Annotated in this window: 44 protein-coding genes and 2 tRNA genes; 21 read left to right on the top strand and 25 right to left on the bottom strand. The window is 68.3% G+C overall.

Annotated elements, in window-relative coordinates; all coding sequences use genetic code 11:
• Window positions 1–222: 222 nt before the first annotated feature.
• The 3 genes from AC1DYK_RS20855 to polA form a co-directional block, all read right to left on the bottom strand.
• Window positions 223–1,122, bottom strand: coding sequence for a LysR family transcriptional regulator (locus AC1DYK_RS20855; protein WP_478168043.1), 900 nt, complete (start codon window positions 1,120–1,122; stop codon window positions 223–225).
• Window positions 1,123–1,190: 68 nt separating this feature from the next.
• A complete protein-coding gene (locus AC1DYK_RS20860) occupies window positions 1,191–2,483 on the bottom strand; it encodes a M20/M25/M40 family metallo-hydrolase (protein ID WP_478168044.1) in 1,293 nt (430 codons plus the stop codon).
• Window positions 2,484–2,509: 26 nt separating this feature from the next.
• Window positions 2,510–5,302, bottom strand: coding sequence for a DNA polymerase I (gene polA, locus AC1DYK_RS20865; protein WP_478168045.1), 2,793 nt, complete (start codon window positions 5,300–5,302; stop codon window positions 2,510–2,512).
• A gap of 98 nt (window positions 5,303–5,400) precedes the next feature.
• On the opposite strand from polA, the gene AC1DYK_RS20870 reads away from it, so the two are divergent.
• From AC1DYK_RS20870 to AC1DYK_RS20880, 3 genes are read left to right on the top strand one after another with little or no spacing between them, the layout of a single operon-like run.
• Window positions 5,401–5,772: a hypothetical protein gene (locus AC1DYK_RS20870; protein WP_478158281.1), complete on the top strand. Its 372-nt coding sequence runs from the start codon at window positions 5,401–5,403 to the stop codon at window positions 5,770–5,772.
• A 7-nt stretch (window positions 5,773–5,779) separates the two neighbouring features.
• Window positions 5,780–6,823 carry a homoserine kinase gene (locus AC1DYK_RS20875; protein WP_478168046.1) on the top strand — a complete coding sequence of 348 codons (1,044 nt, stop codon included), beginning with the start codon at window positions 5,780–5,782 and terminating at the stop codon, window positions 6,821–6,823.
• A gap of 9 nt (window positions 6,824–6,832) precedes the next feature.
• Window positions 6,833–7,627 (top strand): BPSS1780 family membrane protein, encoded by a 795-nt coding sequence (locus AC1DYK_RS20880; RefSeq protein WP_478168047.1) that lies wholly within the window; start codon window positions 6,833–6,835, stop codon window positions 7,625–7,627.
• A gap of 226 nt (window positions 7,628–7,853) precedes the next feature.
• Here the strand turns inward: AC1DYK_RS20880 and AC1DYK_RS20885 are convergent, their stop codons facing one another.
• On the bottom strand, window positions 7,854–10,226 hold the full coding sequence (locus AC1DYK_RS20885; protein ID WP_478168048.1) for a UvrD-helicase domain-containing protein: 2,373 nt from the start codon (window positions 10,224–10,226) through the stop codon (window positions 7,854–7,856).
• 193 nt (window positions 10,227–10,419) lie between these two features.
• Here AC1DYK_RS20885 and AC1DYK_RS20890 point away from each other — a divergent pair, with 193 nt between their 5' ends.
• Window positions 10,420–11,397: a GMP reductase gene (locus AC1DYK_RS20890; protein ID WP_478168049.1), complete on the top strand. Its 978-nt coding sequence runs from the start codon at window positions 10,420–10,422 to the stop codon at window positions 11,395–11,397.
• Window positions 11,398–11,413: 16 nt separating this feature from the next.
• Here the strand turns inward: AC1DYK_RS20890 and AC1DYK_RS20895 are convergent, their stop codons facing one another.
• A complete protein-coding gene (locus AC1DYK_RS20895) occupies window positions 11,414–12,280 on the bottom strand; it encodes an alpha/beta hydrolase (protein WP_478168050.1) in 867 nt (288 codons plus the stop codon).
• Window positions 12,281–12,369: 89 nt separating this feature from the next.
• Between AC1DYK_RS20895 and AC1DYK_RS20900 the strand changes: the two genes are divergently transcribed.
• Window positions 12,370–12,445, top strand: a tRNA-Ala gene (locus AC1DYK_RS20900).
• 134 nt (window positions 12,446–12,579) lie between these two features.
• Here AC1DYK_RS20900 and AC1DYK_RS20905 read toward each other — a convergent pair.
• The 10 genes from AC1DYK_RS20905 to AC1DYK_RS20950 all read right to left on the bottom strand — a co-directional run bounded on the left by AC1DYK_RS20905 (window position 12,580) and on the right by AC1DYK_RS20950 (window position 26,916).
• On the bottom strand, window positions 12,580–14,058 hold the full coding sequence (locus AC1DYK_RS20905; protein ID WP_478168051.1) for an efflux transporter outer membrane subunit: 1,479 nt from the start codon (window positions 14,056–14,058) through the stop codon (window positions 12,580–12,582).
• On the bottom strand, window positions 14,045–17,236 hold the full coding sequence (locus tag AC1DYK_RS20910) for an efflux RND transporter permease subunit (RefSeq protein WP_478168052.1): 3,192 nt from the start codon (window positions 17,234–17,236) through the stop codon (window positions 14,045–14,047). The genes AC1DYK_RS20905 and AC1DYK_RS20910 overlap by 14 nt, the downstream gene beginning before the upstream one ends.
• Complete coding sequence (locus tag AC1DYK_RS20915; protein ID WP_478168053.1) at window positions 17,233–18,807, bottom strand: efflux RND transporter periplasmic adaptor subunit; 1,575 nt, start codon at window positions 18,805–18,807, stop codon at window positions 17,233–17,235. Before AC1DYK_RS20915 ends, AC1DYK_RS20910 begins: the two co-directional genes overlap by 4 nt.
• 128 nt (window positions 18,808–18,935) lie before the next feature.
• Window positions 18,936–19,403, bottom strand: a complete 468-nt coding sequence (locus AC1DYK_RS20920; RefSeq protein ID WP_478168054.1) for a YidH family protein — start codon at window positions 19,401–19,403, stop codon at window positions 18,936–18,938.
• On the bottom strand, window positions 19,393–20,028 hold the full coding sequence (locus AC1DYK_RS20925) for a MarC family protein (protein WP_478168055.1): 636 nt from the start codon (window positions 20,026–20,028) through the stop codon (window positions 19,393–19,395). The genes AC1DYK_RS20920 and AC1DYK_RS20925 overlap by 11 nt, the downstream gene beginning before the upstream one ends.
• Before the next feature lie 22 nt (window positions 20,029–20,050).
• A complete protein-coding gene (locus AC1DYK_RS20930) occupies window positions 20,051–21,052 on the bottom strand; it encodes an HAD family hydrolase (protein ID WP_478168056.1) in 1,002 nt (333 codons plus the stop codon).
• A 26-nt stretch (window positions 21,053–21,078) separates the two neighbouring features.
• Complete coding sequence (locus AC1DYK_RS20935) at window positions 21,079–23,577, bottom strand: autotransporter (protein WP_478168057.1); 2,499 nt, start codon at window positions 23,575–23,577, stop codon at window positions 21,079–21,081.
• A gap of 16 nt (window positions 23,578–23,593) precedes the next feature.
• Window positions 23,594–24,973 carry a DUF1254 domain-containing protein gene (locus tag AC1DYK_RS20940; RefSeq protein ID WP_478168058.1) on the bottom strand — a complete coding sequence of 460 codons (1,380 nt, stop codon included), beginning with the start codon at window positions 24,971–24,973 and terminating at the stop codon, window positions 23,594–23,596.
• A gap of 92 nt (window positions 24,974–25,065) precedes the next feature.
• Window positions 25,066–25,998 (bottom strand): HAD family hydrolase, encoded by a 933-nt coding sequence (locus tag AC1DYK_RS20945; RefSeq protein WP_478168059.1) that lies wholly within the window; start codon window positions 25,996–25,998, stop codon window positions 25,066–25,068.
• Window positions 25,999–26,205: 207 nt separating this feature from the next.
• The gene (locus AC1DYK_RS20950; RefSeq protein WP_478168060.1) at window positions 26,206–26,916 is read right to left on the bottom strand and encodes an SDR family NAD(P)-dependent oxidoreductase; all 711 of its coding nucleotides are present in this window, start codon (window positions 26,914–26,916) and stop codon (window positions 26,206–26,208) included.
• A gap of 95 nt (window positions 26,917–27,011) precedes the next feature.
• Between AC1DYK_RS20950 and bktB the strand changes: the two genes are divergently transcribed.
• The 4 genes from bktB to AC1DYK_RS20970 all read left to right on the top strand — a co-directional run bounded on the left by bktB (window position 27,012) and on the right by AC1DYK_RS20970 (window position 29,565).
• Complete coding sequence (gene bktB, locus AC1DYK_RS20955) at window positions 27,012–28,196, top strand: beta-ketothiolase BktB (protein ID WP_478168061.1); 1,185 nt, start codon at window positions 27,012–27,014, stop codon at window positions 28,194–28,196.
• A gap of 63 nt (window positions 28,197–28,259) precedes the next feature.
• A tRNA-Lys gene (locus AC1DYK_RS20960) sits at window positions 28,260–28,335 on the top strand.
• A 302-nt stretch (window positions 28,336–28,637) separates the two neighbouring features.
• Window positions 28,638–29,159, top strand: a complete 522-nt coding sequence (locus tag AC1DYK_RS20965) for a hypothetical protein (RefSeq protein ID WP_478168062.1) — start codon at window positions 28,638–28,640, stop codon at window positions 29,157–29,159.
• A 34-nt stretch (window positions 29,160–29,193) separates the two neighbouring features.
• Window positions 29,194–29,565 (top strand): hypothetical protein, encoded by a 372-nt coding sequence (locus tag AC1DYK_RS20970; protein ID WP_478168063.1) that lies wholly within the window; start codon window positions 29,194–29,196, stop codon window positions 29,563–29,565.
• A gap of 16 nt (window positions 29,566–29,581) precedes the next feature.
• Here AC1DYK_RS20970 and AC1DYK_RS20975 read toward each other — a convergent pair whose 3' ends face one another.
• Window positions 29,582–30,109: a TetR/AcrR family transcriptional regulator gene (locus tag AC1DYK_RS20975; RefSeq protein ID WP_478168064.1), complete on the bottom strand. Its 528-nt coding sequence runs from the start codon at window positions 30,107–30,109 to the stop codon at window positions 29,582–29,584.
• A gap of 237 nt (window positions 30,110–30,346) precedes the next feature.
• Between AC1DYK_RS20975 and AC1DYK_RS20980 the strand changes: the two genes are divergently transcribed.
• The 7 genes from AC1DYK_RS20980 (at window position 30,347) to AC1DYK_RS21010 (ending at window position 38,547) form a co-directional block, all read left to right on the top strand.
• Window positions 30,347–31,594, top strand: coding sequence for a branched-chain amino acid ABC transporter substrate-binding protein (locus tag AC1DYK_RS20980; RefSeq protein ID WP_478168065.1), 1,248 nt, complete (start codon window positions 30,347–30,349; stop codon window positions 31,592–31,594).
• 35 nt (window positions 31,595–31,629) lie between these two features.
• Window positions 31,630–33,264, top strand: coding sequence for an acyl-CoA dehydrogenase family protein (locus tag AC1DYK_RS20985; protein WP_478168066.1), 1,635 nt, complete (start codon window positions 31,630–31,632; stop codon window positions 33,262–33,264).
• Window positions 33,265–33,277: 13 nt separating this feature from the next.
• On the top strand, window positions 33,278–34,780 hold the full coding sequence (locus AC1DYK_RS20990) for a class I adenylate-forming enzyme family protein (RefSeq protein WP_478168067.1): 1,503 nt from the start codon (window positions 33,278–33,280) through the stop codon (window positions 34,778–34,780).
• A gap of 13 nt (window positions 34,781–34,793) precedes the next feature.
• Window positions 34,794–35,621 carry a thioesterase family protein gene (locus AC1DYK_RS20995; protein ID WP_478168068.1) on the top strand — a complete coding sequence of 276 codons (828 nt, stop codon included), beginning with the start codon at window positions 34,794–34,796 and terminating at the stop codon, window positions 35,619–35,621.
• Between the two features lie 97 nt (window positions 35,622–35,718).
• On the top strand, window positions 35,719–36,624 hold the full coding sequence (locus AC1DYK_RS21000) for an SDR family NAD(P)-dependent oxidoreductase (RefSeq protein WP_478168069.1): 906 nt from the start codon (window positions 35,719–35,721) through the stop codon (window positions 36,622–36,624).
• Between the two features lie 116 nt (window positions 36,625–36,740).
• Window positions 36,741–37,643 carry a LysR family transcriptional regulator gene (locus AC1DYK_RS21005; protein WP_478168070.1) on the top strand — a complete coding sequence of 301 codons (903 nt, stop codon included), beginning with the start codon at window positions 36,741–36,743 and terminating at the stop codon, window positions 37,641–37,643.
• A 10-nt stretch (window positions 37,644–37,653) separates the two neighbouring features.
• A complete protein-coding gene (locus tag AC1DYK_RS21010) occupies window positions 37,654–38,547 on the top strand; it encodes a LysR family transcriptional regulator (RefSeq protein ID WP_478168071.1) in 894 nt (297 codons plus the stop codon).
• A gap of 38 nt (window positions 38,548–38,585) precedes the next feature.
• On the opposite strand, the gene AC1DYK_RS21015 is transcribed toward AC1DYK_RS21010, so the two are convergent.
• The gene (locus AC1DYK_RS21015; RefSeq protein ID WP_478168072.1) at window positions 38,586–39,764 is read right to left on the bottom strand and encodes a DUF4382 domain-containing protein; all 1,179 of its coding nucleotides are present in this window, start codon (window positions 39,762–39,764) and stop codon (window positions 38,586–38,588) included.
• A 471-nt stretch (window positions 39,765–40,235) separates the two neighbouring features.
• On the opposite strand from AC1DYK_RS21015, the gene AC1DYK_RS21020 reads away from it, so the two are divergent.
• The 5 genes from AC1DYK_RS21020 (at window position 40,236) to AC1DYK_RS21040 (ending at window position 44,154) form a co-directional block, all read left to right on the top strand.
• Entirely contained in the window at window positions 40,236–41,390 is a 1,155-nt protein-coding gene (locus AC1DYK_RS21020; protein ID WP_478168073.1) for a mandelate racemase/muconate lactonizing enzyme family protein, read from the top strand.
• 122 nt (window positions 41,391–41,512) lie between these two features.
• Window positions 41,513–42,451 carry a Bug family tripartite tricarboxylate transporter substrate binding protein gene (locus AC1DYK_RS21025; protein ID WP_478168074.1) on the top strand — a complete coding sequence of 313 codons (939 nt, stop codon included), beginning with the start codon at window positions 41,513–41,515 and terminating at the stop codon, window positions 42,449–42,451.
• A gap of 2 nt (window positions 42,452–42,453) precedes the next feature.
• Complete coding sequence (locus tag AC1DYK_RS21030) at window positions 42,454–43,161, top strand: arylmalonate decarboxylase (RefSeq protein ID WP_478168075.1); 708 nt, start codon at window positions 42,454–42,456, stop codon at window positions 43,159–43,161.
• Between the two features lie 410 nt (window positions 43,162–43,571).
• Window positions 43,572–43,868 carry a type II toxin-antitoxin system RelE/ParE family toxin gene (locus AC1DYK_RS21035; RefSeq protein ID WP_478168076.1) on the top strand — a complete coding sequence of 99 codons (297 nt, stop codon included), beginning with the start codon at window positions 43,572–43,574 and terminating at the stop codon, window positions 43,866–43,868.
• On the top strand, window positions 43,849–44,154 hold the full coding sequence (locus AC1DYK_RS21040; RefSeq protein WP_478168077.1) for a helix-turn-helix domain-containing protein: 306 nt from the start codon (window positions 43,849–43,851) through the stop codon (window positions 44,152–44,154). Before AC1DYK_RS21035 ends, AC1DYK_RS21040 begins: the two co-directional genes overlap by 20 nt.
• A gap of 221 nt (window positions 44,155–44,375) precedes the next feature.
• Here the strand turns inward: AC1DYK_RS21040 and AC1DYK_RS21045 are convergent, their stop codons facing one another.
• The 8 genes from AC1DYK_RS21045 to AC1DYK_RS21080 all read right to left on the bottom strand — a co-directional run.
• Window positions 44,376–45,656 (bottom strand): TRAP transporter large permease, encoded by a 1,281-nt coding sequence (locus AC1DYK_RS21045; protein ID WP_478168078.1) that lies wholly within the window; start codon window positions 45,654–45,656, stop codon window positions 44,376–44,378.
• Complete coding sequence (locus AC1DYK_RS21050) at window positions 45,653–46,222, bottom strand: TRAP transporter small permease (protein ID WP_478168079.1); 570 nt, start codon at window positions 46,220–46,222, stop codon at window positions 45,653–45,655. The genes AC1DYK_RS21045 and AC1DYK_RS21050 overlap by 4 nt, the downstream gene beginning before the upstream one ends.
• Before the next feature lie 27 nt (window positions 46,223–46,249).
• Entirely contained in the window at window positions 46,250–47,242 is a 993-nt protein-coding gene (locus tag AC1DYK_RS21055) for a TRAP transporter substrate-binding protein (protein ID WP_478168155.1), read from the bottom strand.
• 99 nt (window positions 47,243–47,341) lie between these two features.
• Window positions 47,342–48,175, bottom strand: a complete 834-nt coding sequence (locus AC1DYK_RS21060) for an HpcH/HpaI aldolase/citrate lyase family protein (RefSeq protein ID WP_478168080.1) — start codon at window positions 48,173–48,175, stop codon at window positions 47,342–47,344.
• Between the two features lies 1 nt (window position 48,176).
• Window positions 48,177–49,532 carry an MmgE/PrpD family protein gene (locus AC1DYK_RS21065; RefSeq protein WP_478168081.1) on the bottom strand — a complete coding sequence of 452 codons (1,356 nt, stop codon included), beginning with the start codon at window positions 49,530–49,532 and terminating at the stop codon, window positions 48,177–48,179.
• A gap of 34 nt (window positions 49,533–49,566) precedes the next feature.
• Window positions 49,567–50,757 carry a CaiB/BaiF CoA transferase family protein gene (locus tag AC1DYK_RS21070; protein WP_478168082.1) on the bottom strand — a complete coding sequence of 397 codons (1,191 nt, stop codon included), beginning with the start codon at window positions 50,755–50,757 and terminating at the stop codon, window positions 49,567–49,569.
• On the bottom strand, window positions 50,757–51,917 hold the full coding sequence (locus AC1DYK_RS21075) for an acyl-CoA dehydrogenase family protein (RefSeq protein WP_478168083.1): 1,161 nt from the start codon (window positions 51,915–51,917) through the stop codon (window positions 50,757–50,759). The genes AC1DYK_RS21070 and AC1DYK_RS21075 overlap by 1 nt, the downstream gene beginning before the upstream one ends.
• 5 nt (window positions 51,918–51,922) lie before the next feature.
• Window positions 51,923–52,298, bottom strand: a 376-nt coding sequence (locus AC1DYK_RS21080) for an HTD2 family dehydratase (protein ID WP_478168084.1), incomplete at its 5' end; no start/stop codon positions are given.

Below are 52,298 nucleotides of genomic sequence, written 5' to 3' on the forward strand. Positions count from 1 at the left end.
GTGCGGGACGGGCGATCCCCTCTGCGCCGCTGAGGAGCGCAGCTTCAGGCGGATCAAGGGCCGCGCGTGTCTGAGCGCAGCGAGTTTGCGCGGACCCCGCCTGAAGCGAGCACCGGAAGGGAGCCCGAAGGGCCGGCGCAGTGGGGTCGACTGGCCCGTACCGCGTGACGGGCGCTCTTCCAAGGGACAAGGGACAAAAGGGACACCCCAGACCCAACGCGCCTAGTTCATCCCCTCGATCGCCTCCCGCATGCACCGCGTGATGCTCCGCACGGCGACCGAATCCGGCCGCCCGGCGAAGCGCAGCGCGCGGATCGGCACCGGGATATGGGGCTCCAGCGTCAGCACGTCGACCTTGTTTCGATCGGCCGAGCTCGCGGTGCAGCCGTCGACCAGCGCCACGCCCAGCCCGTGATGTGCCATCGCCAGCGCCGCGTGATAGGTCTGCACCGTCACCACCGCCTGGAAGCCGACGCCGGCCTGACGGCAGGCCTGGCTCAGGCTGGTGCCGACAGGGTCGCGGCTGTCGAGGCCGACCACCGGCAGCTTCACGAGGTCATGCAGCGCCACCGAGCCGTTGCGCAGCAGCGGCCGCGGCAGCATGCCCTTGGGCGCGATGCAGACCATGCGGCTGTCGGCCAGTTCCTCCTGCGTCAGCGAGGGGTGCACCGCCGGACTGAACGCGAACCCCACGTCAGCTTCCTGCAGCAGCAGCGCCGACATGATCTGCGGCGAGTGCAGCGACTCGACCGTCACCGCGATCGCCGGATGCTGCTCGCGAAATCGCTTGAGCGCGCGCGGCAGCACCTCGTAGCTGAGCGCGAGCACGCTCAGGATGCGCAGCTCGCCCGTCTCGCTGGCGGTGCGCAGGTTGGCGGCGAGACGCTGCACCTCGTCGAGTTGCGCGAACAGCCGCTCGATGTGCGGATACAGCGTCAGCGCCTCGGTGGTCGGCGCGAGTCTGCCCTTGGCGCGCTGGAACAGCGGGAAGCCGAGCTGGATCTCGGCATGCTGCAGGGTCCGGCTGACCGCCGGCTGCGTGATGTTGATCAGCCGCGCCGCCGCGCTCACGCTGCCCGTGAGCATGATCGCGTTGAAGACCTCGATGTGGCGCAGGCGCATGGGATCAGGCCTGCGCCCCCTCGGGCGGCAGCGACGACACGAAGTGCGGCGCGTGGGGGCTTTTCACATCAGGGCGCCGGACGTCCGACCTTGCCGCGCGAGATGTCCATGATCAACTGCGCCGAGAGGTACAGCCGCGGCTCGATCGAATCGACCAGCACGTACTCGGCATCGGCCGAATGGGCGCCGAAGCCCTGCAGGCCGAAGCGCTCGACCACCGCCGCCTTGGTCTTCAGCGCCGCGAAGGCGGCATCGGTGCCGCCGCCGGCGACCTTGTCGTCCGCGCCGAGCTCGCGGCCCAGTTCCTTGTAGATCTGCTGCGCGTGCAGCGCCAGCGCGCGCGAGGCGTCGGTGGCCTCGAGCGGCGGGCGGCGGCGCTCGAACTTCATCTCGACCTTGGCCTGCGGCACCAGCTGCTTCTTGACGCGCTCCTGGATCTGCTGCTCGATGCGGTCGTAGTCGCTGACCTTCAGCACCCGCACGTCGGCGCCCGCCGTGGCGCTGGCCGGGATCACGTTGCGGTTGCTGCCCGCGCGCGAGATGGTCCAGTTCATCTTCAGCCCGGTCGCCGGATCGGACAGGTCGCGCATCTGCAGGATCTGATGCGACAGCTCGTACAGCGCATTCACGCCCTGCTCCGGCGCCGAGCCCGCATGCGAGGCCTTGCCCGTGACATTCAGGGTGACGGAAGCGATGCCCGCGGTGGCCAGCGAGAGCTTGTCGCCCTGGACCGGGGCGCCTTCGTAAGACAGCACGACGTCGTGCTCGCCGCCCAGCTTCGTGATCAGCTGGCGGCCGCCGGGCGAACTGATCTCCTCGTCGCCGTTGATCAGCACCGTGAGCGTGCCGTACTCCTTGAAGTCCATCGCCTTGAGCAGCGCCAGCGTATGGGCGATCACCGCGATGCCCTGCTTGTCGTCGGCGATGCCCAGGCCATAGGCCTTGTCGCCCTCGACGCGGAAGGGCTGCTTGTTCAGCATGCCGATCTGGTAGACCGTGTCCATGTGGGCGATGAGCATGATCTTCTTCGTGCCCGTGCCCTTGAAAGTCGCGCGCACGACCTTGCCGATCTTCTCGGGCGTGTCTTCCATGCGGTAGGCCTCCGCCGAGGGATCGATCAGCTCGACCTGGCCGCCAAGCGCGCGGAACTTGTCGGCGATCAGGTTGGCGATCTTGTCGAGGCCCTCGAGGTCGCGGCTGCCGGATTCGATCGAGACCAGCTGGTTCAGCGTCTCGAGCAGCGCGGGCTTTTCCTTGGCGGCCAACGTGGCGATGCGTTCGTCGGGGACGGCGAAGGCGCTGCCCATCCAGGCAGCGCAGGCGGCGCAGAGCGCGAAGGTGGCGATTTTGGAGCGATTCATTCGGTGTGTGTCTTCCTTGGATGTGTTCAGTGGGCTTTGTCCCAGTTGGGACCAAAGCCGATTTCCGCGAGCAGCGGCACCTTCAGGTCCGCCACGCCCGCCATTAGGCGTGGGATCTCGGTGCGGACCCATTCGACTTCCGCTTCGGGCACTTCGAACACCAGTTCGTCGTGCACCTGCATGATCATCTTCGTGCCGCGCTGCTCGGCGTCGAGCACCTGCTGCACCTTGACCATGCTGAGCTTGATCAGGTCGGCCGCGGTGCCCTGCATCGGCGCGTTGATGGCGGCCCGCTCGGCGCCGCCGCGGCGCGGACCGTTGGGCGAGTTGATCTCGGGCAGGTAGAGCCGGCGGCCGAACACGGTCTCCACATAGCCCTTCTCCTTGGCCAGCGCCTTGGTCTCGTCCATGTAGACCTTCACGCCCGGATAGCGCGCGAAATAGCGCTCGATGTAGGAGGCTGCGGCCTTGGTCTCGATGCCCAGGTTGCGCGCCAGCCCGAAGCTGCTCATGCCGTAGATCAATCCGAAGTTAATGACCTTCGCATAGCGGCGCTGCTCGCTCGACACCTGGTCGACCGGCACGCCGAAGACTTCGCCCGCGGTCGCGCGGTGCACGTCGATGCCCTCGGTGAAGGCCCGCAGCAACGATTCGTCGCCGCTGATGTGGGCCATGATGCGCAGCTCGATCTGCGAGTAGTCCGAGCTCGCGATCACGCGGCCGGCGGGCGCCACGAAGGCTTCGCGCACGCGCCGGCCTTCGGGCGTCCGGATCGGGATGTTCTGCAGGTTCGGGTCGTTGCTCGACAGCCGCCCGGTCACCGCCACCGCCTGCGCGTAGTGCGTGTGCACCCGGCCGCTGCGCGGATTGGCCAGCAGGCCCAGCTTGTCGGTGTAGGTGCCCTTGAGCTTGGAAAGGCCGCGATGTTCGAGAATCTTGGCGGGCAGCGGGAAGTCCTCGGCCAGCTTCTCGAGCACCTCCTCGTCGGTGCTCGGCGCGCCGCTCGGCGTCTTCTTGATGACCGGCAGCCCGAGCTTGGTGAAGAACACCTCGCCGATCTGCTTCGGCGAGCCGAGGTTGAAGGGCTGGCCCGCCAGCTCGTAGGCCTCCTGCTCGAGCGCCATGATGCGCTTGCCGAGCTCGTTGCTCTGCGACGCCAGCGTCGGCGCGTCGATCAGCACGCCATTGCGCTCGATCCGGTAGAGCGTCTCGCTGGAGGCGATCTCCAGTTCGTAGATGAAGCGCAGCTTCTCGTCGGCCTGGAGCCGGGGCCAGAGCACGCGGTGCACGTCGAGCGTCTGGTCGGAGTCCTCGCAGGAATACTCGGCCGCCTTGTCGATCGCCACCTGGCTGAAGGAAATCTGGTGCGCGCCCTTGCCGCAGAGGTCCTCGTAGTCGATGCCGCTGCGGCCCAGGTGCCGCTCGGCGAGGCTCGCCAGGCCATGGGGCTTGTGCACTTCGAGCACGTAGCTCTGCAGCATGGTGTCGTGTGCGTAGCCCTGCACCTCGATGCCGTGGTTGGCGAACACATGGCGATCGTACTTGACGTGCTGGCCCAGCTTCTTCTTCGCGCCGTTCTCCAGCCATGGCCGGAGCTTCTCGAGCACTTCGTCGCGCGGCAGCTGCGCCGGCGCGTCGGGGTAGTTGTGGGCCACCGGGATGTAGGCCGCCTCGCCGGGCTTGACGCTGAAGCTCAGGCCGACGATCTCGGCGCGCATCTCGTCGAGCGAGGTGGTCTCGGTGTCGATGGCGACCAGCTCGGCGGCCTCGATCTTCGCCAGCCAGGCGTCGAAGGCCTCCCAGGTCATGACCGTGTCGTAGGCCAGGTTGCTCACCTTCTCGGCGGCTTTCTGGGCGGGATCGCTGAACAGGTCGATGCCGCCCTCGGGCCCCTTGCGTTTCTTGTTCTCCTCGATCAGCTCGGGCGGCACCGCGTGCGACTCGAGCGACTTGACCAGGCTCTTGAAGCCGAACTGCTCGTAGAAGTCCTTGAGCGCATCGGTCTGCTGCACGCCGATCGCGATCCCCTCCAGCGCCGGCAGGCCGCTCACGTGTTCGCCGAGATCGCAGTCGGTGCGGATGGTGACGAGGCGCCGGCCCTGGGGCAGCCAGTCGAGCGCGCGGCGGAGGTTTTCGCCGGCCTGGCCCTTGACCTCGTCGGCACGCGCGATCAGGGCCTCGAGCGAGCCGTATTCGAGCAGCCATTTGGCAGCGGTCTTCGGGCCGACCTTCTGGACGCCGGGCACGTTGTCGACGGTATCGCCCACCAGCGTCTGGTAGTCGATCATCAGCTTCGGCGGCACGCCGAATTCGGCTGTCACACCCGCCACGTCGCGCTTCTTGCCGTTCATCGTGTCGATGATCGTGATGTGTTCGTCCACCAACTGGCTCATGTCCTTGTCGCCGCTGGACACGATCACCTCAATGCCCTGGTCGGCGGCGGTCCGCGCCAGCGTCCCGATCACATCGTCGGCCTCGACCCCGGACACGCACAGCACCGGCCAGCCGAGCATCCGCACCACCTGGTGGATCGGCTCGACCTGGCTGCGCAGGTCGTCCGGCATCGGCGAGCGGTTGGCCTTGTAATCCGGGTACCAGTCGTCGCGGAAGGTCTTGCCGGGGGCGTCGAAGACGCAGGCCGCGTAGTCGGCCCGCACCTCGCGCCGCAGCGCCTGCATCATGTTGATCATCCCGCGGATGGCCCCGGTGGCCGGGCTGCTGTTGTCGCCCGGAACGGCGCGCAGATCGGGCATCGCGTGGAAGGCGCGATAGAGGTAGCTCGATCCGTCGACGAGCAGCAGCGTTTTCTTGTCGGTCATCGGGCCATTTTGCCGTGCCCCGCGGCCTCCCCCGGAAGACGGAAAAGATCGGCACTTACTTCTATCTCCGGACCGGACGCGGACCTACAATCCCACGCATGTCCTCCTCCATGCTCCTCGTTCGCCTCGCCACGCTCGTGCTGGCCTGTGCCGCGCCCGTCGCTGTCGTTTTTGCGCAAAACCCGCAGCCGTCGGCCCCGGCGCCTGCCCAGGGACAGCAGGACCCGGACAAGGCGGCCGGCCGCCAGAACCAGAGGATCGAGCGCATCCACACCGAGGACAGCGGCGCCACCATCGACGAACTGCGCGTCGGCGGCCAGACCCAGGACATCACGGTCAAGCCCAAGAACAACGCCCCGGCCTACCAGGTCATGCCCAACGCCGAAGAGCGCGTGCGCAACCAGGGGCAGTCCGACTCCAGCGCGGGCGAAGGCGGCTCGCGCGTCTGGTGGAACGTCTTCAAGTTCTGAGCGCGCAGTGGCGGTTTTCACGGAAGTCGGATTCGACGAAGCCGACGCGCTCGTCCAGCGCCTGGGTCTCGGCCCCCTGACCGCCCTCAAGGGCATCGAGGGCGGCATCGAGAACACGAACTATTTCGCCACGACCGAGTCCGGCGAGTTCGTCCTGACCCTGTTCGAGCGCCTCGGCGCCGAGCAATTGCCCTACTACCTCTGCCTGATGAAGCACCTGGCGGCGCGCGGCATCCCCGTGCCCGAGCCGGTGGCCGATCCGGCGGTCGCGCCGCCCAAGGGCCATGCGCTGTCGATTCCCGCCAGTGCCCCCTGCGAGTTGCTGCACACGGTGGCCGGCAAGCCGGCGGCCGTGGTCCAGCGCCTGAAGGGCAAGAGCGAACTGGCGCCTTCGGCCGCCCATTGCGCCGAACTCGGCCGGCTGCTGGCGCGCATGCACCTGGCGGCCCGCGACTACCCCCGCATCCAGCCCAACCTGCGCGGCCTGCCTTGGTGGAACGACACCGCGCCGGTGGTGCTGCCCTACCTGGAGGCCGCTCAGGCTGCACTGCTGCGCAGCGAACTGGCCTACCAGAATCACGTGGCCGAATCCTCGGCCTATGCTGCGCTGCCGCGCGGGCCGGTGCATGCCGACCTGTTCCGCGACAACGCGATGTTCGACACCCACGCCAGCGCCGACGCGCCGCGCCTCACGGGTGTCTTCGATTTCTACTTCGCCGGCGCCGACAGCTGGCTGTTCGACATCGCCGTGTGCCTGAACGACTGGGCCATCGACCTCGCCAGCGGCCGCCACGATGCCGCGCGGGCCGACGCCCTGCTGGCCGCCTACGGCACGGTGCGCCCCCTGACCGGCGCCGAGCGTGCGCTGCTGCCCGCCATGCTGCGGGCCGCGGCGCTGCGCTTCTGGATCTCGCGCCTGTGGGACTTCCACCTGCCGCGCGAGGCGAGCATGCTCAAGGCCCACGACCCGACGCACTTCGAGCGCGTGCTGCGGGAACGCGCGCACGCCTCCTTCGAATTTGCGTCCGGCGCCGATGCGCTGGCCGCCTGACCGGATCCGATGAAACTCAATCTCGTGCCGGCGCGTACCGGCGTGCTGTGGGTCCGTAGCGGACTCAAGGCCTTTGCGAAGCAGCCGCTGGCCTTCATCTCGCTGTTCTTCTTCTTCATGGCGATGGTGTCGATCGCCTCGCAGGTGCCGTTGATCGGCGCCGCCATCGCCCTGATGCTGCTGCCCACCATGACGCTGGGCCTCATGGCGGCGGCGCAGCAGGCCTCCGGGCCCGAGAAACCGCCGGCCGGCACCGTGTTCCTGGCAGCGCTCCACGCGATCCGCGCCGATGTGCGGCCGATGGCGGTGCTGGGCGCGCTCTACGCTGCGCTGTTCCTGCTGGTCATGGCGATCTCTGCGCTGGCCGACGGCGGCCAGTTCGCCCGCGTCTACCTGCTCGGCGGCCCGCTCACGCGCGAACTGGCGGAATCGACCGAATTCCAGGTCGCGCTGTGGATCGCCATGGGCCTGTACCTGCCGCTCTCGCTGGCCTTCTGGCATGCGCCCGCGCTGGTGCACTGGCACCGCGTGCCGCCGGCCAAGAGCCTGTTCTTCAGCTTCGTGGCCTGCTTCAAGAACTTCGGCGCCCTCACCGTCTTCGGCCTGGCCTGGGTCGGCGTCTTCATCGGCGCCGGCATCGTGCTGAGCCTGCTCGCCAGCCTGCTGGTCGCGGTCGGCGCGATGGGCGCCGGCGAAGGCGCCGCGGCGATCGGCGGCGCCCTGATGATCGGCGGCGCGCTGGTGATGGCCGCGATGTTCTTCACCAGCACCTGGTTCACGTTCAGAGACTCCTTTCAAGAATAGGGCTCGCCCCCAGGTTGCCCGCACTTCGTGTCGGGCGCCCACCCCCTACCGGGGGCAACACCAGGGGCCCGGCAAAGCCGGTTCCCCGGTGGCACTGTTGCTCGCCCCCAGGTTGGGCTCACTGCGTGTAGCCCGCCCACCCCCTACCGGGGGCAACACCAGCGGCCCGGCAAAGCCGGTTCCGCGGTGTTTCACGAACGGGCCTGGCTGCGCCGGCCGGGCGGGGTCAGACGGGCGTCAACTTGGCGACTGACAGCGCCAGCCACTTGACGCCGTGGCGCGGGAAATTGACTTGCGCGCGCGCATCGTCGCCGCTGCCTTCCAGCGCGGTCACGGTGCCTTCGCCAAACTTGTTGTGGAACACCTGCATGCCCGAGCGCAGGCCGTGTGACGGTGCGGCCTTCTGCGGCGGGACCGGCGGGCTGGCGAAGCTGTCCTTGCTGCTGAAACCGCCCGACCCGCCGCGCGTCGTCGCGTACCCGCCGCCATAGCCGAAGGCCGACGGCGCGAAGCCCTGGTTCTTCGGCGTCAGCCATTTCAGGGCGCCTTCGGGCAGCTCGTCGAAGAAGCGGCTCTTGAGGTTGTAGCGGGTCTGGCCGTGCAGCATCCGGGTCTGCGAATGGCTCATGTAGAGCCGCTGGCGCGCCCGCGTGATGGCCACGTACATCAGCCGCCGTTCTTCCTCGAGGCTCTCGTTGTCGCTCATCGAGTTCTCGTGCGGGAACAGGCCTTCCTCCATGCCGGTGATGAAGACGCAATCGAACTCGAGGCCCTTGGCCGCATGCACCGTCATCAGCTGCACCGCATCCTGGCCGGCCTGGGCCTGGTTGTCGCCCGACTCCAGCGCCGCATGGGTCAGGAAGGCGGCCAGCGGGCTCAGGGTTTCGCCGGTCTCGGCGTCGGGCGCCAGCGGTTCGTCGAGCACCGCCCGGTTCGGATCCAGCCCCTGGCTGGCCGGCGACTGGCGCAGTTCGTCGACCGGCAGCGCCACCGCGTCGCGGCCGAAGCCTTCCTGGGTCACGAAGCTCTCGGCCGCGTTCACCAGTTCTTCCAGATTCTCGATCCGGTCGGCGCCTTCGCGGTCGGCCTTGAAGTGCTCGATCAGGCCGCTGTGGTCGAGCACCAGTTCGATGATCTGGCGCAGCGACTGCCCCTCGGTCTGCTCGCGCAGCACGTCGATCTTCGCGACGAAGGCCGACAGGTTGGCACCGGCCTTGCCGCCGACCGCGTTCACGGCGTCGTGCATCGAGCGGCCGGCCGCGCGCGCCGCGTCCTGCAGCTGCTCGATGCTGCGGGCGCCGATGCCGCGCGGCGGAAAATTGACGATCCGCAGGAAGCTGGTGTCGTCGTCCTTGTTCTCGAGCAGCCGCAGGTAGGCCAGGGCATGCTTGATTTCGGCCCGCTCGAAGAAGCGCAGGCCGCCATACACGCGGTACGGCACCGAGGCGTTGAACAGCGCGGTCTCGATCACCCGGCTCTGCGCATTGCTGCGGTAGAGCACGGCCATCTCCTTGCGGTCGATGCCGTCGCGCACCAGCTGGCGCATCTCCTCGACCATCCACTGCGCCTCGGCGAAGTCGCTGGTCGACTCGTAGACGCGCACCGGCTCGCCAGGGCCCTGGTCGGTCCGCAGGCTCTTGCCGAGCCGCTTGGTGTTGTGGCTGATCAGCGCGTTGGCCGAATCCAGGATGTTGCTGTAGCTGCGGTAGTTCTGCTCGAGCTTGATCTGGTGCGAGACGTCGAATTCGCGCACGAAGTCGGCCATGTTGCCCACCCGCGCGCCGCGGAAGGCATAGATGCTCTGGTCGTCGTCGCCGACCGCGATCACGCTGTTGTCGTTGGGCGTGAAGCGGCCTTCGGCGGTGGTCCCCGAAAGCATCTTGATCCAGGCGTACTGCAGCCGGTTGGTGTCCTGGAACTCGTCGATCAGGATGTGGCGGAAGCGTCGCTGGTAGTGCGCGCGGACGGGGTCGTTGTCGCGCAGCAGTTCGTAGCTGCGCAGCATCAGCTCGCCGAAATCGACCACGCCCTCGCGCTGGCACTGTTCTTCGTACAACTGGTAGAGCTCGACCTTCTTTCGGTCGTCGTCGCTGCGGACCTCGACGTCGCGCGGGCGCAGGCCGTCTTCCTTGGCGCCGGCGATGAACCATTGCGTCTGCTTGGCCGGGAAGCGCTCGTCGTCGACGTTGAACTGCTTCATCAGCCGCTTGATGGCCGAGAGCTGGTCCTGGGTGTCGAGGATCTGGAAGGTGGACGGCAGGTTGGCGAGCTTCCAGTGGGCGCGCAGGAAGCGGTTGCACAGGCCGTGGAAGGTGCCGATCCACATGCCGCGCACATTGACCGGCAGCATCGCGCCCAGCCGCGTCATCATTTCCTTGGCGGCCTTGTTGGTGAAGGTGACGGCCAGGATGCCGCCCGGCGACACCTGGCCGGTCTGCAGCAGCCAGGCGATGCGGGTGGTCAGCACCCGGGTCTTGCCGGAACCGGCGCCAGCCAGGATCAGCGCATTGCCGGCCGGGAGCGTCACGGCGGCGAGCTGCTCGGGGTTGAGATTTTGGAGCAGCGGCGAATCTGCGGCGGGCGCGAGGTCGGTGAACATCCGTCGATTGTAGAAAGCACAGCGTATGGGGGGTATATGAAGGGCCGTTGCCACCTCTTCGGGCCGGGCGTGTAAAATCAGTCACCGGGCCCAAGTTTCTTGCGCCCGGTTTTTTGTGCGCGTTTTCCTATCGCGAAAACGCCCGAATACCGGCCGGACCAAGCGCTCAATTCACCCTTCAAGGAGCTTGGTTATGCAGATCTTCGACTACGACAACATCCTCTTGCTGCCGCGCAAATGCGTGGTGGAAAGCCGCTCGGAGTGCGACGCCAGCGTCACGCTGGGCGGGCGCAGCTTCCGCATCCCGACGGTGCCGGCCAACATGAAGACCGTGGTCGACGAGACCATCTGCACCTGGCTGGCGAAGAACGGCTACTTCTACGTGATGCATCGCTTCGACCTCGACAACCTGAAGTTCGTCAAGGACATGCACGCCCAGGGCGTGTTCGCGTCGATCTCGCTCGGCGTCAAGAAGCCCGACTACGAGACCGTCGACCAGATGGTCGCCGCCGGCCTGGAGCCCGAATACATCACGATCGACATCGCGCACGGCCATGCCGACAGCGTGAAGAACATGATCGGCTACCTCAAGAAGAAGCTGCCGAAGAGCTTCGTGATCGCCGGCAACGTCGGCACGCCCGAGGCCGTGATCGACCTGGAAAACTGGGGCGCCGACGCCACCAAGGTCGGCATCGGCCCGGGCAAGGTCTGCATCACCAAGCTCAAGACCGGTTTCGGCACCGGCGGCTGGCAGCTGTCGGCGCTCAAGTGGTGCGCGCGCGTGGCGACCAAGCCGATCATTGCCGACGGCGGCATCCGCGACCACGGCGACATCGCCAAGAGCATCCGCTTCGGCGCCTCGATGGTGATGATCGGCTCGCTGTTCGCGGGCCACGAGGAGTCGCCGGGCCAGACGGTGGAGGTCGACGGCGCCCTCTTCAAGGAATACTACGGCTCGGCCAGCGACTTCAACAAGGGCGAGTACAAGCACGTCGAGGGCAAGCGCATCCTCGAGCCGATCAAGGGCAGGCTGGCCGATACGCTGGTCGAGATGGAGCAGGACATCCAGAGCTCGATCAGCTACTCGGGCGGCCGCAAGCTGATGGACATCCGCAAGGTCAACTACGTCATGCTGGGCGGCGACAACGCGGGCGAGCACCTGCTGATGTAAAGGTAAAGACGCGGCCTCAGGCCTCGAGCAGCTGCGCCGCCAGCTGGTGCAGCCGATGCGCCGGATCGGCCAGCGCATCGACGATGCTGAAATGGTTGCGTCCCGGCATCAGTTCGCACACCGGCACGGTGCGCGAGCCCCAGGCGTCGCGGATCAGCGTGTTCTGGCGCTTGAATTCCTCGCTCTCGTCGCCGCCGGCGATCGCCCAGAGCCGGCCGCGCGCCGGCGCCGGCCACAGCGCCGGGCTCAGGCGCCGGGCCGCGTCGTCCGTCAGGCGCAACGTGTCGGCGATGAAGGGCGCGTGCTGCAAGGGCCGCAGGTCGTGCACGCCCGAGACCGACAGCGCGTTTCGCACCAGCGGCGCGGGTAGATCCGGCGCCACTGCCTTCCAGTCGCAACCCAGCAGCATCGCCGCCAGGTGGCCGCCCGCCGAATGGCCGGCAACCGTAATGCAAGAGGGGTCGCCGCCGTGGGCCGCGACGTGGCGCCAGGTCCATTCGAGCGCGCGCACCATCTGCAACGCAATGTCGTCGATGCCCACCGGCTGCTCAGGCGTGCCGGGGCACAGCGCGTAGTTCGGCAGCACCACGCAGACGCCGCGGTCGTTGAAGGCGCGCGCGATGAAGGAGTGCTGGCTCTTGTCGAGCGAGCGCCAGTAGCCGCCGTGGATGAACACCAGCACGGGCGCGTCGGGCACCGGCGCCGGGAAGACGTCGAGCATCTCGCCGGGCCCGTCGCCGTAGCGCAGGTCGACATGGCAGGGCTGCGCGGCACGGGTCGCGGCGGACTCCGCCGCCCAGCGCTCGAGGTACGCGGGATGGTCCGGCACCAGCGCGCGGTTGTTGTACATGCGGTCCAGCCAGGACGGATCGGACGAAACCATCTGCTCTTGCTCCGTGGGTGACGAGGCGCGCATCTTGACATGGCGGCGTGCAAGAACAGGCCGGTTCTGGTTAGAATTCGAACTGCGTTGGGGGGGTAGCTCAGCTGGGAGAGCGCCGCGTTCGCAATGCGGAGGTCGTGAGTTCGATCCTCATCCTCTCCACCAACATTCCAGCATTCATGCGGGTTCCGGGGCCATTCGGCCCCCTGGCCCTGCATCGACCCCCACCTCCGGAAGACCGGCGTTGCCGCCTCGCAACGCGGTGTTGCCGCTTCCCTGACGACAAGGCCACCGTGCCGTCAAGGCACAAGGGGCGGCCGCTCGCCCAGCCGAACCGCAGGCTGCGGCGCATCTTCGTTCGCCAGACCCACCCAGCCGCCGCCCAGCGACTTGTACAGCGCCGCCACCTGCAGCAGCACGTCGCCCTGGGATTTCGCCAAATCCACCTGCGCGTTGAACAGGCTGCGCTCGGCATCGATCACTTCGAGGTAGCTGGTGTAGCCGCCTTCGAAGCGCTTGCGCGAGAGCCGCGCGTAGTTGACCAGCGCTCCGACCTGGATCTGCTGCGCGTCGAGTCCCTCGCGCGAGTTGGAGATGCCCGCGAGCGCGTTCGCGGTCTCGCTGAAGGCCGCTTGCACGGTCTTGCGGTATTGGGCGACCGCCGCGCGCTGCTCGGCTTCGGCGCGTTCCACCTGGCCCGCGATGGCGCCCGCCGTGAACAGCGGCAGGCTGATGTCGGCACCGTAGCTCCAGACCCGCGCCGGGCCGCTCCACAGGTCGGACAGCGACCGGCTCGCCTGCCCGAACGCGCCGGTCAGCGAAATGGTCGGGAAGTAGGCCGCCTTGGCCGCGCCGATGCGCGCGTTGGCGGCCACCAGCGTCTGCTCGGCCTGCAGGATGTCCGGGCGCCTGTCGAGCAGTTCGGAGGGCAGGCCCGCGGGCACCGGCGGCGCCACCAGCACGTCGATGCTGCGCCCGCGCGCGATCGGCCCCGGGTCGCGCCCGATCAGGATCGACAACGCGTTCTCCTGCTCGGAGATGGCCTGCAGCAGCACCGGCACCGCGCGCAACGCGGTGGCGTATTCCGAACGGGCCTGGCTCACTTCGACCGCCGACACCACGCCGCCCTTGAAGCGCCGCAAGAACAGGTCGAGCGAATCCTTGCGCAGGCCCAGCGTGCTGCGCGCGACCTCGAGTTCGCGGTCCTGCTCGCGCAGCCGCACATAGCCCGTCGTGACCGCGGCCACCACCGACAGCACGGTGCCGCGGCGGAAGGACTCGCTCGCCTCCAGCTCGGCGGTCGCGGCTTCGGTCAGGCGGCGCGTGCGACCGAAGAGATCGATCTCCCAGCTCGCCAGCAGCGTGGCCTGGGCCGCGTTGTAGGGGTTGATGGTGGGTGCCGGGCTGATGGTCTTCTCGCTCGCCCGGGTTCGGCTGCCGCTCGCATCGGCGCCGATCTGCGGGAACAACTGCGAACGCGTGGTGCCGAGCGCGCCGTAGAACTGCTCGACGCGCGAAGCGGCCACCACCAGGTCCAGGTTGTTGCGCAGGCCCTCGGTGATCAGCGCATCGAGTTCGGCATCGCCGAACTGGCGCCACCAGGCGGTGTCGGGCAGCGCAAGTTCGGCGGGGGTCGGCGGCGCCGCTCCGCGGTATTGCGCCGGGATGCTCATCTCCGGCCGCTTGTAGTCCGGGCCGAGCATGCAGCCGGCGAGCAGGGCCGCGAGTCCGGCGACCATGCCGGCACGGCCGATGCGGGTCCGGTCAATGCGGGGCATCGACGGCACCTCCCGCATCGGGCGCGGCCGGCCCGGCCGGATCGGCGGGCGCCTTCTTCGACGCCGACCGCTCGCTCAGCGTCTCGAAGCCCCAGAAGAACATCGGGATGAAGAAGATCGCGATCATCGTCGCGCCGAGCATGCCGCCGATCACGCCGGTGCCCAGCGACTGCCGGCTGGCGGCCGATGCGCCGCTCGCGATCGCCAGCGGGATGCAGCCGAGGATGAAGGCCAGCGAGGTCATGATGATCGGGCGCAGCCTGAGCTTGGCCGCACCGACGGCCGCTTCGTAGGCCGACATGCCTTCCTTCTCGCGCAGCTCGACCGCGAACTCGAAGATCAGGATCGCGTTCTTGGCCGCCAGCGCGATCAGCACCGTGAGTCCGATCTGGAAGTAGACGTCGTTCTGGATGCCGCGCATCCAGATCGCGGCGATGGCACCGAACAGCGCGAACGGCACCGCCAGCAGCACGCCGATGGGCAGCGTCCATTTCTCGTACTGCGCGGCCAGGATCAGGAACACCATCACCAGCGCGAAGGCGAACACCATGCCGGCCGTGGAGCCGGCCTTGCGTTCCTCGTAGGACTGCCCCGACCAGGCGTACGAGAAGCCCTGCGGCAGCACCTCCCTGGCCACCGCCTCCATGGCGTCGAGCGCCTGGCCCGAGCTGTAGCCGTGGGCGGCATCGCCGGTGATCTTGGCGGCGGTGAAGTTGTTGAAGCGCGTGACGATGTCGGCGCCGGTCACGTAGCGGGTCGTCGCCACGGCCTTCAGCGGCACCATCTTGCCGTCGCGGTTGCGCACGAACATGTTCTGCAGGTCGTCCGGCTTGGCGCGATAGTCCGGCTCGGCCTGCAGGATCACCTGGAACAGCCGGCTGTTCTTCGGGAACTGGCTCACGTAGAGCGAGCCGAACAGCGTCTGCAGCGTGGAGTACACCTCCTGCACCGGCACGCCGAGGCTCTCGGCCCGGTCGCGGTCGACATCGACCAGCAACTGCCGCGAGCGCGTGTTGATGGTGCTGTTGACCCCGCGCAGTTCGGGCCGCTGGCGCGCCTTGGCGATGAACTCGCGCGTCACCTCCTCGACCCGCTGCAGGCTGGCGTCGCCTTCGCTCTGGACCCAGAACTCGAAGCCGCCGGTGGTTCCGAGTCCCGGAATCGACGGCGGGTTGACCGGCACCAGCACGCCTTCCTTGAAGGTCGCGAATTCCGCGCTGGCATCCCGGATCAGCGCATCGGCGCGGTCGCCCGGCGCCTGCCGTTCGGCGAAACCCTTGAGCGACACGAAGAGCACGCCCGCATTGGACTTGAGTTGCGAGTCGATCAGGCTGAAGCCGGGCACCGACGCCACCGACTGCACGGACGGCTGCTTGCTGAACCACTGCTGGGCGCGGTCGGTGACCGCCTCGGTGCGGTCCAGGCTGGCCGCATCGGGCATGATCGCCGCGGTGAAGATGTAGCCCTGGTCCTCGACCGGCAGGAAGGTCGATGGCACCTTCTTGAAGAGCCCGAGCATGATGACCACCATGCCGGCGATCAGCAGCAGCGAAAAGCCGACCCGCCGGATCGCCAGCCGGGTGGTCGAGGTGTAGCGCTCGGTCAGGTGCTCGAAGCGCCGGTTGAACCAGCCGAAGAAACCCTTCTTCTCGTGCTCGCCAGGCTTCGGCGGCTTCAGGAGAATGGACGCCAGCGCCGGCGACAGCGTCAGCGCCACCAGGCCCGAGAACACCACCGACACCGCGATCGTGATGGCGAACTGCTTGTAGAGCTGCCCCGTGATGCCCGAGAGAAAGGCCACCGGGATGAACACCGCGCACAGCACCAGCACGATGGCGACCACCGGGCCGCTGACCTCGTCCATCGCCTTCTTCGCCGCCTCCTTCGGGCCGAGCCCGAACTCGGCCATGTTGCGCTCGACGTTCTCGACCACCACGATCGCATCGTCGACCACGATGCCGATCGCCAGCACCATGCCGAACAGGGTCAGCATGTTGATCGAGAAGCCCATCGCGGTCATCCCGATGAAGGCGCCGAGGATCGACACCGGCACCGCCAGGATCGGCACCAGCGTGGCCCGGAAGCTCTGCAGGAACAGGAAGACCACCAGCACGACCAGGACCACCGCCTCGACGAAGGTGTGGACCACCTCGTTGATCGACTCGCGCACGAAGTCGGTGGTGTCCAGCGCGATGTCGTAATCCAGCCCCTCGGGGAAGGTGGGCTTCATTTCGCCGAGCAGCTTCTTCACGTCGGTCGCGACCTGCAGCGCATTGGCGCCGGGCTGCTGGTAGATCGCGATCAGCGTGGCGGTCTTGCCGTTGTACTTGGAGCGGATCGAGTAGTCCTTGGCGCCCAGCTCGGCGCGGCCGATGTCCTTGACCCGGACGATGGCCCCGGTGCCCTGCTGGGCCCGCAGGATGATGTTGTCGAACTGCGAGGGCTCGGTCATGCGGCCCGAGGTGGTGACCGGGATGGTCTGCTGCACCGGCGCCGCGGTGGGCGAGGCGCCGAGCCGGCCGGCCGCGTACTGCTGGTTCTGCGCCGCCACCGCCTGCTGGACGTCGCTGGCCGTGAGGCCCAGGCCGGCCATGCGGTCGGGCTTGAGCCACAGGCGCATCGCGTAGTCGGGCGAGCCGAAGATCGAACTCTGGTTGGCGCCCGGCACGCGCTTGATCGCGTCCAGCACGTTGATGTTGGCGTAGTTTGCGATGTAGGTCGGGTCGTGGCTGTTGTCGGGCGAATAGATCGCCACGATCATCATGAAGGCCTGCGACTTCTTGGCCACCGAGACGCCCTGGCTGCTGACGGCCGAGGGCAGCGTCGGCAACGCCAGGTTGACCCGGTTCTGCACATCGACCTGCGCCAGCGATGGATCGGTGCCGATCTCGAAGAACACCGACAACGTCATGTTGCCGGTCGAGCTCGAGGTCGAGTTCATGTACATCATGCGGTCGGCGCCGTTGACCTGCTGCTCGATCGGCGCCGCCACGTTCTGCGACACCACCTCCGAGCTGGCGCCAGGATAGGTGGCGCTGACCGAGATCTGCGGCGGCGTGATGTCGGGGAACTGCGCGATCGGCAGGTTCAGCATCGCCACCGCGCCGGCCAGCACGATGATGATCGAGATGACCGACGCGAAGATCGGCCGGTCGATGAAGAAGTGGGCGAACTTCATCGCGTCTGCGCCAGCACGACGTCGACCCGGCGTGCCAGCGCAGGCGAATCGGAACCCACCAGGTTCGACGGCACGTGCAGGACGATGCGCCCGGGCGGCACGCCGGCGGCAATCAGCGCGTCGCGCACGGTCTGGGCGCGTTCCCGGGCCAGCGCCTTGTTGAGCGCCGCATCGCCGCTGTCATCGACATAACCCTGCACCTCGGCGCGCAAGGCGGGACGGGACTTGAGCGTCGCGGCGACGCCCAGCAGCCGCGCGCGGCCGGTGGCATCGAGGACGGCGCGGCCGCGCGCGAAGTACACGGCATCCTTGTCGGGTGCGGGTGCGGACGCGGCGGACGGCGCGGAAGCGGCGCCCGGGGATGGCGGCTTGGCCGACACCGAAGGCAAGGCTGCCGAGGCGGCCATCGCCAGCGGCTTGTGCTCGGGCAGCGGCGGCGCGGGCACTTCCTTCGCGTTCACCATGACCCCGGGCGCCAGCCGCATGAAGCCGTCGACCACCACCCGCTCGCCGTTCTTGAGGCCGCTGGTCACGAGCCATTGATCGCCGAGCCAGTCGCCGGCTTCCACCGGTCGCTGGATCGCCTTGCCCTCGGCGTCGACCGTCCAGACGAACTGGCTGCGCGGGCCCTGCTGCACCGCCCGCTGCGGCACCACGATCGAGTTCGGCCGCGTGAAGCCGGACACCTTGACGCGCACGAACTGGCCGGGGCGCAGCTGGCCTTTGGGATTGGGCAGTTCGGCCCGCAGCAGGAAGGTGCCGGTCTCCTGGCTGAAGGCGGCATCGGCGAAGGTGATGCGTCCCTGGGCCGGGAAGGTCGATCCATCGGCCAGCAGCAGTTCAACGCCGTAGTCGTCGGCCGGCGCCTTCAAGAGCTTTCCTTTCGCGATCTCGTCCTGCACGCGCAGCGACTCGTTCTCGGACAGGCTGAAGTTGACGCGCATCGGATCGAGCTTTGCCACGTAGGTAAGCAGGCTGTTCTGCGCGCTGATGTAGGCGCCGTCCTGGACCTTGGCGAAGGACGAGAGGCCGTCGACCGGCGAGGTGATGGTCACGTAGCTGAGGTTCAACTGCGCATCGGTGACCTTGGCCGCAGCGGCTTCGACCGCCGCGGCGGCACCCTGCTCCTGTCCGGTGGCATCGTCGAGGTCCTTGACCGCCAGCGCTTCGTCCGCCACCAGGGGCTTCACGCGCGCCAGGTTGGCGCGTGCCGTGCTCAGGCGGGCCTGCTGTTGCGCCAGTTCGGCTCGGGCCGCCTTCAGGCTGGCCTCGAAGGGCTTGGCATCCATCAGGAACATCACCTCGCCGGTCTTGACGAAGGCGCCTTCGGTGTAGACCCGCCGCTCGAGGAAGCCGTTGACGCGGGCCCGGATCTCGACCTGTTGGGAACTCTCGGTCTGCCCCACGAACTCGAAGATCACCGGCACTGTCTGCGTCTTGACGACCTGCACCTCGACCTCGGTGGGCGGCGGCTTCGGCTTCTCCGCTTCCTTCCCGGAACAAGCGGCCAGCAGTGCCACGACCAGCAGCGCAGCAGGCAAAGCCCTGAACCCAGTCATCGTTCGGCGCATGGAGACTCCCTCAGCTTTTGGCGATCGATGGGGCAGGTGCCTTGATCAGCATCTCGGCGCGTCCGGCAAGCATCAGGCTGGCAGCATAGCCACGCGCAGCAGCGGCAGCAACGATCATGTGGTCTCCATCAGAAGGGCCCGATATCGAAGACCATGCTGAAGATGGCCAGGAAGCCGAGGACCAGCAGCAGCAGCGCCACGACCAGTGTCAGGGAGAGCGGAAACTGGCTCTCGGCATGGATCAGCCCCTGGCTCTTCAGCGTCTTGCGTTCCGCGCGCAGCCCCAGCATGAAGACGCAGTGGTAGGCGATGCCCGAGATCAGCATGGCGATCCCGATCACGACCAGCGCCTCGCCGAAGCGGCGCGGCGCCAGGCTGCTCTTGAGCACCTCGGCGTCGTGCAGCTTCTGGAACACCTGGAACAGCGTGAAGCCGAAGCCGATCAGCGACAGCGAGGTCCGTATGACCGACATCAGCGTGCGCTCCGCGCTCATGCGCGTGCGCTGGAAGGACATCCCGGTTCGACGGGACGACAGTTCGACCGAAGCGCGGTCCGACGCCGACCCCGGGTCGACCCATGATTTGTCATCCGGCATTCAATGCTCCCAGTTCGCGCAGCGCGATGAAGATGATGCTCACCGCCAGGGCCACCTGGAGCACCCCCAGCACCGCGCCGAGAATCTCCAGCACCATGGCCGCGACCCCGCCCAGCATGCGCCGCGCATAAAGCATGACGAGCAGGTTCAGCAGCATCACGCCGCAGAGCAACGCGAAGATGGTCAGCGTGCGCTCGATGGTGTGGCTGTTGGCCAGCAGCACGATGAGCGCCGCGATCCCGTAGGGCGTGACCACGGTCGGAAAGGTGATCCGCATCGCCGCCGCAGCGGGCGATGCCGGCAACTCCTCCGGCGACGCGTGGCCGGGCTGGTATTGCGCCAGCACCATGCGCATGCCGACGACGAAGAAGATCAGGCCGCCTGCCAGCAGCAGCGCCGGCACCGGAATGTCCCAGTTCCGCAGGAGCAGCTGCCCGATCAGGGCGCCCAGGGCCACCGCCGCCAAGGCAATACCGAAGGTGCGCCAAGCGATGCCGCGCACCGTCTTCTCGTCGAACCCATGGGTGAGTTTGGCGAACGGCCCGATGATCTTGAGCGGCCCCAGCATGACGAACAGCAGCGTGAAGATGCCGCCCAGGCCTAGCAGCGAATTGGTTCCAGTCACGCGATGACTCCTTCCTTTTTTCCTACTTGTCGAACGGGAACACCTTGTTCCAGTCCTGCTTCATGTCGACCACGGTCCAGCCCCTGGCCTTCGCCTCGTCGAGCGCCTTGTCGAGCTGTCCGATGTGCGAGGCGCGGTCGTAGGCGTACTCGCGTCCGGCGTCGGTGTGATGCACCAGCCCCATGAAGCGCGGCCCGGCGCCGGCGGCGGTCCACTCGAGCATCTGCTGGTCGCCGTCGGAATTGCCGAAGGCGAGGATCGGGCGCCGGCCGATGAAGCGCTGGATGCCCACCGGCTTGCCCGCATGGTCGTCGACCAGGTCGATCTTCGCGAGCTTGAGCAGCACCGGCCGGCCGTCGCTGCCCTTCTTGAAGGCCAGCTGCCCGGTCGAGCCCACCACCTGCTCGGGCGGGATGCCGTAGACCTTCTCGGTGAAGACGCGCATGAACTCGACGCCGCCACCCGAGACGATGAAGGTCTTGAAGCCGTTCTCGCGCAGGTAGGCGAGCAGTTCCAGCATCGGCTGGTAGACCAGCTCCTCATAGGGCCGCTTGAAACGCGGATGGCGGGCCTGCGCGAGCCATTGCGCCACGGTGTCCGCGAACTGCTCGGTCGTCATGCCGGCATGGGTCGCCGCCATCACCTGCATCAGGCCCTTCTCGCCCGAAGCTGCGAAGGCCTTCAGGTCGCCCTTCAGGATCGCATCGAAGGGCGGTGTGGTCTTCCACTCCGGATGCTTCGGCGCCAGCGCCCTCACGCGGTCGAGCGCGAAGGCGAACTGCACGTAGACCGGCTGTTCGATCCACAGCGTGCCGTCGTTGTCGAAGACCGCGATGCGCTCGGCCGGCGGCACGAAGGTCGGTGCGCCCGGAGTCGTGACGTCGGCCACGAACTTCAGGATCGACTGCCTGGCCGCGCCGTCGTTCCACGACGGCAGTCCCTGCGCCTGCGCGACCGCGGCTGCGGCAAGCAGCAAGGCGGCGGACAGCAAGCGCCGCAGCGTGTGCGTGACGCGGGCGTTCATGGTGTGGGCTCCATGGATTTTCGGGCCTATCGGCGGCGGAAGCCACCACCACCGCCACGGAAGCCGCCGCCACCGCCGCGAAACTCGCCGCCGCCGCCGAATCCCCCGGCGTGGGAATCGCCGCTGAACGAACGGTTCAAGTTCATCGACGACTGGTGCAGCTCACCCGTGCGCTGGGCGCCGAAGTCGCGCGCGCTGCGCTCGCTGTCGAGTTGCGAGAAACCCTGCTCGCCGCCTGCCGCCCGGCCCTCCCAGCCGCCCGGCGTGGCTTTCTGCCAGCCGTCGCCGCTGTTGCGGTAGACATTGCCGTCCTTGCCGGCATAGACGTCGTTGCCGACATGACCGACCGTGCCGCCGCCCTCCCCGGTGGCCCGGCCGTAGGTGGTCACCTGGCCGGTGTTGTGGTTGTAGACCGCGCCCCGGCCGCCCGACACCTCATTGCCCGTGTAGGCATTGCCCACGGTGCCGCGCGCGCCGACCGCGGCGCTGCCGCCCGGCCCGACCGCCGCACCGCGCCCGCCCGCCGCGTAGTTGCCGGTGTAGGCGTTGCCGATCGCGCCGCGCTGGCCCGCCGAGGCGATGCCGGTGCGCGAGTTGTACGAGGAACCCACCTGCCCGGCCCAGGCGTTGCCGGTCCAGGCGTTGTAGCCGCCGGCGGCGCGCGACACGGTCGCGCGGCTGCCCCATTGGCTGTAGACGTTGCCGCTGTAGCCGGCCCAGCCGCCGGGCCCCCAGGCCACCGCGCCGCCGCGCGGGCCGAAGGCGGCCCCGCCCCACACCGGCGCGGCCCAGGGCCCCCAGTACGGATACGGGCCCCAGCCCCAGCCGGCGGCCACGGTCGCCGCGCCCCAGGCCCAGCCGAGGCCGAAGGCCACCGCCCAGCCGGTCCACGGCGTGTACGCCACCGCCGCGCCATAGCCGTAGGTGACCGGCGGCCCGTACCAGACCGAGCCGATCCACGGGTTGTAGGCATAGCCCGTGCCGTACACCACCACGCCCGAGACCGGGTCGACGATCGCGCCCATGTAGCCCGGCGAGTAGCCGGCGTAGACCGTGTCGGGCGTCGTGTCGTAGATGCGCACGTAAGTCACGTAGTGCAGCGGCGAACTCGGCGGAATCGAATAGATCGCCGCCGGCACCGATCGGGCGACCTTCCACGGCCCGCGCACCGACGCGGCGCTGAACCAGACGCCGTTCTCGACCGCGTAGTAGGCGCTGTCGCTGACCCGGATGATCGCGGTCGGCGTGTTCTCGACGTAGGACAGCGAGGTGCCCGCGATCGGCTTGAACACCGGCTCGCCGTCGAAACGCGGCAGCGTCAGCGAGGTGCCCGCCACCTTGACCGCGGCCGTCTGCGGCACGGTCGCCGCGATCGCGGCCTCGCGCGCCTGCGAAGTGCCGGCGACCGAAGCCTTGACGTTCTCCTTCGGACTGTCGTCGGGGATCCGCGCGAACGCGGGCGGCAGGGCATTGGCCGGAACGAACTGCCACGGACCGGCGGTGGAGGCCGAGCGGAACCAGCGGCCGGCAATCAGCACGTAGGTCTGGTTGTCCTGCATGTCCATGAAGATGTTGCCGGTGGTGTTCTCCACATAGAGCAGCGGCGCCCCGCTGAGCGGCACCGGCCGTGCCGTGCCGTCGGTCACGATGAGCTCGGTCGGCGCGGTGGCCACGAAGACCATCGGCGCATGGCTCTCGAGCCGCGGCGCCGGGCGGTCGGGGGTGCTCTGCCCCGTGAGCGGGTCGATCTGGTGCGCATCCATGGCGGTCTTGAAAGCCCGGCCCAGCTCCTTCGAGGGCGCGTGGAGCACCTTCCACGGCCCGTTCAGCGCAACGGCCGTCATCCAGCCGTCGAACACCTTCAGGTAGTAGGTGCCCGAGCCGTCGCGCAGCAGCAGCGGCCGGGTGTTGATGACGCGCTCGAAGGGCGTGCCCTGAAGCCGGCCATAGCGCGGCTCGCCGTCGATCGTGACCAGGATCGACGGTGCGCTGGAGAACACGATGCGCGGCGGCTCGTTGGCCAGCGGCTTGCGCTCCTCGGGCTGCCTTGTCTGGACGATCGCCATCGCGGCCTCGAGCCGGTCCAGCGCGATGGTGCGCGAGCGGCCGCCGAGGTCGCGCGCGATCGCATCGCTCCAGGCCTGCGCCTGCGCCGCGGTCGAGGACGGGAAATCGACCTTGGCGAAACGCACGCCGTCGAGGGTGACCAGGCGGCGCCCCTTGTCGGTCAGCGTGCGGGCCTCGAAGGTGACGATGCCGTAGCGCGTCTGCGGCGGGTTGCTGCCGATCTCGACCTGCACCGCCGCGCGCCCGGCCAGCTTCACGCCGTCCCAGCTGTCGAGTTGCGGCTCGTACACCCGCAGGCTCGCGTTGCCGGACTGGACGGTGCGCGGCCAGGGCAGTTCGCCACCGATGGCTGAGGCGGCCGCCGTGGCGACCGCGGTGGGCTGCGCGCCCGCCGGCACCGCCTGCGCCGCCAGCGCGGCGACCAGGAAGATCGCGGCGCTGCCTGTGATTCGACTCATGAAAACTCCTCGTGATTCATTCAAGACGGACGACCGCCGGCGGCGTCCAGCGGCCGTCGATGACGGCGGGCTCGGGCCAGTAAGCGCGGAGATAGAGCGAGAACTCGCTCATGCCGCCGCTCGGCGCGGGCAGCCAGTTGCTTTCGTTCTCGACGCCGGGGGACTGCGGCTGCACATAGATCGTCAACGAGCCGTCGTCGGCAAAACGCAGCGACCTGCTCTTGGTGCCCACCGAATAGCGCCCGAGCGCATTGGGCTCGAAGAAGTGATGCGCGTTGTACAGCGTCAGCGACCAGAAGCCCTTCACCGGCGGCAGCTCTCCCGGCGCGAAGGTCAGGGCATAGCACCCGGCGCCGCACAGGCGCGCGCCGTCCTGGTCCAGGTCCTGATAGAAATACTGCGTCTCGTTGGGCCTGTTGACGAAGATGTTCGACTTCGCGACCGCCGTGCGCGTGAAGTAGTCGGTGCCGAAGCAGGCGCCGTTGGCGATCGTCGACCAGTGGTGCGGCAGCTGCCGCCCATAGTTGCGGAACTCGAACAGCGGCTCCACCAGTTCCCGGTCGGCCGCCGCCACCGCCTGCTCGAAGACCTCCCTGAGGTGCGCATCGCCGGCGACCGCGTCCACCACCGCCAGCACCTGCGCATAGCGCGCCGATTCGCCCGGCAGCGGCTTCGCATCGGCCAGCGCGGCGGGCAGGCTCTCGAGAAAGGTCTCGGGCGGCACCCATCGGGTTTCGCCGCCACAGCGGTCGGCCGCATTCGGCACGGCCAGCACCCGAGACCAGTCGGTGCGCTTGATCCTGCCGTCGAACTGCGCCACGGGGTACAGGCCGATCCGGCTGATGACCGACTGCACCGCCAACAGATCCTCTTCGGTGTCTTCGCGGAACACCCGCGGAATCACCACGCCGGTGCCGGTCTGCGAGACGAACACCCGGCGAATGCCCGGCGGCACCACGCCGACCCAGTTCGGCCCGACCAGCAGGTAGAAGCCGGCCTGCGTGCCGTACATGCTGCCGAGTTCGGCAACGCTGTCGGTGCGCGAATCCACCACCTGGACGACCCAGAAGCGGTCGCCGAAATCGGGCACCTGGAGCACCACCGGCGACTGGTCCAGCGCGACGATGCCGTTGCCGTACACCACGTCCTGGTTCGGACAGGCCACCGCGCGCTCGGCCGGATCGATGTAGTCGGTCAGCATGGTCAGGCTGTTGGCCGGCCCGACCGGCAGCACGCCGCCCAGCAGCATCGGATGCGGCAAGCCGCCGAAGGCGACGCGGCGGTTGTGCACGTTGACGATCGGCCAGGCCCAGAAGAAGGCGTCGCGCGCCACCATGCGCACGTAGTCGTCGCTGAGCTTGGTCTTGGTGTCGGGACCCGGGACTGCCTGCGCCATGGTCATCTCCTGCAGCGGGAAGCATTCGGACCGGCCTCGCAGGGACGGCGGGCCCGGGCGACGGCCCATGCGCGGATGCGCCCGTGCCCGGGTCATGGTGTGGCCGTCCGCGGGACGAACACCGTGTTCCAGTCGCGCCGCATGCTGACCAGATCGATGCCGTAGTCGCCGGCATGGTCGAGCGCGTCGACCAGCGGACTGAGCCGGAACTCGCGGTCGTAGGCGAACTCGCGCTCGCCGTCGTCGTGGTGCAGCAGCAGTGCCAGCCGCGGGCCGGCGCCCGACTTGACGTAGCGCAGCATCGCGAGGTCGCCGTCGGAATTGCCGAAGGCAAGGATCGGACGCCGGCCGATGTGCAGGCCGATGTTCTGCGGCTTGGTGTCGCGGTCATCGAACGTGCCGAGTTCCGCCAGCTTCCACAGCTCGCCACGCCCGTCGCGGATCTCGAAGCGCGTCTTCGTGCTGCTGCCGATGACCTGCTCCACGGGAATGCCGTAGACCTCTTCGGAGAAGGCGCGCACCAGGTCGATGCCGCCGCCGGTGACGATGAAGGTCTTGAACCCGTGGGCGCGCAGGTAGTCGAGCAGCTCGATCTGGGGCTGGTAGGCGCACTCCGTGAACCGGCGGCCGAGCTTCGGGTGCCTGGCCGAGGCGAGCCACGCCTTCGCACTGGCCTGAAAGTCGTCCTCGGTCACGCCGGCATGCGTGAAAAACGCCACGTCGAAGGCGCCCTGCTTGCCCAGGCTCGCGATCGTCTGGAGGTCGTGCTCGAGGAAGGCCTTGAAGGGCTGGCGTTCCTTCAATGCAGGGTCCTGGGCCGCGAGCGCGACCAGCCGATCCTGCGCAAAGAAGACCTGCGACGGCATCGGCTGCTCGCACCACAGCGTGCCGTCGTTGTCGAAGGTCGCGATGCGCTCGGCCGGGCGGACGAAGTCCGGCCCGCCCTCCTGCGTCACCCGGGCCACGAAGTCGGTGATCGAGGCCTTGGCCGGGCCTTCGTTCCAGGACGGCAGGACGGCAGTCATGCGGCCTTCGATTGCTGTGCGGGCTTCTTCGCTGCCATGGCGGCCTCCGGGTTGTTGCATCTCGCGGGGGCGCGGGGCAGCCATGCCGCAACGCGAGAGCGTGCCGAGAGCATGCGCACGCCGGCGACAAAGCGCACTTGTCCTAAGGTGACGCGCGATTTGCCCCTTGGTGCAGGCCCGCCCCCGGGGCCGAACCGAACGCCGGACTCAGGCGTCGAGCGTCAGGTGCTGGCCGTGCAGGGCCGCGGCCGCCGGCGAGGCCAGGAAGGCGACGGTGCGGGCCGCCACCGAGGTCGACACCCACTGGTTCGGGTTGACATCGGGCATGGCCTGGCGGTTGGCGGGGGTGTCGAGCACGCTGGGCGCGATGCTGTTGACGGTGATGCCGTGCGGCGCCAGTTCCGCGGCCGAGGCTTCGACCAGCCGCTGCAGCGCGCTCTTCGACGCAATGTACGCCGCCATGGCCGCGGCGCCGCGCGCCGCCGTCTTGGCGGTCACGGCGACCACGCGGCCGGCCTTGCGCTCGATCATCGAGGGCACCAGCGCCTGCGTCACCGCCACGAACGACCAGGCGTTCAGGTTCATCATGCGGTCCCAGGCCGCGCGGCCGAGCGCATGCACCGGCTCGCCCATCTCGAAGCCGCCGGCGATGTGCACCAGGGCATCGACCTGCCCGCCGAAGGTGCCAAGCACCCGCTGCCCCGCCCCGGCCATCGCCTCCACCGAGGTCACGTCGGCCTGGAGCAGCAGGTGCTGCGAGTTGTCGAGCCCGGGAAAGCTGCTGACGAGGTGCTCCAGCCGATGGTCGATCAGCGCCACGCGCCCCCCCCGGTCGAGGAACAGCTGCACCACGGCACGCCCCAGCGCGCCGGCGGCGCCCGTGACGACCACTTGACCCGGGGAATCGACTTCGTCCATGGCAGGCTCCTGGTTGGGAAAGGCATGGTAGCGCCGATGTCACCCGCGCGGCGCCCGGGCTGGCATCATCGGCGCTTCGTTTGCAAAGGAGAACTGTGATGAAAGAAGTGGTTGTCGTCAGCGGCGTTCGCACCGCCATCGGAACTTTCGGCGGAAGCCTCAAGGACGTGCCGCCCACCAAGCTCGCCGCCCTGGTCACCAAGGAAGCGCTGGCGCGCGCCAAGGTCGACGGCAAGGACGTCGAGCACGTGGTCTTCGGCCACGTCATCAACACCGAGCCGCGCGACATGTACATGGCCCGCGTGGCCGCGATCGAAGGCGGCTGCGCCCAGGAGACACCCGCGCTGACCGTCAACCGCCTGTGCGGCTCGGGCCTGCAGGCCATCGTGAGCGCGGCCCAGAGCATCCAGCTCGGGGACGCCAAGGTGGCCGTCGGCGGCGGCGCCGAAAGCATGAGCCGCGCCCCCTTCGCCTCGCTCACCGCCCGCTGGGGCGCGCGCATGGGCGACAGCAAGATGGTCGACATGATGCTGGGCGCGCTGCACGACCCCTTCCAGACCATCCACATGGGCATCACGGCGGAGAACATCGCCAAGAAGTGGGGCATCAGCCGCGAGACGCAGGACCAGACCGCGCTGACCAGCCACCAGCGCGCCCAGAAGGCGATCGAGGGCGGCTTCTTCAAGACGCAGATCGTTCCGGTGCCGCTGGAGAGCCGCAAGGGCACCACCTACTTCGACACCGACGAGCACGTGCGCCACGACGCCAAGATCGAGGACATGAGCAAGCTCAAGCCCGCCTTCCTCAAGGAAAACGGCACCGTGACCGCGGGCAATGCCTCCGGCGTCAACGACGCGGCCGCGGCCGTGGTGCTGATGGAGAAGGAAGAAGCGGCGCGGCGCGGCCTGAAGCCGATGGCGCGCATCGTGGCCTATGCCTTCGCGGGCGTGGACCCGGCCTACATGGGCATCGGCCCGGTGCCGGCCTCGCGCAAGGCGCTCGAGAAGGCGGGCCTGAAGGCCTCCGACATGGACGTGGTCGAAGCCAACGAGGCCTTTGCGGCGCAGGCCTGCGCGGTGAGCCAGGACCTGGGCCTGGATCCGGCCAAGGTGAACCCCAACGGCTCCGGCATCTCGCTCGGCCACCCGGTCGGCGCCACCGGCGCGCTGATCACTGTCAAGGCCCTGTACGAGCTGGAGCGCATCCAGGGCCGCTACGCGCTGGTGACCATGTGCATCGGCGGCGGCCAGGGCATCGCCTGCATTTTTGAGCGGATCTGACGGCCGCTCCAAAAGTTGTGGCTATAATCGTGGGATTGCCTGAATGACAGAAATGTCGATCAGGGGCTCTTAGCTCAGTTGGTAGAGCAGCGGACTCTTAATCCGTAGGTCGAGTGTTCGAGTCACTCAGGGCCCACCAGCAAACCCTTCACTGGTATAGAAACGGCGCTATCGAAAACGATAGCGCCGTTTTCTTTTGGGCGTCGGAAACGAGACGCCAGTGAGGGTGTCAAAGCACGCACCCGATCTCACTGACGCCTTGAAGGTGTCTCTGGACGCCGCGCAACTCAGCAGCGATACGCCATTCGTGATATTGAGAATGGGCGCTTTGAGGCGTACAACTTTTGCGCCCGATGGGCCTTTGCGCCTGTTTGTTCAACCTCCTCAAGTGGGGGGGCCTTGGCCCTGGTATCACCGCCCGTGGCGGGGCAGGGAAAGATCATGAACAAACTTTTCGGAAAGGCTGTGCTTTGCTCCGCCGCGGCMGCGGCGGCGACGATGATGGGCGCTGCATGGGCACACCAGGAAGGTCGAATGACGGGTGGCGGAAGCTTTGTCTGCAGTGATCCGGGGCAACAAAAAGTGACGCATGGCTTCGAGTTGCACTGCAAGGGCGATCCGCCGGCCACGCTCGCAGAGCCAAACAATCTGGAAATCAACTTGTCCGGTGGCGACAATTTCCATCTCACCACTTTGGCGAAGGCGGTGTGCACCGACACTGACGCGATCCAGCAACCCCCGAGTGCAAACTTCGACACCTTTGACGGCGCGGGAACCGGCACCTTCAACGGTCTGCCTGCAGAAATTGCATTCACCTTCACCGATGGCGGAGAGCCTGGCACCAAGGACACCGCGCTGGTCCTCATCAAGCTGACGGGGACGGGACAAACCGTGCTCAGCTGCAACACGGCGCCTCTGACCTTCGGCAATCATCAGGCGCACCAGGCGACCGGCAGCAAGTAGTAGCGACGGTTCGGCACCCCGAAGGGGCATCGTCGTGGCGAAAAAGAAGCAAGGAATGCGCAGGACGGCAGCAGGCATTTGTCTGGCAGCGCTGTCTGCGTTCGCGGGTGCATCGCTGTTTGCCGCCGACACTGAAAAGGCGTCCTCGATCAAGGCGGCCTTGATCGAGGAGCCCACGGGCAAGGATGTCGAGCGCGACGAGTCCGGCTCGGCGAGCCTCGGCGGAGCACTCTACAGCCCGTTCAGCCCCGCCTTTGAAGCGGTGCCGCAACCACTCAAAGCCAGCGCTGCGCCGACGCGGCAAAACGTGGACGAAGGGACGCCCGACCTGGCAATGACGACCGTCGCCTCCTCCGTTGCTGCAGGGCTCCTCGTCGTTCTTGTTCGCGTCCTTGTTGCGAGTTAGGGATCAGGACGATGGGTCAGCGCAAGGCCTCGAGGTAGGCATTGACCGCCGTGCGTGCCTGCCGCGACAACGCCTGCAAATCAGGCGCACCGACGGCGCTGATGTGGACGTGCGAGACCAGCCCGTACATCACGGTCTGGCTGACGCGCGCCGCTTCCCGGATCGGGCAACCTGCGGGCAGGTCCGCCGCGGCGGCGAGCGCATCGGCCCAGGCGTCGACGAAGCGCTCGTACATCTTGCGGTAGGCGTCGACGCCCGACAGGTGGCGCTCGAGCAGGTAGTGCGCGCCCCACTCCGCCGGCCGCTCGCGGTGGGCCTCGATCTGCGAGTCGATCAGCGCGTCGACGATCTCGCGCAGCGGGCGGCCCGTGTGCCGCGCGACGGCCTCCTGCATCGCAATCAGCAGCGCCTTGGAGCGCAGGTGCAGGCAGACGCGCGCCAGGTCCTCCTTGCTGGCGAAGTATTCGTAGAAGCTGCCGAGGCCGGTGCCGGCCACCAGCACGATCTCGCGGATCGTGATGCCCGCGTAGCCGCGTTCGACCAAAAGCCGAACAAAGGCTTCCTGCAGGGCTTGCGAAGTCTGCAGCGCACGCGACTGGCGCGGCTTTCTCCTCGGGGGAGAAGTCGGGGAACGTTTGATCCTGGTCTCCTTGCGCCGGAACCCGAACACCCGGAGCGTCGGTTGTTCCTAGAATTTTTCGAGCTGGCAGGCTGCATTCTGCAGCGATGGACAGCAGCGCCGAAGCCCGGCGCGGAAGCCAAAAAAACGGGAGACAAGATCATGCAAACCATCGTCCGCGCGGCTTCGGCCGCGCTCGTCCTGGCGGCCGCCACCGCCTCGGCGCAGCCTGCCTCGACCGTGAAGATCGCCTCGCTGGACGCGATGTCCGGGCCCATGGCCGGTCTCGGCCTCAACGTGCTCAAGAGCTTCCAGTACACGGTGAAGATGGCCAACGACGAGGGCTGGGCAGGGCCCACCAAATTCGAGATCGTCGCCTTCGACAACAAGCTGTCCGCCCAGGAGGCGCTGAGCCTGCTGAATTCGATCGTGGCCCAGGACATCCGCTACGTGGTGCAGGGAACCAGTTCCTCGGCCGTCGGCGTCGCGCTCCTGGGCGCCATCGACAAGCACAACAGCCGCAATCCGGGCAAGGAGATCGTGTACCTGAACTACGCCGCGCAGGCACCCGTGATGACCAATGCGCAGTGCAGCTTCTGGCACTTCCGCACCGACGCCAACTCCGACATGAAGGTGGCGGCGATGACGACGCACATCGCGGCGCAGCCCGGCGTGAAGAAGGTCTTTCTTCTGAACCCCAACTACGCCTACGGCCAGGAGGTCTCCAGGGCCGCGCGCGATCTGCTGGCCAAGAAGCGCCCCGACATCGAGATCGTCGGCGACGACTTCCATCCGCTGGGCCAGGTCAAGGACTATTCGCCCTACATGGCGAAGATCAAGCGCGCCGGCGCCGACACGGTGATCACGGCCGACTTCGGCGCCGACCTGGCCCTGATCGTGCGGGCCGCACGGGATTCCGGACTCGGCGTCGATTTCTACACGCTCAACGCCAACAACTTCGGCGTGCCGGGCGCCATGGGCGCGGCGGGCGTTGGCCGGGTCAAGCTGGTGTCGGCCTTCAGCCCCAACGACCCGGGCCTGTCGGGCAAGCCGCTGCTCGGCGGCTTCAAGCGCCAGGTCAACGAGGATTTCACCAACAGCCTCGGCCACAACGCGATCGTGATGCTGGCGCAGGCGATGCGCGAAACGAAGGCGACCGATCCCATGACCGTGGCCACGAAGATGGAAGGCATGCGCTTCGAAGGCCTCAACGGCCCGGTCGAGATGCGCAAGTCCGACCACCAGGCCCAGCAGCCGATCTACGTGCTGAGCTGGGAAAAGGTCGACGGCAAGGCCGTGGTGCACGACCAGGAGAACACCGGCCTGGGCTGGAAGCAGGTGGCCGTGGTCGATGCCAAGGCAGCCGAGCAGGCCACCACCTGCCAGATGAAGCGCCCGTCGGGCAGCTGAGCCCGCACCCTCCATTCACCTCCGAAAGACCCACCATGACCGGCATCCATCCCGACAACCAGGTTCCCGAACTCAAGGACTACAACGTCTACACCAGCGACCCGGCGCTGCGCCGCGCGGTGGCGCGCGGCGGCGCCGGCTGGCGCGACGACGAGTTGGTGCGCCAGGGCGCCGAGTACGGCGCCGAGGCCACCCTGCGCGCCGCCGAGGACGCCAACCACCATGAGCCGGAGCTGCACACGCACTCGCGCACCGGCGAGCGCATCGACGCCGTCAGGTTCCATCCCGCGTGGCACACGATGATGACCATCGCACGGCGCAACGGCATCGCCAACCTGCCCTTCTTCGACCAGCGCCCCTCGGCCTGGACCGGCTACGGCGCCTCGCTCTACATGCACAGCCAGATTGAGTCGGGCTCGACCTGCCCGACCACGATGACCAAGGCCTGCATCCCGGTGATGCGGCTCAACCCGGCGCTGTTCGAGGCGGCGGCACCCAAGCTCGGCGCCACGGTGCACGACGCGCGCGACATCCCCTTCGCGCAGAAGCACTCGATGACGGTCGGCATGGGCATGACGGAAAAGCAGGGCGGCAGCGACGTGCGCACCAACACCTCGCGCGCGGTGCCCGCGGGCCAGGGTCCCTGGGGCGAGGAGTTCCTGATCACCGGCCACAAGTGGTTCCTCTCGGCGCCGATGTGCGACGGCCACCTGGTGCTCGCGAAGACCGATGAGCGCGGCTCGACCTGCTTCTTCGTGCCGCGCTGGCGGCCCGACGGCAGCAAGAACCCGATCCACATCCAGCGCCTGAAGGACAAGGTGGGCAACCGCTCCAATTCCAGCAGCGAGGTCGAGTTCAAGGAGGCCTGGGGCGTGCTCGTCGGCGAGGAAGGCCGCGGCATCCCGACCATCATCGAGATGGCGACCTATACCCGCCTCGACTGCGCGCTCGCGAGCGCCGGCTTCATCCGCCAGGCCTTCGCGCAGGCGCTGCACTACACGCGCAACCGCCATGCCTTCGGCCGCGCTCTGGTCGACCAGCCCGTGATGACCGAGCTGCTCGGCGACATGGCGCTCGAGTCCGAGGCCGCGACGCTGCTGGCCATGGACCTGGCCTCGCACTTCGGTTCCAGCGATCCGTTCGACGTCGCCTGGCGCCGCCTCATGACGCCCGCGGCCAAGTTCTGGAACTGCAAGCGCGCGGTGGCGCTGACCGGCGAGGCCATGGAAGTCTTCGGCGGCAACGGCTATGTGGAAGACGGTCCGATGGGACGCCTGTTCCGCGAGGCGCCGGTCAACTCGATCTGGGAAGGCTCGGGCAACGTGATGAGCCTGGACGTGCTGCGCGCGGTCTCGCGCAACCCGGACGATGCGCATCGGGTGCTCGACCATCTGCAGGAAGTCGCCTCGCAGGACACCCGCCTGCGGGCCCAGACGCAGGCCTTGCGCGATGCGCTCCTGCTGCCGCCGACCGAGCTCGAACGCCAGGCCCGCCGCTTCACGCAGCGCCTGGTGCTCACCGCCCAGGCCTGCCTGATGCTGCAGCACGCCAGCGCCGAGGCCTCGGCCGCCTTCATCGGCAGCCGCTTCGACCCCGACTGGGGGCCGGTGACCGGCATCACCGCCGGCACCAGCGATCCCGGTGCGCTGCTGCGCGCGGCCTGGCACTGAAGACGCGACAGGCATGACTGATTTCGTTTCGGTGCTGGACCAGCACGCCCGCGTGCAGCCGGCCAGGGAATTCCTGCGCGCGGCGGGCCGTTCCTTCAGCTACGGCGAGTTCGCCGAGCTCAGCCGCCGCGCCGCCACCGTGCTGCGCGGCCACGGCATCGGCGCCGGCGACAGGGTGGCGCTGCTGTGCTTCAACACGCCGGGCTTCGTGCTCGCACTGTTCGGTGCCTGGCGACTGGGCGCCGCCGTGGTGCCGGTCAACCACAAGCTGCAGGCACCCGAGATCGACTACGTGCTGCGCCACTCGGGCAGCAGGCTGTGCGTGGTGGATGGCGCCCTGGCCCCGCTCGCGCAGAAGATCGAGCACACGCCGGACTGGCTCGCGACCGACAGCGCCGGCGCCGGCATGGCCTCCTTCGACGCGCTGCTCGAGCAGGCCGCGCCGATGGCCGACGCCGCGCCGCCGCCCGGCGATGCGCTGGCCGAGATCCTCTACACCTCCGGCACCACGGGCAAGCCCAAGGGCTGCCTGCATACGCACGCCAACGTGTTCCTCGCGGCGGTTTGCGCCGCGGCCAGCACCTCGATCACGCGCCACGAGCGCACCCTGATCGCGATGCCGGCGTGGCATTCGTCGCCGCTCAACAACTGGCTGCTCGGCACGCTGCTGATGGGCGGCAGCGCGGTGTTCCTGCGCGAGTACGCGCCCAAGGCCTTCCTCGATGCGCTGGCGCAGGAGCGCATCAGCTTCACCTTCGGCGCGCCGATCGCCTTCCTGGCCCCGCTCGCGGTGGTGCCGGACATCAAGGCCTACGACTTCGGCGCGATGCGCATGTGGGCCTACGGCGGCGGACCGCTGGGCGCCGACATGGCGCGCAAGCTGGCCGACAGCTACGGCAGCGACCGCTTCGTGCAGGTCTACGGCATGACCGAATCGGGTCCGCTGGGCACGGTGCTCTATCCCGAGGAGGCGATCGCCAAGGCGGGCTCGATCGGCCGCGCGGGCGTGCCGGGCGTCGCGGTCGAGGTGCGGCGCGCCGACGGACAGCGCTGCACGGCCGGCGAAGTCGGCGAGATCCACCTGCGTTCGCCCGCGATGATGAAGGGCTACCTCGACAACCCGGAGGCCTCCGCGGCCGCCTTCGACCCGCAGGGCTGGTACCGCACCGGCGACCTGGCGCGGATCGACGAGGACGGCTACCTCTTCATCGTCGACCGGCTGCGCGACATGATCGTCACCGGCGGCGAGAACGTGTACTCGAAGGAGGTCGAGGACGTGCTCGCGATGCATCCCGACCTGCAGGACGTGGCCGTCATCGGCCGGCCGCATCCGGAATGGGGCGAGACGGTGACGGCGGTGGTGGTGGCACGCGCCGGTCGGGCGGTCGACGGCGATGCGCTGCGCACGTACCTCGAGCCGCAGCTGGCGCGCTACAAGATCCCGCGCGCCTATGAATTCCGCGACACGCTGCCGCGCACGGCAACCGGAAAGCTGCTCAAGCACCAACTGCGGTAAAAACGCCGTCACCATGACCCCTGCCTCGATCGACTCCGCCCGCCCCGCCGCTGTCTTCGCGCGCGAGGGCGATGTCTGGCTGCCCAGCGAACTGTCGCGCGGGCCGTGGGATCCCCGGGCCCAGCACGGCGGCGCGCCCAGCGCCCTGATGGCGCATGTGGCCGAAAGCGCCATGGCCGAACCCGGCTGGCAGCTCGCGCGCCTGAGCGTCGAGCTGGTCAAGCCGGTGCCGGTGGCGCCGCTGACCACGCGCTGCACTGCACAGCCCGCGCGCTCGACCACGCGCCTGACGATCGATCTGCTCGCCGGCGAGACGCTGGTGGCGCGCGCCCATGCGCTGATGCTGCGCGGGCAGGCGCTGGCGCTGCCCGACGGCCTGCCGGGGCTGTCGCCGCCACGCCTGCTGCCGCTGCCCGGCGACTGCAGCGAGCCGCTGCGCATCCCGGGCCTGCCCGTCGGCGTCGCGTTCCACGGCGCCGCCATGGACACGCTCGTCGCCCAGGGCGACATCTCGCAGCCGGGCCCGGGCGCGGCCTGGTTCCGTCTCGCGGTGCCGCTGGTGGCCGGCGTGCCGAACTCGCCGGCGATGCGCGCCGCCGCCGCGGCCGACTTCGGCAACGGAGTCAGCTGGTTGCTGCCGGTCGAACGCTACATGTTCTCCAATGCCGACCTGAGCCTGCACCTGCATCGCCAGCCGGTGGGCGAATGGATCGGCCTCGCCTCCGAATCGCAGGCGGACGGCAGCGGCGCCGGCACCACGCTGTCGCGGCTCTACGACGAGCAGGGCCCGATCGGCGTCGCCGTCCAGACGCTGGTCTTGCGCGATCGCGACGCCGCGTAGGTCTCCCGAAGCCCCCCTTCGCAATGCCGGAACACGGGCGGCGACGCCCGTGGCATCCTCTATCGGCGATTTCGCAGGCAGCTCGAGGAGAGATTCGATGGTCGAAGGCAAAGTGGTTCTGGTCACCGGCGCGGGGGGCGGCATCGGCCGCGACATCGCGCTCGCCATGGCGCGCCACGGCGCGCGCGTGGTGGTCAACGACATCGGCGCCGCGCTCGACGGCGCCGGCCACAGCGCCGGGCCGGCCCAGCAGGTGGTCGACGAAATCCATGCCCTGGGCGGCGAGGCCGTGCCCAACGCCGACAGCGTGGCCGATGCCGCCAGTGCAGCGCGCATGGTCCAGTGCGCGGTCGACAACTTCGGCCGCATCGACGCCGTGGTCAACAACGCCGGCATCCTGCGCGACCGCTTCTTCCATAAGATGTCGGTCGACGAATGGGACGCGGTGATCAAGGTTCACCTCTACGGCAGCTACTACGTCAGCCGTGCCGCCGCGGTCTTCTTCAAGGAGCAGGCCTCGGGCGCGATGGTGCACATGACCTCGACCTCGGGGCTGATCGGCAACTTCGGCCAGGCCAACTATGCGGCCGCCAAGCTCGGCATCACGGCGCTGTCGAAGTCGATCGCGCTCGACATGCTCAAGTTCAACGTGCGCTCCAACTGCATCGCGCCCTTTGCCTGGAGCCGCATGATCGGCGCCATCCCGACCGACACGGAAGAGCAGCGGGTGCGCGTCGCCAAGATCCAGCAGATGACGCCTTCGAAGATCGCGCCACTGGCGGTCTACCTCGCCAGCGATGCGGCGCGCGAGGTCAACGGCCAGATCTTCTCCGTGCGCAACAACGAGATCTCGCTGATCAGCCAGCCGCGCCCGGTGCGCTCGATCCACCGCTCCGAAGGGTGGACGCCACAGACCATCGCCGAGCACGCCATGCCGGCGATGCGCGCCAGCTTCTACCCGCTCGACCGCTCGGCCGACGTCTTCAGCTGGGACCCGGTCTGACGAGCCCCCACGCTCCCTCACTTCGTGTGTCGCTGCCCCCCGAGGGGGCCGCAGGCCGCCTTGGGGCGGCCCGGCGCCGGCCTGATGCGGGTTGGTTTTAGCGGGACAATCCGCGCGTGAATCTCCATTTCGACCTGTTCGACCTCAAGCTCTTCGCCTATGTGGCGGAGGCGCGCAGCCTGACGCGCGGCGCCGACCGCGCCTGCATCTCGCTCGCGGCCGCCTCCACCCGCATCAAGCAGATGGAGGAAGCCATCGGCGGCAAGCTGCTGCACCGCACCGCGCAGGGCGTGAACATGACCGCGGCCGGCGAGGCCCTGCTCTACCATGCCAAGCGCGTGATGCAGCAGATGGAGCACCTGCGCATCGACATGCAGGACTTCGGCAAGGGCATCAAGGGCCATGTGCGGGTGTTCGCCAACACCACCTCGATCACCGAATACCTGCCCGAGAAGCTGGCCGGCTTCCTCACGCAGCATCCGGCGGTGCAGGTCGACCTGCGCGAATACCTGAGCGAGGAGATCGTGCGTTCGGTGGCCGACGGCGGCGCCGACATCGGCATCCTGGCCGGCGACGTTCACACCGGCGACTTCGACGCCCGGCCCTTCGGCCGCAACCAGCTGGTGCTGGTGGTGCCGACGGCGCATCGCTTCGCCGAAACGTCCGCGATGGCCTTCGTCGACACGCTCGAGGAGCAGCACGTGGGCCTGCACCACGCCAGCGCGATCCACCGCTTCCTGCTGCGCAAGGCCGAACTCGCCGGCCGCGGCTACAGCCCGCGGATCCAGGTCGGCAGCTTCGAGGCCATCTGTCTCATGATCGAGGCCGGGGTCGGCGTCGGCGTGCTGCCGGCCTCGTCGGCGCGCCGCCTGTCGCGCGCGCTGCGCATCACGACCGTGCCGCTCACAGATGCCTGGGCCGAGCGCGAGCTCAAGATCGTCGCCCGCAGCCGCGAGCAGCTGCCCGCATCCGCGCGTGAACTCTTCGACTACCTCGCGCAGCCACCCGAAGCGCCCTGACCCACACGGCATGTCCGCAGACCTGAAATCGCTGCGCCTGTTCGTGGCCGTGGCCGACCACGGCAGCATCAGCGAGGGCGCAAAGCGCTGCCACATCGCGCTGGCGGCCGCCAGCAAGCGGATTTCCGACCTGGAGTCGCGGGCCCGGCTGCCGCTGCTGGTGCGCCACGCGCGCGGCGTCACGCTCACCTCGGCGGGCCACGGACTGCTGCTGCATGCGCGCGCCGTGCTGTCGGCCATGGACCGGCTCGGTGCCGAACTCGACGATTTCCAGAACGGCGTGGCGAGCGTGGTCAGCATCACGGCCAACGCGTCGGCCATCGCCCAGTTCCTGCCGGCCCAGATCGGCTCCTTCCTGCGGCTGCACCCGGTGCTCAAGATCGACCTGCAGGAACGCGCCAGCACCGAGGTGGTCAAGGCCGTGCTGGGCGGCCTGGCCGACATCGGCGTGATCGAGGGCCACACGCCGGCCGAGGGCCTCGAATGCCTGCCCTACCGCAGCGACGAACTGGCCGTGGTGGTGGCGCGCGACCATCCGCTGGCCCGGCGCCGGCGCATCGGCGTGGACGAGGTGCTGCGCCACGACCATATCGTGGTGCGCGAAGGCACGGCGCTGCACCGCGTGCTGCTGAGCGCCGCGCTCGAGGCGCAGGTGCCGCTCAAGGTCCGCATGCAGGTCGGCAGCTTCGACATGGTGTGCCGCATGGTCGAGCAAGGCGTCGGCATCGGCGTGCTGCCCTTCGCGGCGATCCTGCCCCAGCTGCAGATCCTGCGGCTGCGCTGCCTGCGGCTCGACGCCCCCTGGGCGGTGCGCCGGCACCTGCTGTGCGTGCGGCGCGAGCAGGACCTGACGGCGGCGGCGCGCTCGGTGCTGGAGCACCTCCGAACCCCGGACCCGGCCTGACTGGCCCCCATGCTCCCCACTTCGCCGCTCAAGTCAACTCAGGGCAGCGTGAAGTTGGTCGCGAAGGTTGCGTCCCCCGCCAGCGTCGGCGAGGACGCCGTCTTCACCGAGCCGGCCCCGCTGGCTTCCACCACGTACTTGCCAGCCGCAGCCGTGTTCGGCGCAAAGACCAGCGCCGCCGGCGCCGCTGCGTAGGGCGCCACCAGCGGCGCATTCACCGGCACCGCGTAGGTGTAGGCGCCTGTGTCGCCGTCCGCCGCACGGTCGGCCACGACGATGGTCGGGCCGCCGGACAGCGGCTGCAGGGCACGCACCTGTGCCTCGATCGGCGAGCTCGCGGTGCTCACGGCGCCGGACAGCGTGGCCGTCGGCGAAGTGGGCACGGCGAGCGCCGACGCCGACGCATTGAGCGTGGTCACGGTTTCGGCGGCGATGGGTACGCCAGTCACCACCGCGGTGGTGCGGCCGGGCGCCGTCAGCACCAGGTGATAGCTTCCGGCAGGCACCGGCTGCAGCAGGAATTTGCCCGTGCTGTCCGGCACCGTCGCCTTGACGATGACCCCGTTCTGCTGCAGCGAAACGCTGGTCCTCGGATCGACCAGGCCGACGTCCACATAGCCAAGCACGCCAGAGACCAGGCGCGGCACCACGCTCAGTACCGGCTTGAGCAGGTACTGTCCGGACTTGCCGGCTTTCACCACTGACTTGCAGGCGTCGAAGTCGATCACGAAGTCTGCCATCTGGTTGGCCGCCACATCGATGTTGGCATTCGCCTTCAAGCCCGATTGCTGGCCGCTGGGCGTCTTCAGCGCGATTTCCTTTTCGCCAGTGGGAATGACCGAATTGGCCAGCGGCGTGCTGCCGCCGTTCTCAGCCAGGACCAGGCGCAGCTGGGTGTATTTGCCCACCGGCAGTGGCAATTGCCCGAGTTCGAACAGCACACCGTTGGTCAGCGACAAGAGGTCGATGCGCGCCGGCGGGTCCACCGCCAGGTCCTGCCAACCAGCTTCACTTTCTGCCGCGTTGGCGGCCTGGTGGACGCGTACCTTGGTGACGGTCACGTTGACGGCGTCATAGCCGCAGGCCGGCGCGTCGGTCATGGCCAGCCGCAGCGTGCCTTTCTCGGCGGTGGGGGTAGGGGTCGCGGCGACGGGAATCGAGCCCCCCCCCCCCCCCCCCCCCCCCCCCCCCCCCCCCAGAGCGCGGCGTCTTTGCAACGCTGCTGGCGCGATCTCAAAACACGGCAGCTATGCTCGAATTCCAACGATGCAAAAGGACATTCCATGAGGAAGCTAGTCGCAGCACTCTTCGCAACGGCCATGCTCGGAGGGTGTGTTGTCTACCCCGAGGCCCCAGGCAATCCAGGCGGCGGGTACGGAAAGCAATGCCCGCCAGGGCAGGCAAAAAAAGGAAACTGCTAGTCCGCCGTTTCAAGGGTGGCCAACTTCGGCCGGCTGCTGAAAAAGATTCGGCAGGCCGTCGCGACCGTCGCTTGACGGCGCTCGGTGGGCGCTCGGACCTCGCGTCGGGCTCAGTAGGTGCTTGCCGCGCTGACCTCGCCGCGCTGGCGGCCCGGCGCCGGCCTGAGCCTTCGCGATTCGCGAAGCCTCGCGCCCGCCACAAACGAATTGTTCTCCTCGACCCGCGCGTCAAGAATCGCGAAGCCGAACAAGCCAAGGAGACATTTCTTGAAGATCATCCGCGTCAGCGCCACGCCGCTGAACATCCCGGTCACCATCGACGTGCTGGGCCTCGACAAAAAGACCTCTCTGTCGCTCTGCCTGACCGAGATCGAGACCGACACCGGCCTCGTCGGCCATGGCATGACCGCCATCACCGAAGAGGAAATCATCGCCGCCGCGGTGCGCGAAGTGGCCGGCCCGGCGCTGATCGGCGAAGACCCGATGGCCACCGAGCGGCTCTGGGAGAAGCTCTACTGGCTGCTGTCGCCGCGCGGGCAGACCGGCTACGCCAGCCATGCCATCGCCGCGCTCGACATCGCGCTGTGGGACCTCAAGGCCCGCGCGCTCGGCCAGCCGCTGTGGCGCCTGCTGGGCGGCGCGCGCTCGCGGGTCCCGGTCTACGCGACCTTCGGCTTCGGCTTCTTCGAGCGCGACGAGCTCGCCGCGGCCGCGAAGCTCTGGGTGTCGCAGGGCTTCCGGCGCCTCAAGATGACCGTCGGCGGCCATGCGCTGGCGCGCCGCGACGAGCCGCGGCCGATCGACGAAGTGATCGACGAGGACGTACGCCGCGTCGCCGCGGTGCGCGAGGCCGTGGGCCCCGACGTGAAGCTCTACGTCGACGGCAACTGCGGCCTCGACCTGTTCCATGCGAGCGACCTGGCACGGCGCATCGAGCCCTACGGCATCAGCTTCTTCGAGGAGCCGCTGACGCAGAACGACGTGCGCCAGATGGCGCAGCTGCGCACGCGCACCACGATCCCGCTCGCCTGCGGCCAGAACGAGGGCCTGTCGTTCCGCTTCCGCGACCTGCTGGTGAACCAGGCGGCCGACGTGCTGCAGCCCAACGTGACCATCTCGGGCGGCTATTCGCAGTGCCTGAAGATCGCGGGCATGGCGCAGGCCTTCAACGTGCCGATCGACAACGGCGGGGCCTGGCCCTTCCACAACATGCACCTGCACGCGGGCGTCGCCAACGGCGGGATGGTCGAATACCACTACGTCGCGGTGAAGATGCTCGAGCAGATCTTCGACGGCCTGCCGGTGCCCGACCAGGGCTGGCTCACGCTGCCCGAGACGCCGGGGCTGGGCTTCGCACCGAATGCCGAGCGGGTGCGGGAGTTGGCGAAGCTCCCGACCTCCCACGGCAAAGGCAAAGCCTGAAGCGCCAGCACAAGCATCGGGTTAGAAAGAACAACGGAGACACGATGAAACAGAGACGACAAGCGATTCGACCCTCACGCGGGCATGCACTGCGCACGGGAACCCTGGCACTGACTTTCTGCATGGCGGGCGCATTCGGCACGACCGCGGCCTGGGCCCAGAAGTACCCCGACAAGCCGATCCGGCTGGTGGTGGGCTACTCGGCGGGCGGCGGCGTCGATGCGGCGGCGCGGATCCTGAGCGCGCGCCTGCCGGCGGTGCTCGGCCAGCAGGTGGTGGTCGAGAACCGCGCCGGCGCCACCGGCATGATCGCGGCCGACCTGGTCGCCAAGGCCGCGCCCGACGGCTACACGCTGATGATGGGCGACAGCGCGATGCTGATCGCCAAGCTGCTGCAGCCGAAGATCGCGATCGATCCGCTGACCAGCTTCAAGCCGGTGGCCGGCGCCTTCATCTCGCCGCTGATGATCGTCACCGGCAACGACTTCCCGGCCCGCACACCGGCCGAGCTGGTGACCGAACTCAAGACCCATCCGGGCCGCTATTCCTTTGCGACCTCCGGCGTCGGCACCGTGCAGCACCTGGGCTTCGAGATGCTCAAGCAGGCCACCGGCAGCTTCGTGGTGCATGTGCCGTACCGGGGCGCCGCGCAGATCGTGCCCGACGTGGTCGGCGGGCAGGTGCCGATCGGCGTCGTCAGCGCCACGGCCGGCATGGCGCAAGCCAAGGCCGGCAAGCTGCGCGCGCTGGCGTTGATGAACACCGCGCGGCTCGAAGCCGCGGACGGCGTGGCGCCGCTGGCCGATGCGCTGCCGGGCTTCGACGTCGCACCGCGCCTGTTCCTGCTGGCGCCGGCCGGCACGCCGGACGAGATCGTCGACAAGCTCGCGGCCGCGGTGAAGACCGTGCTCGACACCCCCGAGGCCGCCACCGCGGCCGCCGCCCAAGGCACCTTGCGGGCCTTCGCCACGCCCGCGCAGCTGCGCAAGGAATTGGTCGACGAGAACGCGCGCTGGAAGCGCATCATCACCGAGCAGCGCATCGTGGCGGAAGGGAGCTGACCATGGCGCAACCCCACCTGGGCCTGATCGTGCCGCCCGCCGCCGGCGCGGTGCCGGTGGACGGCCCGCTGCTGTACGGCGAGCGCATCCGCTTCAGCGCGCGCGGGCTCGGCCTGGGCGAGATCTCGACGCGCGGCTACACCGAGGTGATCGATTCGGTGATCGAGAAGGCCGTCGAGCTCGCCGCCCTCGGCGTCGGCGCCGTCTCGCTCATGGGCACCTCGCTGAGCTTCTTCCGAGGCGCCGCCTTCAACCGCCAGCTGCAGGCCGAAATGGCGCGCGCCACCGGCCTGCCCTGCAGCACGATGAGCGATGCCATCGTCGGCGGCCTGCGCAGCCTGGGCGTGCGGCGGGTCGCGGTGGCCACCGCCTACATCGACGAGGTCAACCTGCAGCTGCGCCGCTACCTGCAGGACAGCGACTTCGAGCCGCTGGCCTTGCAGGGGCTGTCGATCTCCGACGTGCAGGCGGTCGGCGCCGTGCCGACGCAGGTGCTGGTCGACCTGTGCACGACGGTCTTCGAGGCCAGCCCGGGCGCTGACGGCATCCTGATCTCGTGCGGCGGGCTGGTCACGCTCGACGCGGTGCGCGAGGTCGAAGCGCGGCACGGCGTGCCCGTGGTCTCGAGCTCGCCCGCGGGCTTCCGGGAGCTGGTCCGCAGTGCCGGGCTGGACCCGCGCTCGCCGGGCCACGGGCGCCTGTTCGCCTGAGCGCGGCGGGTCGATGCGCCGCCGGCGCGCAGCACGCTCCGTGCCTTGCGCCCGCTGAAATCACCGATGCGTTGCGAAGCACGCGACGACACTTTCGGATCATTCACATCCCTCCTTCCGAACGGTCTCAGTTCGCTCTGCAACCGCTCGCGGTGAAATGGCTGTGCTCACGCCACACCCAAGCAGGAAAGGAGATCCGCTGCCACCCCAGAGTACCCAGCGAACAACGCCGCGTCTCAGGGCGGGATGTCATGACGTTCCAGGACATCCAGCTGAGGCAAAAAGACGAGCCCCGAAGGTGCGCAAACACCAACGAGGCTCTGACCACAACGTGCCCCTTGGAAGGAAACGCACATCATGGCTACTTCGGATCATAGTCAACCCTCCAGCATCGCCATCGCCGTCGCGAGATGGAGGTCGGTCTGATTGATGCGGACTTGGGCGGCTTCCTCTACAAGAAGCGGGTAGCCCGTCCCGGTGGCGGCAAGAGCGGCGGCTATCGAACGCTGCTGTCGGCGCGGATCGGCAGCCGTTATGTGTTTTTGTATGGGTTCCCAAAAAGTGACAAGGCGAACATTGCGCAGGACGAAAGGAAGGCGCTGCAGTTCGCGGGAAAGGTGTTTCTGGAGCTATCGACAGAGGACTTGATGAAAGCGCTGCAGATAGGCGTTCTATTGGAGGTGTGTTGTGACGAGCAAGCTCATTGAATCCCTGCGCGGCGATCTGGCCGCGCTGCACGATGCTGGCGCAATCGGTAAGGTGACGATGCGCGAGTTCGATGCCATCTGCCCGCCGCCAGTACGGGAGTTCAGCGCGGCCGACATCAAGCGGCTGCGCGAGGAACTGAAGTTCAGCCAGCCGGTGTTCGCACTGCACCTGCACACCACGGCATCCACGGTGCGCAAGTGGGAGCAAGGCGACACCCATCCTGCAGGGCCGGCCCTCAAACTGCTCAATGTCATCGCGAGCAAGGGGCTGCAGGCAATCCTTTGATCGAGACAAATAGGTCTGCACTTCCCGCAGACGTCTGCCTCAAATGAAATTGCGATATTTAACGGTTGTAAAAACTTCTAGATGAGATCTGTCTGAAACTGCGCGCAGATGATTCGCCCATCGGGGCTTCGGGCGACCTCGAGAGCTCGCGTTGCTGCTCCCGCGGACTCAGTTCGCACTGCCCGTGACCTCGAGTTCGCCCGCGGGCCGCCGGCCGCCGGCTACTTGAGCAACAGCCCCGGCAGCCACAGCGACAGCCCCGGCCAGTAGGTGACGACTGCCAGGAAGCCCAGCATCGCCAGCAGCCAGGGCCAGACCGCCACGGTCAGCTCGGTGATGCCCATCTTGGTGATGCCGCTGGCTACGTAGAGGTTCAGGCCGACCGGCGGATGGCACATGCCGACTTCCATGTTGACCACCATCATGATGCCGAAGTGCACCGGATCGATGCCCAGCTGCATCGCCACCGGGAACAGGATCGGCGCCAGGATCAGCACGATCGACGAGGGCTCCATGAAGTTGCCCGCCACCAGCAGCACCAGGTTGCAGACCAGCAGGAAGCCGATCGGCCCCAGGCCCTGCGCGATCATCCAGTTGCCCAGGTCCTGCGGGATGCTCTCGTTGGCCAGGATGAACGAGAACATCACCGCGTTGGTGATGATGTAGAGCAGCATCGCGCTCATGTTGGCGGAGTTCAGCAGCACCCGCGGCACGTCCTTCAGGCCCAGGTCCTTGTAGACGAAGACCGCGACGACGAAGGCATACACCGCGCTCATCGCGGCCGCCTCGGTGGGCGTGAAGATGCCGGTGTAGATGCCGCCCATCACGACCACGATCAGCAGCAGGCCCCAGATCGCCTCGCGAAAGGCCTTGAGGCGCACCGACCAGCCCATCTTCGGCAGGCGTGGGTAATCGTTCTTCCAGGCCCGGTACCAGGTCACGACGCCCAGCAGCAGCGCCAGCGCAATGCCGGGCACCACGCCGGCCATGAACAGCGCGCTGATCGAGGTGTTGGTGGCCACCGCATACATCACCATCACGATCGACGGCGGGATCAGGATGCCGAGCGCGCCCGAAGTGGCGATCACGCCGGCGCCGAAGCGCTTCGGGAAGCCGGCCGTGACCATTGCCGGCAGCAGGATCGAGCCAATGGCCACCACCGTGGCCGGGCTCGACCCCGACACCGCGGCGAACAGCGCGCAGGCCAGAACGCCGCCCAGCCCCAGGCCACCGTGCCAATGGCCGACCATCGCCGAGGCGAAGCGGATCATCCGCCTGGCCACCCCGCCATGGGTCAGGAAATTGCCGGCCAGGATGAAGAACGGGATCGCCATGATCTCGAACTTCTCGATGCCGGTGAACAGCTTCAGTGCCACCGCCTCGAGCGGCACCTCGGTCATGGTGAACAGAAAAGTCAGCACCGTCAGGCCGAGCGCGATCGAGATCGGCATGCCGCTGAGCATCAACAGCACCAGCAGGGAGAAGATGATGAGGCTGTTCATGGTCGCGCCTCCAGGGCCGGCGTGCGGTCAGCCTCCAGGCCTTCGACATGGCCGTGGTCGTGTCGCGGCAACTCGCCGGTTTTCCAGAACGCCACGGCCACTTGCAGGAAGCGAAAGCACATCAGGAACGACCCCAGCGGAATCGCCAGGTAGGCGAGCCAGCTCGGCAGCTCCAGGTCGGGCGTGGTCTGGTCGCTCTGCGCCAGGCCCCAGACCAGCCGCGCGCCGAGCGCCCCGACCACCGCGGTGAACAGGGCGCCAGCGAACAGGCCGAACAGCACGAAGCGGCGCCGCATCGGCGCCTGCAGGCGGTTGATCAGCACATCCACGCCGACATGGATGCCGGTGCGCACGCCGTAGGCGGCGCCGAACTTGGCCATCCAGACGAACATGAAGATGCACAGCTCCTGGGCCCAGCCCAGGTGGATCGCGAGCAGCCAGTCCTGGAGGCCGGGGATCGGCACGCCGGCCAGATAGCGGTGGACCACGGCAACGAAGATCAGCAGGGTCGCGCCGCCCATGAGGCTGGCGATCAGCCACTCCTCGAGCTTGTTGAGTACGTTCATCGTGCCTCCGAAGGGTGCTTCAGAGGTTCACGAGGTTCCGATCGCCTTGTGGATGTCCTGGATCAGCTCCGGGCCCACGCGCGAGGCCATGGCCTGGTGCACCGGCTTGAGCTGCGCGATCCAGGCCACCCGTTCTTCTGCTGTGAGGGCATGCAGCCTGATCCTGCCGCTGGCCTGCATCGCCGCGATCGCGTCGTCGTTGTCCTTTTGCGAGATCGCGTCGTTGCGCTCGGTGGCCTCCTTCATGGCCGCCTCGAGCGCGCTGCGGATGTCCGCCGGCAGCGCATCCCAGAACTTCTTGTTGACGATCACGCCATAGCCGATATAGCCATGGCCGGTGAGCGCGCCATGGGCCTGCACCTCGTGCGTCTTCTGCGTGTAGATGTTGGACGGCGTGTTCTCGGTACCGTCGACCACGCCGGTCTGCAGCGCCTGGTAGACCTCGGAGAAGGCCATCACCTGCGGGATCGCGCCGAGCGCGCGCATCTGCGCCTCGAGCACCTTGGACGACTGGATGCGCAGCTTCAGGCCCTTCATGTCGCCGGGCCGCCGGACGGCCCTGTTGGCGGTCATGATCTTGAAGCCGTTGTCCCAGTAGGCCAGCCCCTTGAAGCCCTTGGGCTCCAGCCGGGCCAGCAGCCGGGCGCCGATCGGCCCGGTGGTGATGGTGCGCAGCGCCGCCTTGTCCGGAAAGATGTAGGGCAGGTCGAAGACCTCGAACTCCCTCACGCCCAGCGGCCCGAACTTGGCGAGCGACGGCGCCAGCATCTGTACGGCGCCGAGCTGCAGCGCCTCGAGCTCTTCCTTGTCCTTGTAGAGCTGGCTGTTCGGATAGACCTCGACCCTGACCCGGCCCCGGGTCAGTTCGGCGGCCCGTTTCGCGAAGAAATCGGCGGCGGCCCCCTTGGGCGTGTTGGGCGCCACCACGTGGCTGAACTTGATGACGATCGGTGCCGGCTGTGCGAACACCCTCGGAACTGCGAATGCAGACGCGCCGACCCATACGGCACGCCGAGTCATGGAATGGCTCATGAATGTCTCCCTGTCTTGTTTTTCGATCTGCGACCCGCTGCGCCGTTTTTTTTTGACGCACTCCGTGTCGCTCTCCCTTGCGGTGCTTCAGCGTGACGCTGCGCGCAGCACCGCCTGCGCCTTGAGGACCACCGGCCGGTCGACCATCTTGCCGTCGACCGCGACCGGCGCTCCCCCACTTGCGGCATCGGCCGCAAGAACCCGTTGCGCCCAAGCGATGCGTTCAGGCATGGGCGAGAAGCCCTGGTTGACCGACGCCACCTGCTTCGGATGAATGCACAGCTTGGCGCCGAAGCCGAGGGCGCGCGCCCGGCGCGCCTCGGCCTCGAGGCGAGAGCTGTCGTCGATCGACGTGCTGACGCCATCCACCGGCGCCTGCAGCCCCGCGAGGCGCGAGGCCAGCACGATCTGCGAGCGATAGAAAAGAAGCTCGTGGCCGTCGCCCTCGTCGTCCGCCTCGATGTCGAGGTCGGCCTGGAAGTCGATCGAGCCGAACACCAGGCGCTGCACGTGCGTCGCGCTCGCGATGCCGGCCAGGCGGTCGATGCCACGCGCGGTCTCGATCAGCGGCCACAAGGCCGCAGCCGGCAGCGCGGTGGCGATCGCCCGCAGCACAGACGCATCCTCGGCCTTCGGCAGCATCAGCGCCTCGATGCCGGCGCGGGCGCACAGCTCGACATCGGCGGCGTGCCACGGGGTGTCGGCCGCATTGATGCGCACACCGATGACCGGCGCTGCAGCACCATCGCGGCGCGCGGCCAGCCACTCGCCGACCTGGGCGCGGGCCTCGTCCTTGCGTTCCGGCGGCACGGCGTCCTCGAGGTCGAGCACGACCGCATCGGCGCCGCTGGCGCAGGCCTTGTCGAAACGCGCGGGCTGGTGGCCCGGCACGAAAAGAAGACTGCGGGCAACCGGGCGCATGTCAGCCCAGCAGGCGCTCGACGCGCGGCGCTTCGGCCAGGTGCCAGATGCGCTGACAAAGTGCTTCTGCTTCTTGGGGCGTAGCGGCCTCGCCGTACTGCGTGAGCCGCTTCATCTTGTCCTCGATCTCGGCGCGGCTCAGCGTGTTGCCGGGGTCGCCCTTGGGTTCGTCGACGCGGCCCGAGAAGCTGCGGCCGTCGGTGGTCGTGACGCTGACCTTGCCGATCCAGCGCGCGGGGTAGGCCGTGTCGACCTCGCGGTCGAGTTCCATCATCACCTTGTCGCGGAAGGCGGCGACCTCGGGCGCGAGGTAGTCGCGGTCGAACTCGGTGAGGCCCGCGCGGCCGTGCACCGCGATCAGCCCCAGCACCGTGCCCATCGAGAACTTGCCCTGGTGCACCGTGGCGGGCACCACCACCCGGCCCAGCACGTCGATGGCCCCCTGGTGCACATGGGTCACGACGCGCGCGATGTCGCCGTGCTTCAGGCGGTGGTCGGTCATCACCTGCAGCAGCGCATCGGCGGCCGGGTGCGTGTGGCGGCAGGAGGCGTGGTACTTGAACGAGGTTTCGGCCAGCGTCCAGCGGCTGCCCAGGCCATCGACCAGGCGCCGGGGATCGGCATCGGTCGACATGCCGACGCCCAGGCCCTGCGCGCCTTCGAGCACGCGCTGCGCACCGGTGAAGCCATCCTTGGCGAGGTAGGCCGACATGAGGCCGCTGGCCGCGGCGTGCGCGCAATGCAGCTGCTTCGAATCGGCCGCGTCGCGCAGGAACTCCCAGACACCCGCCGACTGCGTGCCGGCCGAGCCGAAGGCATCCAGCATCTGGCCCGGCGCAAGCTCGAGCAGCCGCCCGACGGCGGCAGCGGCCGCCAGCGTGCCGGCCGTGGCCGTGGTGTGGAAGGTGCGGTAGTGCGAGCGGCCGAGGAATTCGCCGACACGGATGCCGACTTCGTAGCCCGCCACCACGGCGGTCAGCAGCTGCGCGCCGCTCGCACCCAGCGCCTGGGCCGTCGCCAGGGCCGGCGCGAACACGACCGCCGCCGGATGGAACACGGAGCCGTTGTGCACGTCGTCCTGCTCCACGTAGTGCGAGGCTGCGGCATTGACCAGCGCCGCGAACAGCGGCGAGGTGCTGCGGCGCGAGATCAGCACCTCGCTGGGGCCTTCGGCGGGGCCCATCATCTCGGCGAAGCGCTGGATGCTGCGCACCGGACGCGCCGCGCGGGCCGCGAGCACGGAGCCGAGCCAGTCGAGCATCAGGTCCTCGGCGCGACGCAGCACCGGATCGGGAATCTGGGCGAACGAGAGGTCGGCGGCGAAGGTGGCGAGGGTCTGGCTGGGGTGGTTGTTCATTGAGGGGATTCCGTTGGGGCAGGATGAGGGGCGCTCAGACCGCGCCTTCGGCATGCAGCGCGGCGATGGCCGCAGCGTCGTAGCCGACCTCGGCCAGGATCGCATCGGTGTGCTGGCCGAGCGTCGGCACCGCATCCATGCGCGGATCCCACTCGCGCGGCATGCCGGGCGGCCACAGCGCGGGGATCGCGCCGGCACCGGTACCGACGTCGGTCCAGCGATCGCGCGCCTGCAGTTGCGGGTGGTTCCACAGGTCCTGCATCGTGTTGACCTGCGCGTTGGCGATCTGCGCCGCGTCGAGCCGCTCGATGATGCCCGCCGCGGTGAACGCCGAGAAGGCCTGGACGATGATGTCGCGCAGCGCATCGCGCGAAGCGGTGCGCAGCGTGTTGGACGCGAATCGCGGGTCGGCCGCCAGGCCGGGCTGCTCGAGCACCTTCGCGCAGAACGCCTGCCACTCGCGCTCGTTCTGCAGCCCCAGCATCACCAGCTTGCCGTCGCCGGCCGGGAACGGCCCGTAGGGGTAGATGGTGGCGTGCGCCGCGCCCGCGCGCGGCGGCGGCGGCGCGCCCTCGAAGGCGTAGTACATCGGGAAGCTCATCCACTCGGCCATGCTCTCGAGCATGGAGACGTCGATGCGGCAGCCCTTGCCGGTCTTGCCGCGCTGCAGCAGCGCCGCCAGGATGTTGCTGTAGGCGTACATGCCGGCCGAGATGTCGGCGATCGAGCAGCCGGCCTTGGCCATCTCGTCGGGCGTGCCGGTGACCGACAGGAAGCCCGATTCGCTCTGGATCAGGAGGTCGTAGGCCTTCTTGTCGCGGTAGGGTCCGGGCGCCGCCGCATCGTCGCCGTAGCCCGAGATGTCGCAGACGACCAGGCCCGGGTGCAGCGGCGACAAGGCCTCGAAAGACAGGCCCAGGCGGGCCGCGGCGCCAGGCGCGAGGTTCTGCACCAGCACGTCGGCCTCGGCCACCAGGCGCTGCAGGACCTCCTGGCCCCGGGGGTGCTTGACGTCCAGGGTCAGGCTCTCCTTGGAACGGTTGGTCCAGACGAAATGCGAGGCCAGTCCGTGCACGCGCTGGTCGTAGGCGCGTGCGAAGTCGCCGCTGCCGGGCCGCTCGACCTTGATCACGCGGGCGCCGAGATCGGCCAACTGGCGGGTGCAGAACGGCGCCGCGATCGCGTGCTCGAGCGTGAGCACGGTGATGCCTTCGAGGGGTCGCATCAGAAGCTCCGGGGCAGCCCGAGCATGTGCTCGGCCACGTAGCTCAGGATCAGGTTGGTCGAGATCGGCGCCACCTGGTAGAGCCGGGTCTCGCGGAACTTGCGCTCGATGTCGTATTCGCAGGCGAAGCCGAAGCCGCCGTGGAACTGCAGGCAGGCATTGGCCGCTTCCCACGAGGCCTTGGCCGCGAGGTACTTCGCCATGTTGGCCTGGGCGCCGCAGGGCTCGTGCGCATCGAAGCGCCGGCAGGCCTCGTAGCGCATCAGGTCGGCGGCCTCGATCTCGATGAAGGCCTCGGCGATCGGGAACTGCACGCCCTGGTTCTGGCCGATCGGGCGGCCGAACACGACGCGCTCCTTGGTGTAGGCCGTGACCTTGTCGATGAACCAGTAGCCGTCGCCGATGCACTCGGCCGCGATCAGCGTGCGCTCGGCGTTGAGGCCGTCGAGGATGTACATGAAGCCCTGCCCTTCCTCGCCGATCAGGTTCTCGGCCGGGATCTCCAGATTTTCGAAGAACAGCTCGTTGGTCTCGTGGTTGACCATGTTCAGGATCGGCCGCACGGTGAGCCCGTGGCCGATGGCCTCGCGCAGGTCGACGATGAAGATCGACATGCCTTCGGACTTCTTCTTCACATCGGCCAGCGGCGTGGTGCGCGCCAGCAGGATCATCAGGTCGGAGTGCTGGATGCGCGAGATCCAGACCTTCTGGCCATTGATGACGTAGCGGTCGCCCTTCTTCACGGCGGTGGTCTTGATCTTGGTGGTGTCGGTGCCGGTCGAGGGCTCGGTCACGCCCATCGACTGCAGGCGCAGCTCGCCGGACGCGATCTTCGGCAGGTACAGCCGCTTCTGCGCCTCGGAGCCATGGCGCAGCAAGGTGCCCATGTTGTACATCTGGCCGTGGCAGGCGCCGGAGTTGCCGCCGGCGCGGTTGATTTCCTCCATGATCACCGAAGCCTCGGTCAGGCCCAGGCCCGAGCCGCCGTACGCCTGCGGGATCAGCGCGGCCATCCAGCCGGCCTTCGTCAAGGCGTCGACGAACTCGGCCGGGTAGGCACGGGCTTCGTCGACCTTGCGGAAGTACTCGTTCGGGAACTGGGCGCAGAGGTCGCGCACGGCGTCGCGGATGTCCTGGTGGCGGGAAGTGGAATCAGTCATGGGGATCAAGAGGAAGTGAATTCGGCGCTGGCTTGCATCAGCAGCGCGCCCTGACCGTCTTCGGCCCAGAGCACGGCCTTGCCATCGGCATCGGCCGCATGGCCGCGAACGCGCAGCAGGCCGCCACAGGTCAGCGGCCGCACGGCCTTGAAGCTGTAGGCCCGCACGCCGCGGCCCGGGTTGTGCTGCTGGGCCCCTTCGAGCAGCAGCGTGGCGATCAGCGGGCCGTGCACCACCAGGTCGTCGTAGCCTTCGACCTGGGTCACGTAGGGATGGTCGTAGTGGATGCGGTGGCTGTTGAAGGTGAGCGCCGAGTAGCGGAACAGCAGCGGCGCGTCGGGCCGGTGTTCGACGGTCCAGAGCGCATCGGCCGGCGGCGCC

The sequence above is a fragment of the Variovorax sp. P2_H12 genome (genome assembly GCF_056403395.1).

Coding starts and splice junctions, on each gene's coding strand:
- AC1DYK_RS20855 (WP_478168043.1), bottom strand. CDS start 1,122: ATGCGCCTGCGCCACATCGAGGTCTTCAACGCGATCATGCTCACGGGC.
- AC1DYK_RS20860 (WP_478168044.1), bottom strand. CDS start 2,483: ATGAATCGCTCCAAAATCGCCACCTTCGCGCTCTGCGCCGCCTGCGCT.
- polA (WP_478168045.1), bottom strand. CDS start 5,302: ATGACCGACAAGAAAACGCTGCTGCTCGTCGACGGATCGAGCTACCTC.
- AC1DYK_RS20870 (WP_478158281.1), top strand. CDS start 5,401: ATGTCCTCCTCCATGCTCCTCGTTCGCCTCGCCACGCTCGTGCTGGCC.
- AC1DYK_RS20880 (WP_478168047.1), top strand. CDS start 6,833: ATGAAACTCAATCTCGTGCCGGCGCGTACCGGCGTGCTGTGGGTCCGT.
- AC1DYK_RS20885 (WP_478168048.1), bottom strand. CDS start 10,226: ATGTTCACCGACCTCGCGCCCGCCGCAGATTCGCCGCTGCTCCAAAAT.
- AC1DYK_RS20890 (WP_478168049.1), top strand. CDS start 10,420: ATGCAGATCTTCGACTACGACAACATCCTCTTGCTGCCGCGCAAATGC.
- AC1DYK_RS20895 (WP_478168050.1), bottom strand. CDS start 12,280: ATGGTTTCGTCCGATCCGTCCTGGCTGGACCGCATGTACAACAACCGC.
- AC1DYK_RS20905 (WP_478168051.1), bottom strand. CDS start 14,058: ATGCCCCGCATTGACCGGACCCGCATCGGCCGTGCCGGCATGGTCGCC.
- AC1DYK_RS20910 (WP_478168052.1), bottom strand. CDS start 17,236: ATGAAGTTCGCCCACTTCTTCATCGACCGGCCGATCTTCGCGTCGGTC.
- AC1DYK_RS20915 (WP_478168053.1), bottom strand. CDS start 18,807: ATGCGCCGAACGATGACTGGGTTCAGGGCTTTGCCTGCTGCGCTGCTG.
- AC1DYK_RS20920 (WP_478168054.1), bottom strand. CDS start 19,403: ATGCCGGATGACAAATCATGGGTCGACCCGGGGTCGGCGTCGGACCGC.
- AC1DYK_RS20930 (WP_478168056.1), bottom strand. CDS start 21,052: ATGAACGCCCGCGTCACGCACACGCTGCGGCGCTTGCTGTCCGCCGCC.
- AC1DYK_RS20935 (WP_478168057.1), bottom strand. CDS start 23,577: ATGAGTCGAATCACAGGCAGCGCCGCGATCTTCCTGGTCGCCGCGCTG.
- AC1DYK_RS20940 (WP_478168058.1), bottom strand. CDS start 24,973: ATGGCGCAGGCAGTCCCGGGTCCCGACACCAAGACCAAGCTCAGCGAC.
- AC1DYK_RS20945 (WP_478168059.1), bottom strand. CDS start 25,998: ATGACTGCCGTCCTGCCGTCCTGGAACGAAGGCCCGGCCAAGGCCTCG.
- AC1DYK_RS20950 (WP_478168060.1), bottom strand. CDS start 26,916: ATGGACGAAGTCGATTCCCCGGGTCAAGTGGTCGTCACGGGCGCCGCC.
- AC1DYK_RS20980 (WP_478168065.1), top strand. CDS start 30,347: ATGCAAACCATCGTCCGCGCGGCTTCGGCCGCGCTCGTCCTGGCGGCC.
- AC1DYK_RS20985 (WP_478168066.1), top strand. CDS start 31,630: ATGACCGGCATCCATCCCGACAACCAGGTTCCCGAACTCAAGGACTAC.
- AC1DYK_RS20990 (WP_478168067.1), top strand. CDS start 33,278: ATGACTGATTTCGTTTCGGTGCTGGACCAGCACGCCCGCGTGCAGCCG.
- AC1DYK_RS20995 (WP_478168068.1), top strand. CDS start 34,794: ATGACCCCTGCCTCGATCGACTCCGCCCGCCCCGCCGCTGTCTTCGCG.
- AC1DYK_RS21000 (WP_478168069.1), top strand. CDS start 35,719: ATGGTCGAAGGCAAAGTGGTTCTGGTCACCGGCGCGGGGGGCGGCATC.
- AC1DYK_RS21010 (WP_478168071.1), top strand. CDS start 37,654: ATGTCCGCAGACCTGAAATCGCTGCGCCTGTTCGTGGCCGTGGCCGAC.
- AC1DYK_RS21025 (WP_478168074.1), top strand. CDS start 41,513: ATGGCGGGCGCATTCGGCACGACCGCGGCCTGGGCCCAGAAGTACCCC.
- AC1DYK_RS21030 (WP_478168075.1), top strand. CDS start 42,454: ATGGCGCAACCCCACCTGGGCCTGATCGTGCCGCCCGCCGCCGGCGCG.
- AC1DYK_RS21035 (WP_478168076.1), top strand. CDS start 43,572: ATGGAGGTCGGTCTGATTGATGCGGACTTGGGCGGCTTCCTCTACAAG.
- AC1DYK_RS21045 (WP_478168078.1), bottom strand. CDS start 45,656: ATGAACAGCCTCATCATCTTCTCCCTGCTGGTGCTGTTGATGCTCAGC.
- AC1DYK_RS21050 (WP_478168079.1), bottom strand. CDS start 46,222: ATGAACGTACTCAACAAGCTCGAGGAGTGGCTGATCGCCAGCCTCATG.
- AC1DYK_RS21055 (WP_478168155.1), bottom strand. CDS start 47,242: ATGACTCGGCGTGCCGTATGGGTCGGCGCGTCTGCATTCGCAGTTCCG.
- AC1DYK_RS21060 (WP_478168080.1), bottom strand. CDS start 48,175: ATGCGCCCGGTTGCCCGCAGTCTTCTTTTCGTGCCGGGCCACCAGCCC.
- AC1DYK_RS21065 (WP_478168081.1), bottom strand. CDS start 49,532: ATGAACAACCACCCCAGCCAGACCCTCGCCACCTTCGCCGCCGACCTC.
- AC1DYK_RS21070 (WP_478168082.1), bottom strand. CDS start 50,757: ATGCGACCCCTCGAAGGCATCACCGTGCTCACGCTCGAGCACGCGATC.
- AC1DYK_RS21075 (WP_478168083.1), bottom strand. CDS start 51,917: ATGACTGATTCCACTTCCCGCCACCAGGACATCCGCGACGCCGTGCGC.